General features: G+C 31.4%; 59 protein-coding genes and 2 pseudogenes (2 of these 61 only partly in view). 27 read left to right on the forward strand and 34 right to left on the reverse strand.

The genetic code is table 11. The features are described from left to right. From mreC to OT390_RS01560, 3 genes are all read left to right on the forward strand, one after another. A protein-coding gene (mreC, locus tag OT390_RS01550) for a rod shape-determining protein MreC (RefSeq protein WP_052800337.1) crosses the window boundary here: on the forward strand, positions 1-382 show its 3' portion. It extends 368 nt beyond the left edge of the window; 382 of the gene's 750 nt are visible here — the last part of the coding sequence; the start codon falls outside the window, past its left edge; its stop codon occupies positions 380-382. A gap of 260 nt (positions 383-642) precedes the next feature. After that, entirely contained in the window at positions 643-3,912 is a 3,270-nt protein-coding gene (gene carB, locus OT390_RS01555) for a carbamoyl-phosphate synthase large subunit (protein ID WP_061099737.1), read from the forward strand. After that, positions 3,909-4,331 (forward strand): hypothetical protein, encoded by a 423-nt coding sequence (locus OT390_RS01560; protein WP_002851686.1) that lies wholly within the window; start codon positions 3,909-3,911, stop codon positions 4,329-4,331. The genes carB and OT390_RS01560 overlap by 4 nt, the downstream gene beginning before the upstream one ends. Here the strand turns inward: OT390_RS01560 and OT390_RS01565 are convergent, their stop codons facing one another. The 10 genes from OT390_RS01565 to OT390_RS01610 all read right to left on the reverse strand — a co-directional run bounded on the left by OT390_RS01565 (position 4,332) and on the right by OT390_RS01610 (position 14,364). Next, positions 4,332-5,309 carry a transaldolase gene (locus tag OT390_RS01565; RefSeq protein ID WP_002851728.1) on the reverse strand — a complete coding sequence of 326 codons (978 nt, stop codon included), beginning with the start codon at positions 5,307-5,309 and terminating at the stop codon, positions 4,332-4,334. Continuing rightward, positions 5,309-5,932 carry a phosphoserine phosphatase SerB gene (gene serB, locus OT390_RS01570; protein WP_002851598.1) on the reverse strand — a complete coding sequence of 208 codons (624 nt, stop codon included), beginning with the start codon at positions 5,930-5,932 and terminating at the stop codon, positions 5,309-5,311. The genes OT390_RS01565 and serB overlap by 1 nt, the downstream gene beginning before the upstream one ends. Next, positions 5,932-6,453 carry a chemotaxis protein CheW gene (locus tag OT390_RS01575; protein ID WP_002826355.1) on the reverse strand — a complete coding sequence of 174 codons (522 nt, stop codon included), beginning with the start codon at positions 6,451-6,453 and terminating at the stop codon, positions 5,932-5,934. Before OT390_RS01575 ends, serB begins: the two co-directional genes overlap by 1 nt. Before the next feature lie 4 nt (positions 6,454-6,457). Further along, positions 6,458-8,767 (reverse strand): chemotaxis protein CheW, encoded by a 2,310-nt coding sequence (locus OT390_RS01580; protein WP_002859840.1) that lies wholly within the window; start codon positions 8,765-8,767, stop codon positions 6,458-6,460. A 3-nt stretch (positions 8,768-8,770) separates the two neighbouring features. Further along, the gene (locus tag OT390_RS01585) at positions 8,771-9,727 is read right to left on the reverse strand and encodes a chemotaxis protein (RefSeq protein ID WP_002851778.1); all 957 of its coding nucleotides are present in this window, start codon (positions 9,725-9,727) and stop codon (positions 8,771-8,773) included. Continuing rightward, a complete protein-coding gene (locus OT390_RS01590; protein ID WP_323469422.1) occupies positions 9,720-10,478 on the reverse strand; it encodes a UDP-2,3-diacylglucosamine diphosphatase in 759 nt (252 codons plus the stop codon). The genes OT390_RS01585 and OT390_RS01590 overlap by 8 nt, the downstream gene beginning before the upstream one ends. Before the next feature lie 9 nt (positions 10,479-10,487). Beyond that, positions 10,488-10,973: a transcription elongation factor GreA gene (gene greA / locus OT390_RS01595; RefSeq protein ID WP_002858660.1), complete on the reverse strand. Its 486-nt coding sequence runs from the start codon at positions 10,971-10,973 to the stop codon at positions 10,488-10,490. An 11-nt stretch (positions 10,974-10,984) separates the two neighbouring features. Next, complete coding sequence (gene lpxB, locus OT390_RS01600; protein ID WP_032587330.1) at positions 10,985-12,079, reverse strand: lipid-A-disaccharide synthase; 1,095 nt, start codon at positions 12,077-12,079, stop codon at positions 10,985-10,987. 96 nt (positions 12,080-12,175) lie between these two features. After that, positions 12,176-12,928, reverse strand: a complete 753-nt coding sequence (peb3, locus tag OT390_RS01605; RefSeq protein WP_002860324.1) for an AcfC family glycoprotein adhesin PEB3 — start codon at positions 12,926-12,928, stop codon at positions 12,176-12,178. Positions 12,929-13,191: 263 nt separating this feature from the next. Beyond that, positions 13,192-14,364 carry an MFS transporter gene (locus OT390_RS01610; protein ID WP_406611502.1) on the reverse strand — a complete coding sequence of 391 codons (1,173 nt, stop codon included), beginning with the start codon at positions 14,362-14,364 and terminating at the stop codon, positions 13,192-13,194. A 254-nt stretch (positions 14,365-14,618) separates the two neighbouring features. On the opposite strand from OT390_RS01610, the gene surE reads away from it, so the two are divergent. Together surE and OT390_RS01620 are read left to right on the forward strand one after the other, a co-directional pair. Then, complete coding sequence (gene surE / locus OT390_RS01615; protein ID WP_002854555.1) at positions 14,619-15,395, forward strand: 5'/3'-nucleotidase SurE; 777 nt, start codon at positions 14,619-14,621, stop codon at positions 15,393-15,395. After that, complete coding sequence (locus OT390_RS01620) at positions 15,385-16,038, forward strand: ThiF family adenylyltransferase (RefSeq protein ID WP_074468948.1); 654 nt, start codon at positions 15,385-15,387, stop codon at positions 16,036-16,038. The genes surE and OT390_RS01620 overlap by 11 nt, the downstream gene beginning before the upstream one ends. A 74-nt stretch (positions 16,039-16,112) precedes the next feature. On the opposite strand, the gene panD is transcribed toward OT390_RS01620, so the two are convergent. The 10 genes from panD to OT390_RS01670 all read right to left on the reverse strand — a co-directional run bounded on the left by panD (position 16,113) and on the right by OT390_RS01670 (position 23,522). After that, positions 16,113-16,493 carry an aspartate 1-decarboxylase gene (panD, locus tag OT390_RS01625; RefSeq protein WP_002854245.1) on the reverse strand — a complete coding sequence of 127 codons (381 nt, stop codon included), beginning with the start codon at positions 16,491-16,493 and terminating at the stop codon, positions 16,113-16,115. After that, the gene (gene panC, locus OT390_RS01630; protein ID WP_002867741.1) at positions 16,490-17,338 is read right to left on the reverse strand and encodes a pantoate--beta-alanine ligase; all 849 of its coding nucleotides are present in this window, start codon (positions 17,336-17,338) and stop codon (positions 16,490-16,492) included. Before panC ends, panD begins: the two co-directional genes overlap by 4 nt. Positions 17,339-17,348: 10 nt before the next feature. Next, a complete protein-coding gene (gene panB / locus OT390_RS01635) occupies positions 17,349-18,173 on the reverse strand; it encodes a 3-methyl-2-oxobutanoate hydroxymethyltransferase (RefSeq protein WP_002854572.1) in 825 nt (274 codons plus the stop codon). A 153-nt stretch (positions 18,174-18,326) separates the two neighbouring features. Then, entirely contained in the window at positions 18,327-19,217 is an 891-nt protein-coding gene (locus OT390_RS01640; protein ID WP_032587332.1) for a sulfate/molybdate ABC transporter ATP-binding protein, read from the reverse strand. Positions 19,218-19,226: 9 nt separating this feature from the next. Further along, positions 19,227-19,895, reverse strand: coding sequence for a molybdate ABC transporter permease subunit (gene modB / locus OT390_RS01645; RefSeq protein WP_002854336.1), 669 nt, complete (start codon positions 19,893-19,895; stop codon positions 19,227-19,229). After that, positions 19,888-20,289 (reverse strand): molybdopterin-binding protein, encoded by a 402-nt coding sequence (locus tag OT390_RS01650; protein ID WP_002787993.1) that lies wholly within the window; start codon positions 20,287-20,289, stop codon positions 19,888-19,890. The genes modB and OT390_RS01650 overlap by 8 nt, the downstream gene beginning before the upstream one ends. Further along, on the reverse strand, positions 20,286-21,035 hold the full coding sequence (gene modA, locus OT390_RS01655) for a molybdate ABC transporter substrate-binding protein (protein WP_052800335.1): 750 nt from the start codon (positions 21,033-21,035) through the stop codon (positions 20,286-20,288). The genes OT390_RS01650 and modA overlap by 4 nt, the downstream gene beginning before the upstream one ends. A gap of 53 nt (positions 21,036-21,088) precedes the next feature. Next, a complete protein-coding gene (gene bioC / locus OT390_RS01660) occupies positions 21,089-21,775 on the reverse strand; it encodes a malonyl-ACP O-methyltransferase BioC (protein WP_061099739.1) in 687 nt (228 codons plus the stop codon). After that, entirely contained in the window at positions 21,772-22,383 is a 612-nt protein-coding gene (locus tag OT390_RS01665; protein ID WP_406611503.1) for a pimeloyl-ACP methyl esterase BioG family protein, read from the reverse strand. The genes bioC and OT390_RS01665 overlap by 4 nt, the downstream gene beginning before the upstream one ends. After that, positions 22,380-23,522 (reverse strand): pyridoxal phosphate-dependent aminotransferase family protein, encoded by a 1,143-nt coding sequence (locus OT390_RS01670; protein WP_052800333.1) that lies wholly within the window; start codon positions 23,520-23,522, stop codon positions 22,380-22,382. The genes OT390_RS01665 and OT390_RS01670 overlap by 4 nt, the downstream gene beginning before the upstream one ends. A gap of 66 nt (positions 23,523-23,588) precedes the next feature. Between OT390_RS01670 and OT390_RS01675 the strand changes: the two genes are divergently transcribed. Next, positions 23,589-24,872 carry an adenosylmethionine--8-amino-7-oxononanoate transaminase gene (locus OT390_RS01675; RefSeq protein WP_052800332.1) on the forward strand — a complete coding sequence of 428 codons (1,284 nt, stop codon included), beginning with the start codon at positions 23,589-23,591 and terminating at the stop codon, positions 24,870-24,872. Here the strand turns inward: OT390_RS01675 and OT390_RS01680 are convergent. From OT390_RS01680 to OT390_RS01690, 3 genes and pseudogenes are all read right to left on the reverse strand, one after another. Then, positions 24,859-25,464 carry a dethiobiotin synthase gene (locus tag OT390_RS01680; RefSeq protein WP_002816248.1) on the reverse strand — a complete coding sequence of 202 codons (606 nt, stop codon included), beginning with the start codon at positions 25,462-25,464 and terminating at the stop codon, positions 24,859-24,861. The two genes, OT390_RS01675 and OT390_RS01680, sit on opposite strands and share 14 nt — an antisense overlap. Positions 25,465-25,473: 9 nt before the next feature. Next, entirely contained in the window at positions 25,474-25,788 is a 315-nt protein-coding gene (locus tag OT390_RS01685) for a multidrug efflux SMR transporter (RefSeq protein ID WP_002859852.1), read from the reverse strand. A gap of 3 nt (positions 25,789-25,791) precedes the next feature. Next, positions 25,792-26,129 (reverse strand): annotated as a pseudogene (locus OT390_RS01690) (DMT family transporter). Positions 26,130-26,260: 131 nt separating this feature from the next. Between OT390_RS01690 and OT390_RS01695 the strand changes: the two are divergent. The 17 genes and pseudogenes from OT390_RS01695 (at position 26,261) to OT390_RS01775 (ending at position 43,044) form a co-directional block, all read left to right on the forward strand. Further along, positions 26,261-26,797, forward strand: coding sequence for a 50S ribosomal protein L25/general stress protein Ctc (locus OT390_RS01695; RefSeq protein WP_002791314.1), 537 nt, complete (start codon positions 26,261-26,263; stop codon positions 26,795-26,797). Further along, entirely contained in the window at positions 26,794-27,339 is a 546-nt protein-coding gene (gene pth, locus OT390_RS01700; RefSeq protein WP_002854409.1) for an aminoacyl-tRNA hydrolase, read from the forward strand. The genes OT390_RS01695 and pth overlap by 4 nt, the downstream gene beginning before the upstream one ends. A gap of 1 nt (position 27,340) precedes the next feature. Continuing rightward, positions 27,341-28,399 (forward strand): LptF/LptG family permease, encoded by a 1,059-nt coding sequence (locus OT390_RS01705; RefSeq protein WP_002867746.1) that lies wholly within the window; start codon positions 27,341-27,343, stop codon positions 28,397-28,399. Positions 28,400-28,442: 43 nt separating this feature from the next. Next, the gene (gene lysA / locus OT390_RS01710) at positions 28,443-29,651 is read left to right on the forward strand and encodes a diaminopimelate decarboxylase (RefSeq protein WP_002860313.1); all 1,209 of its coding nucleotides are present in this window, start codon (positions 28,443-28,445) and stop codon (positions 29,649-29,651) included. 1 nt (position 29,652) lies between these two features. Next, positions 29,653-30,420 (forward strand): HAD-IIA family hydrolase, encoded by a 768-nt coding sequence (locus OT390_RS01715; RefSeq protein ID WP_032587337.1) that lies wholly within the window; start codon positions 29,653-29,655, stop codon positions 30,418-30,420. Next, the gene (gene pheA, locus OT390_RS01720) at positions 30,408-31,481 is read left to right on the forward strand and encodes a prephenate dehydratase (protein WP_002858741.1); all 1,074 of its coding nucleotides are present in this window, start codon (positions 30,408-30,410) and stop codon (positions 31,479-31,481) included. Before OT390_RS01715 ends, pheA begins: the two co-directional genes overlap by 13 nt. Then, on the forward strand, positions 31,471-32,565 hold the full coding sequence (gene hisC, locus OT390_RS01725; RefSeq protein ID WP_032587338.1) for a histidinol-phosphate transaminase: 1,095 nt from the start codon (positions 31,471-31,473) through the stop codon (positions 32,563-32,565). The genes pheA and hisC overlap by 11 nt, the downstream gene beginning before the upstream one ends. 51 nt (positions 32,566-32,616) lie before the next feature. After that, positions 32,617-34,299, forward strand: coding sequence for a flagellar basal-body MS-ring/collar protein FliF (gene fliF / locus OT390_RS01730; RefSeq protein ID WP_002859425.1), 1,683 nt, complete (start codon positions 32,617-32,619; stop codon positions 34,297-34,299). Beyond that, entirely contained in the window at positions 34,299-35,327 is a 1,029-nt protein-coding gene (gene fliG / locus OT390_RS01735; protein WP_002854670.1) for a flagellar motor switch protein FliG, read from the forward strand. The genes fliF and fliG overlap by 1 nt, the downstream gene beginning before the upstream one ends. Positions 35,328-35,334: 7 nt before the next feature. After that, on the forward strand, positions 35,335-36,165 hold the full coding sequence (fliH, locus tag OT390_RS01740) for a flagellar assembly protein FliH (RefSeq protein ID WP_032587339.1): 831 nt from the start codon (positions 35,335-35,337) through the stop codon (positions 36,163-36,165). Further along, positions 36,158-38,005, forward strand: a complete 1,848-nt coding sequence (gene dxs / locus OT390_RS01745) for a 1-deoxy-D-xylulose-5-phosphate synthase (protein WP_002901197.1) — start codon at positions 36,158-36,160, stop codon at positions 38,003-38,005. The genes fliH and dxs overlap by 8 nt, the downstream gene beginning before the upstream one ends. Before the next feature lie 85 nt (positions 38,006-38,090). Continuing rightward, the gene (perR, locus tag OT390_RS01750; RefSeq protein ID WP_032587343.1) at positions 38,091-38,501 is read left to right on the forward strand and encodes a peroxide-responsive transcriptional repressor PerR; all 411 of its coding nucleotides are present in this window, start codon (positions 38,091-38,093) and stop codon (positions 38,499-38,501) included. 45 nt (positions 38,502-38,546) lie between these two features. Next, a complete protein-coding gene (locus OT390_RS01755; RefSeq protein WP_052800331.1) occupies positions 38,547-39,743 on the forward strand; it encodes a hypothetical protein in 1,197 nt (398 codons plus the stop codon). A gap of 2 nt (positions 39,744-39,745) precedes the next feature. Then, complete coding sequence (gene ubiE / locus OT390_RS01760; RefSeq protein WP_032587346.1) at positions 39,746-40,453, forward strand: bifunctional demethylmenaquinone methyltransferase/2-methoxy-6-polyprenyl-1,4-benzoquinol methylase UbiE; 708 nt, start codon at positions 39,746-39,748, stop codon at positions 40,451-40,453. Then, a complete protein-coding gene (gene xseA, locus OT390_RS01765; RefSeq protein WP_032587348.1) occupies positions 40,450-41,613 on the forward strand; it encodes an exodeoxyribonuclease VII large subunit in 1,164 nt (387 codons plus the stop codon). The genes ubiE and xseA overlap by 4 nt, the downstream gene beginning before the upstream one ends. A gap of 9 nt (positions 41,614-41,622) precedes the next feature. Continuing rightward, a complete protein-coding gene (gene serC, locus OT390_RS01770; RefSeq protein WP_052800330.1) occupies positions 41,623-42,699 on the forward strand; it encodes a phosphoserine transaminase in 1,077 nt (358 codons plus the stop codon). Continuing rightward, positions 42,696-43,044, forward strand: a pseudogene (locus tag OT390_RS01775) (RidA family protein). Before serC ends, OT390_RS01775 begins: the two are co-directional and overlap by 4 nt. Here OT390_RS01775 and OT390_RS01780 read toward each other — a convergent pair. From OT390_RS01780 to OT390_RS01805, 6 genes are all read right to left on the reverse strand, one after another. Further along, positions 43,041-44,015, reverse strand: a complete 975-nt coding sequence (locus tag OT390_RS01780) for a beta-ketoacyl-ACP synthase III (RefSeq protein ID WP_052796129.1) — start codon at positions 44,013-44,015, stop codon at positions 43,041-43,043. The pseudogene OT390_RS01775 and the gene OT390_RS01780 sit on opposite strands and share 4 nt — an antisense overlap. Beyond that, complete coding sequence (gene plsX / locus OT390_RS01785; RefSeq protein WP_002868169.1) at positions 44,008-44,994, reverse strand: phosphate acyltransferase PlsX; 987 nt, start codon at positions 44,992-44,994, stop codon at positions 44,008-44,010. The genes OT390_RS01780 and plsX overlap by 8 nt, the downstream gene beginning before the upstream one ends. A 5-nt stretch (positions 44,995-44,999) precedes the next feature. Continuing rightward, positions 45,000-45,146: a 50S ribosomal protein L32 gene (gene rpmF, locus OT390_RS01790; protein WP_002858674.1), complete on the reverse strand. Its 147-nt coding sequence runs from the start codon at positions 45,144-45,146 to the stop codon at positions 45,000-45,002. A 23-nt stretch (positions 45,147-45,169) separates the two neighbouring features. After that, on the reverse strand, positions 45,170-45,523 hold the full coding sequence (locus OT390_RS01795; protein WP_052796128.1) for a hypothetical protein: 354 nt from the start codon (positions 45,521-45,523) through the stop codon (positions 45,170-45,172). Next, the gene (gene ndk, locus OT390_RS01800) at positions 45,524-45,937 is read right to left on the reverse strand and encodes a nucleoside-diphosphate kinase (protein WP_002854376.1); all 414 of its coding nucleotides are present in this window, start codon (positions 45,935-45,937) and stop codon (positions 45,524-45,526) included. Between the two features lie 112 nt (positions 45,938-46,049). Further along, entirely contained in the window at positions 46,050-46,334 is a 285-nt protein-coding gene (locus OT390_RS01805; protein WP_002854354.1) for a DUF362 domain-containing protein, read from the reverse strand. Between the two features lie 205 nt (positions 46,335-46,539). Between OT390_RS01805 and OT390_RS01810 the strand changes: the two genes are divergently transcribed. Both OT390_RS01810 and flhB read left to right on the forward strand, forming a co-directional pair. Beyond that, positions 46,540-47,136 carry a peroxiredoxin gene (locus OT390_RS01810; RefSeq protein ID WP_002854219.1) on the forward strand — a complete coding sequence of 199 codons (597 nt, stop codon included), beginning with the start codon at positions 46,540-46,542 and terminating at the stop codon, positions 47,134-47,136. Between the two features lie 118 nt (positions 47,137-47,254). After that, complete coding sequence (flhB, locus tag OT390_RS01815) at positions 47,255-48,343, forward strand: flagellar biosynthesis protein FlhB (RefSeq protein WP_002858726.1); 1,089 nt, start codon at positions 47,255-47,257, stop codon at positions 48,341-48,343. A gap of 5 nt (positions 48,344-48,348) precedes the next feature. Here flhB and motB read toward each other — a convergent pair whose 3' ends face one another. The 3 genes from motB to polA are packed head-to-tail and all read right to left on the reverse strand — an operon-like array spanning position 48,349 to position 52,526. Continuing rightward, the gene (gene motB, locus OT390_RS01820) at positions 48,349-49,092 is read right to left on the reverse strand and encodes a flagellar motor protein MotB (protein ID WP_032586587.1); all 744 of its coding nucleotides are present in this window, start codon (positions 49,090-49,092) and stop codon (positions 48,349-48,351) included. Positions 49,093-49,094: 2 nt separating this feature from the next. Then, a complete protein-coding gene (motA, locus tag OT390_RS01825) occupies positions 49,095-49,871 on the reverse strand; it encodes a flagellar motor stator protein MotA (protein ID WP_002858693.1) in 777 nt (258 codons plus the stop codon). A gap of 15 nt (positions 49,872-49,886) precedes the next feature. Further along, complete coding sequence (gene polA / locus OT390_RS01830; RefSeq protein WP_052796126.1) at positions 49,887-52,526, reverse strand: DNA polymerase I; 2,640 nt, start codon at positions 52,524-52,526, stop codon at positions 49,887-49,889. A gap of 163 nt (positions 52,527-52,689) precedes the next feature. On the opposite strand from polA, the gene OT390_RS01835 reads away from it, so the two are divergent. Then, positions 52,690-54,051, forward strand: a complete 1,362-nt coding sequence (locus tag OT390_RS01835) for an MFS transporter (protein WP_052800328.1) — start codon at positions 52,690-52,692, stop codon at positions 54,049-54,051. After that, positions 54,048-55,055 carry a nucleoside hydrolase gene (locus OT390_RS01840; protein ID WP_052800327.1) on the forward strand — a complete coding sequence of 336 codons (1,008 nt, stop codon included), beginning with the start codon at positions 54,048-54,050 and terminating at the stop codon, positions 55,053-55,055. The genes OT390_RS01835 and OT390_RS01840 overlap by 4 nt, the downstream gene beginning before the upstream one ends. Here the strand turns inward: OT390_RS01840 and OT390_RS01845 are convergent. Together OT390_RS01845 and uvrA are read right to left on the reverse strand one after the other, a co-directional pair. Continuing rightward, positions 55,011-55,454, reverse strand: a complete 444-nt coding sequence (locus OT390_RS01845; RefSeq protein WP_002859441.1) for a YqaA family protein — start codon at positions 55,452-55,454, stop codon at positions 55,011-55,013. The two genes, OT390_RS01840 and OT390_RS01845, sit on opposite strands and share 45 nt — an antisense overlap. Positions 55,455-55,458: 4 nt before the next feature. Continuing rightward, a protein-coding gene (uvrA, locus tag OT390_RS01850) for an excinuclease ABC subunit UvrA (protein ID WP_394535958.1) crosses the window boundary here: on the reverse strand, positions 55,459-57,671 show its 3' portion. The gene runs 613 nt beyond the window's last position; only the last 2,213 of its 2,826 coding nucleotides appear in the window; its start codon lies beyond the right edge, outside the window; the stop codon is at positions 55,459-55,461.

Here is a 57,671-nt window from a genome sequence, read left to right on the forward strand (position 1 = left end):
CAAAATTCCAGTTGGTAAAAATCGTGGTTTAATATATCAAGGATATACTGCAGGTATAGCTATTAATAAAAATGGTAGAGCAATGGCTCTCTTACAAGGTGATGATCAGTGTGTTTTTTCTGTTTATATAGGAAAATCCAAAGCTCCAGGTTTAATCCAGGGTGAAGATGGCAGGATTGTGGTTAAATTTATTCCAAAATGGGCAAAAATTAATACCGGAGATGAAATTTTAACAAGTGGACTTGATAATATTTTCTTTTCAGATATACCTGTTGGTATTGTGAATAGAGTTAATGATGAAGATATGTATCAAAGTGTAGAAGTAAAGCCTTATGTTAAGATTAGTATTCCTGCTTATTTATATGTAGTAGATAATTTATAAGTCAAGGATTAGACTTTTTAAAAATTTTCTATATTTTTGCTAATTATTATAACTTTGTTTAATGCTAAAAATTTTGTTAAATTATCAAATAAATATTTATAATTGAATGAGAATTTTATAAAAAATCTTAAATTTCTTTATGTATTATTTCCTAGATTAAAAGCAGAGTGTTTATTTTTTAAAATTATATCGATAATTTCAAAGTTTATAAAACTAATTTTTGTTATAATCAGCCCAAATTTATGCTCTTAGGAAAATTTATGCCAAAACGAACAGATATTAAAAGCATTTTACTTATAGGAAGTGGTCCTATTGTGATAGGACAAGCTTGTGAATTTGATTATTCTGGAACTCAAGCCGCAAAGACTTTAAAAGAATTAGGATATCGTGTAGTATTAATCAACTCAAATCCTGCAACCATCATGACAGATCCCGAATTTGCAGATGCGACTTATATAGAACCCATAACAAAAGAAAGTATTTTAAGTATTATTAAAAAAGAAAAAATTGATGCAATTTTGCCAACTATGGGTGGACAAGTAGCGTTAAATGTTGCTATGGAAGTTTATGAAAGCGGACTTTTAGGAGATGTGAAATTTTTAGGCGCAAATCCTGAGGCGATTAAAAAAGGCGAAGATCGTCAGGTTTTTAAAGAATGTATGAAAAAAATTGGCATGGATTTGCCAAAATCGATGTATGCGTATAATTATGATGAAGCTTTAAAAGCTGTAGATGAAATTGGCTTTCCTTTGATGATCCGTGCTTCTTATACTTTAGGGGGTGCTGGAAGTGGCGTGGTTTACAATATGGACGAATTTAAAGAACTTGCCAATACTGCTTTAGCTTTATCACCTATCCATGAAATTTTGATTGAAGAAAGTTTGTTAGGTTGGAAAGAATATGAAATGGAAGTTATACGCGATAGAGCGGATAATTGTATCATAGTTTGTAGCATAGAAAATATCGATCCTATGGGAGTTCATACAGGAGATAGTATTACAATAGCTCCAGCATTAACTTTGACGGATAAAGAATATCAAGTTATGCGTAATGCTTCTTTTGCTATTTTGCGTGAAATTGGCGTAGATACAGGCGGAAGTAATGTGCAGTTTGCTATCAACCCAAAAAATGGAAGAATGATAGTTATAGAAATGAATCCAAGAGTTTCAAGATCAAGTGCTTTAGCTTCTAAGGCAACGGGCTATCCTATAGCAAAGGTTGCGACACTTTTGGCAGTAGGTTTTAGCTTAGATGAGATTAAAAATGATATTACAGGAACTCCTGCATCTTTTGAGCCTGTGATTGATTATATTGTAACAAAAATTCCTCGCTTTACCTTTGAAAAATTTCCAGGAGCAAACACAACTTTAGGTACAGCTATGAAAAGTGTGGGTGAGGTGATGGCTATAGGACGCACTTTTAAAGAAAGTATACAAAAAGCACTTTGTTCGCTTGAGCGTTCTTTAAGTGGTTTTGATAGAGTAAAATTTGAAGATAGAAATGATCTTGTTTTTAAAATTCGCAATGCCAATGAAAAGCGTTTACTTTATGTTGCTCAAGCTTTTAGGGAAGGTTTTAGCGTAGAAGAACTTTATGAGCTTTGTAAAATAGATCCTTGGTTTTTAACACAGATTAAAGAAATTGTAGATTTTGAAGAGCAAATTGATATGGATATTTTAAACAATAAAGCTCTTTTGAGAAAAGCAAAAACTATGGGCTTTTCAGACAAAATGATAGCTTTGCTTGTAAATTTGAAAGATAATTTAGAATTAAGCCAAAATGATATTTATTATGCAAGAATGAAGCAAAAAATCATCGCAGAATTTAGTGAAGTGGATACTTGTGCGGGTGAATTTGAAGCTTTAACTCCTTATCTTTATTCAAGTATCAATGTAAGCGAACTCACTCAAAGTAAAAACGATACTAAGGATAAAAAAGAAAAAAAAGTGATGATTATAGGTGGGGGGCCAAACCGCATAGGACAAGGTATAGAATTTGACTATGCTTGCGTACATGCTTCTTTTGCGCTTAAAGATATGGGTATTAAAACTATTATGTATAATTGTAATCCTGAAACCGTTTCGACTGACTATGATACAAGTGATATTTTGTATTTCGAGCCTATTGATTTCGAACATTTAAGAGCGGTGATTGAGCGTGAAAAACCTGATGGAGTGATTGTGCATTTTGGTGGACAAACTCCTTTGAAATTTGCTAAGCGTTTAAGTGCTTTTGGAGCTAAGATTATAGGTACTAGCTCAAGAGTAATTGATATGGCAGAAGATAGAAAGAAATTTGCCGAATTTATTACAAAGCTAGGTATCAATCAGCCAAAAAATTCTACTGCAACAAGCGTAGAAGAAGCGGTTTTTAAGGCTAGTGATATAGGGTATCCTGTGCTTATAAGACCAAGTTATGTTTTAGGTGGGCGTGCGATGCGCGTGGTAAATGATGAGGCTGAACTGAGACTCTATATGCAAGAAGCTGTGGATGTAAGCGATAAAAGCCCTGTTTTGATCGATCAGTTTTTAGACAATGCTACAGAAATTGATGTTGATGCGATTTGTGATGGCAAAGATGTTTATGTTGCAGGAATTATGGAGCACATAGAAGAAGCAGGAATTCATTCAGGTGACAGTGCTTGTTCTTTGCCGCCTTGCAATATCGATGAAAAAATGCAAGAATTTATTGCACAAAAAACCGCAGATATTGCTTTAAATTTGGGAGTTGTAGGGCTTTTAAATATACAATTTGCTTTACATAATCATGAGCTTTATATGATAGAGGTAAATCCTAGAGCTAGTCGTACCGTACCTTTTGTTAGTAAAGCTACGGGTATTCCTTTAGCAAAAGTGGCAACGCGTGTGATGTGGCAAGGAAATTTAAAAGAAGCTTTAAAATTTTATGATACTTTTAAAGTGGTTAATTTTGATACTAAAATTTTACGCCCTAAAACTCCAAAATATATGAGCGTGAAAGAAGCAGTATTTCCATTTGCAAAACTTAGTGGAAGTGATTTAGAATTAGGCCCTGAAATGCGTTCAACGGGTGAAGTTATGGGTATAAGCAAGGATTTTGCAAATTCTTATGCGAAAAGTCAAATTGCATCGTTTAATCATCTTCCAGAGCAAGGCGTGGTATTTATCTCCTTAAAAGATAAGGATAAAAAATATACCAAAAAAATCGCTGCAGAATATGTAAAGCTTGGCTTTAAGCTTATGGCAACAGGGGGAACTTGCAAGGAAATTTTAGAAAGTGGTTTTGAGTGCGAACTTGTACATAAAATTTCAGAAGGACGCCCCAATGTTGAAGATAAATTGAAAAATGGGGAAATTCACTTAGTTATCAATACAAGCGATAGTCACAGTTTTAAAGGCGATACGAAAAAAATTCGTGAAAATATTATTCGTTTTAAAATACCTTATTTTACAAATTTACGATCAGCTTTAGCAGGTGCAAAATCGATTAAAGCTATACAGAGTAAATCTTGCCTAGATGTAAAGAGTTTGCAAGAGTGGCTTAAATCTTGATTTATTTAGCTCAAACAGATACTACGGTAGGATTTTTAAGTAAAAATTTAGAAGAGATTAATGCTTTAAAAGGTAGAGATAAAAATCAGCCTTGCTTAATCACTTCTGCGAAATTTTGCGAGTTAAAAAGTTTAGCAAGAATTCCAAAATCTTTTAAAAATTTAGTACGTCGTTCTAAAAAAACAACTTTTATTTATCCCAATAATCAGGCCATTCGTATTGTGAAAGAGTGTAAACATGCGAATTTTTTAAGTAAAAATGGCTATTTTTATTCATCTTCGGCAAACAAGCATGGAAAAGAATTTGATGAAGAATGGGCTAGAAGTGTTGCCGATATAATACTTGATGAGAAATTTTTCGAAAATATCCCATCAAAAATATTAAAACTTTCAAAGAATAAAATGATAAAAATACGTTAATTAAAGAGCTTTTAAAATATCTTCAAAAGCAATACAAAATTGCTCTAGGCCATCACTTAATAAATCATTGCAAGCTTTTTCTCGTTCACTTTGAGAAATGATTTGATTAAGTTCTGTATAAATTTCAAAATTCATTAAAGGTTTTTTAAAATGCATTTTTCCTTTAAATGCCTCTATTGCATCAAGAGGAGCAGTATTAACAGAATTCTCAAAAAGAAGTTCTTTGATATAATAGTCTTTTGGCAGATCATCTCCTTTAACTCCGGTGCTTGCAAACAAGGCGCGAATATTAGGTTCATTTTTTGAGTAGATATTGTTATAAGCTAAATTTGCATTTAAAATTCCAATACGATTTTGCTCCTTAGCCTTAGGATTTAAAAGTCTATCAAAACGACTTACAAAAATACTTATAACAGCTTGTGGTGTTCTAGTGTTTTGTTCTTTTAAGGCTATATTGTTTTTTCTAAATTCGACTAAACCTGCATTTAAAGCTTCAAAACATTTTTGACTTTGTTCAAGAGAAAAAATTAAGGTAGCATTGACGCTAATACCATTTTTCATAAGTTCATACATTACTTCATAAGAAGCTTTTGTAGCTGGAATTTTAATCATTATATTTTCTTTGCCAATAGCACTATAAAGTCTTTTAGCTTCACCTAAACTAAGAGTTGTGTTATCATGAAGTCTTGGATCTATTTCAATACTTATAAATCCATCATTTTTTTGATAAAAAAGAGGAGCTAATTTATCAGCTGCTTTTTGAATATCAGAAATTGCTAATTCTTCATAAATATCTTTTGTTTTTTTTTCTTTTAATTTAAGAATTTTATCTTTATAAATTGGAGAATTTAAAATAGCATTTTTAAAAATAGCAGGATTTGAAGTAGCGCCATTAATTCCATGTGATAATAAATTTAAAAATTCATTATCTAAAAAACTATTTTCTATAAAATCACACCAAAGAGAAAAATTTTTCATTATATTACCTTTATTATTTCTTTTAAGTCTTTTATATCTATGCAAATATCAGCTTGAGAACGTAAAATTTCTTTAGCACAAAATGCAATCTTTAATCCACTTTCGTTAAACATTGCCAAATCATTTGCCCCATCGCCAACACACATCACTTCATCTGTTTTCAAATTTAAAAAGCTTTTTAATCGTTGTAGCATTAAGCCTTTTGAATTTGAAAACATCATTTCCCCACCAACTAGCCCTGTTAAAATGTCATTTTTATGATGCAGATAATTTGCAAAACCGAGGTTAATTCCAAGTTTTTGCATAGCAGGATTTATGCCTTCATGAAAACCACCGCTAAAAATAACAATTTGTATATTTTTAGATTTTAAATATTGGATAAGTTCATGTGCTCCACGCATTAGTGGAAGTGTGCTACTTAATTCTAAAACTTTTTTATAAGACATACCTTTTAAAAAGCTTACTCGTTTTTGAAGACTTTCGAAAAAATCAAGTTCTCCAGTCATAGCATGGCGGGTAATTTCGCTTGTTTGATTACCCTTGCCATGCGCTGTAGCTAAAATATCGATGGTTTCACCATCCATTAAAGTAGCATCAAAGTCAAAAACACAAAGTTTAATCATTAAAATTCGCGCTTAAGCAAAGCTTCTACTTTGAGTATAGTTAAGATATTTTCATCTCTTTTTCCTATACCATAAATCATACCTTTGTCTTTAACTAAAGTTTCAGGTGGTGGATCGATTCTGTTTCTGTGAATTTTAATTGCTTCAGTTAATCTATCTATAACAAAACCAGCATTTCCTCCAACTCCAGTTCCATTTGTCTCACCTCTTAAAACAATATATCTTGTTTGAGGTGTCATTTTAGAACTTCCTAAATGAAAGCGTTGAGCTAGATCAATGAGCGGCATAACATTACCACGCATATTAAAAACCCCTAGAACATAATCAGGTACACTAGGAACTCTAGTATATTCTATAGGTTTGATGATTTCTTGTATATTAAGAATTGGAATCGCATATTCCTCATCTCCAACTACAAAGCCAACAAGTTGGATGATATCATCTTCTCTTTGATCGACATCAGGACCAGCCATCTGAGTTTGCTGTTTTTGCAAAATTTGCTCTAATTTTTCATTACTCATATTCTTATCCTAGTTTCAAATTTTTTCTAACCACATTTTCCAAGTATTCTGGAGAATAAGGTTTAGTGATATATTCAGTCATACCCACTTCAACACCTCTTAAACGGTCAGTTTTACTTGTTCTTGAAGTAACTGCTATCAATGGTAAGTTGCGATATTTAGAATACTTTCTAATTTCACCAGCTAAGGTGTATCCATCCATTCTTGGCATTTCGATATCTATAAGCATTGCATCAATATCATGTTCGCCAGATTTTATAATATTCAATGCTTCAACACCATTTGTTGCTTCGATTAAACTAACTCCTAGCGGTTCTAAAGCTTTTTGCATTAAAGTTCTGTCCATTTTAGAATCATCTACAATTAAGACTTTATAATCACTTGGTTGTTCTTTAGGTTTTTTCGCACTTGATTCTAATTGCGCTTTAATATCAACTTTAATTTCTTTGGCCATATCCATCATAGCACCTACATCAATGATTAATGTCACCCTACCATCACCACGGATTGTAGCTCCTGCTATACCTTGGATATTTTGTAAATAATCACCCATGGATTTAATAACTATTTCTTCTTGTCCTACAAGAGTATCTACTATAATACCAAGCTTGCTTTCTGCTACCCCTATAACAACGACATAAGTTTGATCACCGCTTTCAAGGACTTGTTTAACTCCAAATACATCTGAAAGTCTCACAAGAGAAAGCACTTCATCTCTTAAGCGTAATACATTTTTACCTTCGATAGTATAGATATCATCAATTGGCACTCTAACTGTTTCAAGAACGCTTGCAAGTGGAATTGCATAGAATTCCTCTTGAGTTCCTACAAGTAAAGATTGAATGATTGCCAAGGTAAGAGGAATTTTAAGTTTAAATGAACTTCCTTTACCTAACTCACTATCAATTTCAATTACCCCATTAAGTTTTTCGATGTTGGTTTTAACAACATCCATTCCTACGCCACGACCTGAAACATTTGTTACTTTAGCCGCAGTTGAAAAACCAGGCTTGAAAATCAAAGCAAAAGCTTCTTTGTCTGTCATTTGATCTGCTTCTCTTTCGGTAATCAAATTTTTCTCTATAGCTTTTGCTTTTAAGCCATTTGGATCAAGTCCTTTACCGTCATCTGTAATTTCTACAACGATGTGATTGCCCTCATTATAAGCTTTAAGTTGGACTATACCTTTTTCAGGTTTTCCATTCGCTGCACGAGTTGCTGGATCCTCAACACCATGATCACATGAATTTCTAATCATATGCATGATAGGATCGCCAATTTCCTCTACGATAGATTTATCAAGTTCAGTTTCTTCACCTGTAATTTCAAGTTCTATTTGCTTTCCTAATTCACGACTTAAATCACGAACAACTCTTGGGAATTTATTGAAAACTTTTGCTATAGGTTGCATTCTTGTTTTCATCACAGCAAGCTGAACATCAGTTGTAATAATACTTAATTGACTTACAACCTGATTAAGTTCTTCAAGGAATTTTTCTCCTTCATAACGCTCTTCAACATCATCGTAAATTTTAAGCAAACGGTTTTTGCCTAAAACAAGCTCCCCAATTAGATTCATTAAGTGATCTAATCTTTTTACCTCCACGCGTATGGTTTGATCCATACTGCTAGCATTACTACCTGAAGCAGGAACTTTTTTCTCTCCACTTTCCGTAGGTTTATTTGCTGTATTGTTAGTCGGTTTAGGTGCCGCATTTGTTGTTTGTTTCTTTTGTGCGCGACGAGCTTGATCTTCAGCTTTTCTAACTTTTAAAAGTCTTTCTATTTCAGCTTCAACTTCAGAATCACTTAATTGATTAACATCTACTTCAGGTTCTGGAGTAGCTATTTCTTGTTTTGGTGCTTCTAGTTCTGCTTGTGGAGTAGATTTTTCATTTGAATCTGTTGCCACAACAGGAGACTCTCCCTCTGAAATAGCTGTTAATCTTGCGCAAATTGGTTCTATATCCATACCAATAGCAGTATCGTTGCCATTATCACGAATGGAATTAAGTAAAGTTTTCATTCTATCAATAGACTCTAAAACCACATCCATGATATCTGGAGTTATTTTTAACTCGCCATGTCTTGCTTTGTTTAAAACATCCTCCATGTGGTGAGTTAACTTTGTTAAAACATCAAAATTTAAGAAGCTTGATGATCCTTTAACCGTATGTGCAACACGGAAAATTCTATTTAATAATTCTAAATCTTCTGGATTTGATTCAAGCTCTACTAAATCATGGTCGATTTGCTCAACAAGCTCAAAAGCTTCAACCAAAAAGTCTTCAAGTATTTCTTGCATATCTTCCATATTTTACCCCTGTTCTTGAGATTGATGTTTTTTAATAACCTTTGCAATTTCATTGAAGAAATCGCTAGCGTTAAATTTGACAAGATAGCCTTCTCCACCAGCTTCTTGAACACCTTTCTCATTCATAAATTCATTTGATAAAGATGAGTTAAAGACTATAGGAATATCTTTAAATCTTGGATCTTCTTTAATGCGTGCAGCAAAGTGGAAACCATCCATTTGTGGCATTTCGACATCGCTTACTATAATTTTTAAAGTATCGTTTAAACTTTCACCATAAATTTGGCTTAATTCTTCTAATTTGTTTATGCCCTCTACGCCGTCCTTAGCTTCAACAACTTGAAAGCCCATCTGTTGCATCATTTCTTTGACGCGTTTTCTAGCAGTCATGCTGTCATCAAGTATAAGTGCTGTTCCAGTAAATTTTTCTATTTTTCCAAAATCTATATCTGTTTTTGGAGCGTAAATTCCTAAATCTTCAACAACACTTTCAAGATCTAAAATTAGCAACACTTCATCATTTTCAATGCGTGTTACACCTGTAATTTTACCTTTATCTAAAGCACCTGATCCTGTAGAAAAAGTTGCTGGTTCTATATCTTTCCAGTTTATTCTACGAATTCTTTTTGCTTCGTGAACTATAAAACCAATAAGAATATTGCTAAATTCAGTAATAATAACTCTAGGTTTTAGCATAGTGCTTTCTGGCTCAGTGATTTGCATCCATTTGGCAAGATTGACTACAGGTATAACCACTCCACGAAGATCAAAGATACCTTCGATGTAATCAGGTACACCTGGAAGTTCTGTAAGGCTTGGGATTTTTATAATCTCCCTTACCTTAGAAACATTTACACCATAAATTCCTTCATAGACTTTATCGTGCCCTTGCTTAAAGATACGGAAATCGACAAGCTCCATTTCATTTGAACCCGTTTTCACGATATTTTCATCAAACATTTTGACCCCTCAATTTCTGTTCTCGAAATTTGATTTCTTGCTGATATTCTACTACAAAAAAACTTCTCTTATATGCAAAACTAGCTAAGTTAAGATATTTAATGTTTTCTTTGTTGATTTGATGATTTTGATGATAGTGTCCTTCACATACCCAAAATCCTAAATTTTCATATTTTTTATATCTTTTTTTCGCTAAATTTTCAAAATCTTTTATTTGATAAAAAAGGTTTTTTTTGTTTTGATTTTGAAGAATTTTATTTGAAATAAAATTACGAGTAATAATATTTAAAAAATTCAAAAATACAAGCAAATAATGATTTCTTAATGTTTTCAGAGTAAATTGTAAAAGAGGTGGTAAAAAAATATCTCCGTGAGCTAATTTTATAAAAGCATTATTTAAAACAAGATTATTACCTTTACTTGTATGCAAATTAAGCTTTATGGGCTGCTCTTGTAAGTTAAAAATTTTTACCCTTTTAAAAAAACAAGAAAGATTAAAATCATGATTGCCTTCTAAGTAGATAATTTCAATTTTTAAGGCCAATTCTTCTAAAAGTTCTATGTAAGGTTTAGCAAATTCATGTGTAGCAGAGATTTCGCCTATAAGCAAATCGAAAATATCACCCATAAGTATGAGTTGAGGGGTGGAAATTTTACCTTTTTTTAAGGCTTGTAAAAATTCCCAAAATCCCTTTCTTTGTTCATTTTCATGAGCATCTGCGATTAAAATCGCTCCATTTTGTAGTAAAATTTTTTATCCTTAAAATTTCAAAGGCTCATAATTTATAGAAAGGATTTCAAATTCACTTTCACCTTTTGGCAAACGCACTTTAAAATCATCTCCTTCTTTTTTTCCAAGCATAGCTTTTGCTATTGGAGATGCGATGGAAATATAACCCTTATCTAAATTTCCTTCGCAAATTCCTACTAGAGTATATTTGCTTTCTTTTTCTGTATCCAAATCCATGATCACAACACTTGAACCAAATTTCACACTATCGTGTTCATAGCTCGAAGGATCGATTACTTGAGCTCTTGCTAGCAAGTCACTAAGCTCTGCAATACGACTTTCTATCAAAGCTTGCTTTTCTCTTGCAGCATGGTATTCAGCATTTTCTTTCAAATCCCCATGACTTCTTGCTGTATCGATTTCTATTACAACGGCAGGGCGTTGATTGTCTTTTAAATCTTTTAATTCTGCGGCTAACTTATCATAGCCAAATTGACTCATTGGTTCTTTTTGCATGATTTATCCTTTTATATTTCGTTTAGGATTTTTGCTAAATTTTTAGCACTTCCAAATTGTAAATATTCTTTTAAAAAATCAACTTTAGCAAAAAATGCCTTATAATCATATTTATTGTAAGCTTCATATAAATTTAAAACATTAACTTTATCTTGTAAAAATTCAGGATTTAAAGCTTCTTTTCCAGCGAAATCACAAAAAATATTTGCAAGTCCTATATGTTTTAATTTTACAAAAAGTTTTGCGATAAAAATATCGATAGCCTTTGCTTTATAAGCAAGAACAAAAGGAGTTCCCACTAAAGCTGCTTCTAAAGTAGCTGTTCCACTACAAATAAAGGCAAAATCAGCTTTTTTAAGCACTTTTGGAGTGTTACTTTCTATCTTAAATTCGCCAATATCACCATAAACTTCTAATTTTTCAAGATTAAATGAGGGAACGCAAAGAATTTTTTCACCCTTAAATTTTTGAGAAAGTTCTTTAAAAATAGGCATTAAACGCCTAATTTCACTACGCCTTGAACCTGGTAAAAAGGCTATAGTTTTTTCATCATCTTTTTTTGAAAATGTATGATTAATGTCTTCTTGATTTTTAAATTCTTTTATCTCATCTAAAAGCGGATGGCCTATATAGGTGCTTTTGTTAAAAAATTGATTATCAAAGGGCAAAATAGAAGCTAAAATATCAAAATGACTTTCTATGATAGGTATGCGACCTTTTTTCCACGCCCAAACTTGAGGCAAGATATAATAAATGCGTGGAATTTTACTGCCTGCTTTTTTTAAAGCTTTAGCAAAAGGTATGTTAAAAGCGGGTGAATCTATACATAAAATCCCATTTATTTTTTGAGTAAAGCTTAAATTTGCAAGTTCTTTGATCGCTTTTTTTGCTTTGAAAATCAAAGGTAAAACTTCTATAAAACCCATAGCACTAAATTCATGTGAGCTATAAAGTGGTTTAGAATTTAAATCAAATTCCTTACATAAACTCTCATCATAAATCCCATGAAGTTCAAATTCACCAAAATCTTTTTTATAAGCTTTTAAAACTTCTTTTAAATGCAAATTTGCTGAAGGTTCTAAAGCACAAACTAAAAAGGTTTTCAAAAAATTTCCTTATCAATATTTTAAACATTTTATCTTATTTTGGCTTAATTAAAAGAAGTTATGGAAGAATACACGCTAAAAAGCGTGTATGAAGATTTATTCTCTCCAGCCGTATTTTTTAAAAATTTCTTTAGCTTCCTTAGAACTTAAATAAGCAATAAAATCTTGTGTTTCTTTGCTCGCACCTTCTTTAGCTACCACATTAAAAGTTCTATAAACAACCAAATCTTTTTCTATAGCTACGGCAGTTCCTATATCAGGATTGCTTTTTGACCAGTCAATCCAAGTGATCCAAGCATCGGCTTGATCTTGTGTGAAAAGCTTTCTTGCACTTCCACTATTTGGAACAAAGGCCACGATATTGTTTCTAAAATTTTGTATGGTTTTTATATCTTGAGTTCTACCTATCATATCTTCCCAAACTCCAGTTCCAGAAGTATTGCTCTTTCCAGCACCTTCAGGCACAACGATTCTTACTTTTTTATTAGCCAAATCTTTTAAACCTTTGATTTTTAAAGGATTGCCTTTTTGAGTAAGTATGATGGCTTCTCTAAAATATAAAGGCTTGATTTTACTCACATTAAAATCTTTTCCAAAATCACTCGCTATAGCTAAAGCCGATTGATCTGAAGCGCCAAATAAAATATCTGCATCTTTTTTAGCCTTTTCAAACCAAGTCGCTTGAGGGCCAAAATTTACATTTACTTTAACGCCTGTTTTTTCGCTATATTTGTTTGCTATATCTTTTAAGGCCGTGTGTGGGCCACCTGGTCCGTAAAGGTTTACATCTGCATTTGCCATACTAAAAGCTAAGGCACATGCACCAAATAAAGTAATAATTTTTTTCATAGTATTTCCTTTTATGATAAATTTTTATTGATTGAAGGTAAGATTTTAGAAATTATATGTTAATAAATAGTTATAATGTAACAAAAATATTATTAAAATCTAACTTTTGCTTGGTATTTTTGCAAGCAAAAGTTAAAATTGTTATTGATGCTTCTTTCTAGCGCTAAAATGACATAAAGTAGAACAAAGTATACAAAGAATACAAGCACTAAGGAGCATGATAAGACCAGCATTCCAACTACCATAGTAATCCACAGCCCAACCTATGCTTTTGTTCCAAGTGAAGCGCCGACTACATAACTCATAAAGCCATGAAGTCCTACACAAGATCCTACTGCAAAAGCAGGAACGACTTCCATAGTTTGTATACTTGCTAAAAATTGTGGTATATAGACTAAACACCCCGCCATAGCTGCAAAGAAAATAACCATATAAAGATTATTTGAAGTAAAATATCCAATAATCATAAAGAAAATAATCACCATGGCGCCTATAGCAGGAGGCATTCTATAGCCTTTAAAAATTTTATCTGAAATATATCCTGCAAGTAAAGTAGAAGGTATAGCAGCCCATTCAAAAAGCCAAAAGGCAATACCTATTTGTTCTTTATTAAAGCCTTTTGTTTCTAGCAAGTAAATAGGAAGCCAAGAAATAAGCCCAAAACGCACCATATAAACAAAAGTATCCATCCAAGCCACATACCAAGCATTTTTGTTTTTAAGTACATAATGATAAAAAATTTCAAAACTGCTTAAATTTGGAGTTTCTATAGCTTTGATTTCTTCTGTTTTAATCCCTCGCATTTCATTGATTTCAGTAATATCAACCAAACCTTCATTTTTAGGATTTCCTTTAACTGCATAAAGCGCATAAAGACTAATGATAACTGCACAAGCAGCAGGAGTATAAAAATGATTCATGTGCCAATATGTTTCGTTAAAATTTGCCATACTCACACCCAATAATGCTGCTAAAGCAAAACCTGAAAGCGAAACTATAGGAGCAACTATCCCGCCTCCTATATTATGTGAGATATTCCAAACGGCCGTGTAAATTCCCCGCTCTTTTTTAGGATACCAGTTTGCAAGAGTGATAAAAGAAGGACCTACCCCCATACCTTGAAAAACCCCAAGCGCGATAACAAAACCTACATAAGCGTAAAAAGAATTTGAAAAACCAAGTAAAACATTTACAAGAGCACATAAAATAAGACCTAAAGCCATGTATTTTTTAGGACCAGCTTTGTCGCTTATAACGCTCATTGCACCCTTGCTAATCCCGTAAGCTATAAGCATTGAGCCTGTGATTGTTCCGATGTCTGATTTACTGAGATTAAGTTGATTTTGTATAAATGGAGTTGAAAGAGTGATATTATTTCGCACAAGATAATATCCCATATATCCTATAAAAACCCCACTTAAACTCCAATTTCTCATTTTGTAATATCTAGGTAAAATTTCCTAAAGAGGAAATTTAATAGCTTTTGCCTTAGGTTTGAAAAAATCAAACATATTTAAACCATCCTTACTAACTTTATATTTTTATAGTTTAAATAATGTTAATCGATATAAAATAAAAAAATAATTAAAAATAATACGAAATTTATATAATTTAAAAATTAAAATTTTATACTATGAAGCTTTAAAAAAATATGTTAAAATCCAGATTTTTATCTTTTGCAAGGAAGACAATGAAAGAAATTCTTATCACTAATGACGATGGTTATGAAAGCGAAGGACTTAAAAAACTCATTAAGATGTTAACAAAAGAATTTAAAGCCAAGATCACCATAGTAGCTCCTGCTAGTGAAAAATCAGCTTGTTCGCACTCTATAACCCTAACCAAACCTTTGCGTTTTGTTAAAGTGGGAAAAAGATTTTACAAACTTGATGATGGCACTCCAGCAGATTGTGTTTATCTTGCTTTGCATGCTTTATACAAAAAGCGTTTGCCTGATCTTGTAATAAGTGGGATTAATAAAGGTGCTAATGTAGGCGAGGATATTACCTACTCAGGAACTTGCGCAGGAGCTATGGAGGCGGTTTTACAAGGAATTCCTGCTATCGCTCTTTCTCAATTTTATAAAAAAAGCGAAAAAGAACTAGACTATAAAAATGCTTTACAAATTACCAAAAAAATCATTCAAAATATTTTTGATAAAGGTTTTCCTTTGGAAAAAAAAGAATTTTTAAATATCAATTTTCCTGCAAAATCAAAAATCAAAGGCATTAAAATTTGTAAAGCAGGCAAAAGGGTTTATAATTTTGAAGCCCATTCAAATGTCAATCCGAGAGGAGTAGAGTACTATTGGCTTGCAGCGGCGAATTTAGACTTTGAAGATGAGAAAAATAGCGATATTGCCTTACTTAAAAAAGGCTACGCTACAATAACACCTATAATGCTGGATCTTACAGCTTATGAAAGAATGAAAAAAGTTAAAAAATGGTTAAAGGCAAATGATGAATGATAGATTTACACGTATAAAATGGCTAGTTGGAGAAGAAAAATTTCAAAAAATTTCACAAACAAAAGTTTTGGTTTGCGGACTTGGTGGAGTGGGTGGAATTTGCGTTGATGCGCTTTATCGTAGTGGTTTTAAAAACCTTACTTTAATCGATGCGGATAAATTTGAAATCACTAATCAAAATCGCCAAATTCATAGCGAAAATATAGGCGAAGAAAAGGCTAAAGTATTTGAAAGAATTTATAAGGCTAAAGGTATAGTCAGCAAAATCGATGAAGATTTTTTAAAAAATTTTGATTTAAGCGAGTTTGATCTTATCATAGATGCCATTGATGATATCCCTGCAAAAGTAGCTTTGGCTCATCTTATAGATTTTAAAAAACAAATTTTTATCTCTTCAACAGGTGGAGCTAGAAAGCTTGATCCAACACGCATTAAAACTACAAGTATTTTTAAAACTCACGGCGATGCTTTAGCAAAAAAATTTCGTTACGAGCTTAGAAAATCAGGTTTTAAAGGAAATTTTGATGTGGTTTTTTCAGATGAGGAAGCGCATTGTAAAGATCTTGGATCTTTCATGGGTGTGACTGCATCTTTTGGTTTAGCTTTAGCAAGTTTAGCATTAAGAAAAGTTCTTGCTAGATAAGATTGAAATTTAAATATTTATCTTAGATAAATGAATTTATCTAAGATAGAAAAAATTACAAAAATAGTTAGATATTAGAAAATAGCTCCGTGTTTTTCATAATTTGTTATTTTTGTAGCAGTGTTATTTTCATCTACAAAGACAACTTTTGGTTTAAATGTTTTTGCTTCTTCTTCGTTAAAATCAGCATAAGACATAATGATCACTTTATCTCCTACTTCAGCAAGACGAGCCGCAGCGCCATTTAAGCATACAACCCCTTCTTCTTGCGTAGCGATGGTGTAGGTTTCAAATCTAGCGCCATTATTGACATTGACTACTTGAACTTTTTCGTATTCTAAAATTCCACTCGCTTGCAATAATTTTTCATCTATGCTTATGCTTCCTACATAATCAAGCCTAGCTTCTGTTACGTTTGCACGGTGTATTTTTGATTTGAGTAAAGTAATGTTCATTTTAATCCTTGTACTAAAAAATTATCAATGAGTCTTGTTTTTCCAACAAAAGCAGCCACTGCTCCTAAAACATTATCGGCGATATTTTTAATATTTTCCATAGTGTTAAAATCAACTAATTCTATATAATCGATTTTGATTAATTTTTCTTTTTCTAAAATATCTTTCATAGCTTGGATAATTTTGGAAGTATCTTTTTCTCCTTCTTGGACTAATTTTTCAGCTAAAAAAATGCTTTGAGATATAGCTAGTGACGCTTTTCTTTCTTCTTCGCTAAGATATACATTTCTAGAGCTTTTAGCTAAGCCATCTTCTTCTCTAATGATAGGACAAATTTGAATTTTTAAATCAAAATTTAAATCATCAACCATATGTCTAACGACTACGCATTGCTGCGCGTCTTTTTGCCCCATATAGACTATATCAGGGTTTAGGATATTAAAAAATTTAGCCAAAACTGTGCAAACGCCTCTAAAATGCCCCAGTCTTTTAGCTCCACAAAGCTTATCCGTGATCGTGTTCATATCCACATAGGTGCTAAAATTCTTAAGATACATTTGAGCTGCATCGGGGATAAAAACCATATCAACGCCATTATCTTGACACATTTTAATGTCGCGTTCTAAATCTCTTGGATAACTAGAAAAATCTTCATTAGGGCCAAATTGCATAGGATTTACAAAGATACTTACTATGACTTTATCTTGTGTTTTGGCATTTTTGACTAAACTTAAATGCCCATCGTGTAAAAAGCCCATGGTTGGAACATAGCCTATGCTAAGGTTATGTGATTTCCAATTTTTTACAATTTGTTTTGCTTCTTTGATAGAAGTAATGACTTCCATATTTGTATCCTTAGTATAATTTATCTAATAATTCATCATCTAAATAATCAAAGCTGTGCTCTTCGGAAGGAAAAATACCGCTTTTAACTTCATCTCTATATTTTTCAACTCCTACTTGAGGGTCAATTTTATCAAAATGCTTTACAAATTTTGCTTTAAAATCTTTATTTAAACCTAAAAGATCATGATAAACTAAAACTTGTCCATCGCAGTATTTACCTGAACCTATGCCGATTGTTGGAATTTCTAAAATAGAGCTTATTTTTTGTGCTAATTTTACAGGTACGCATTCTAAAACCAACATACAAGCACCCGCATCTTGCACAGCTTTTGCATCATCTATGATTTTTTGAGCCGATTGTAAATCTTTACCTTGAACTCTATATCCACCTAGCATATTTACAGCTTGTGGGGTTAGTCCTAGGTGAGCAACGACGGGTATTCCTGATTGGGAAATTAATTTAATCTTGCTTGCGATTTCTATACCCCCTTCCACTTTTACCCCATTTGCATGGCTTTCTTTGATAAATCTTGAGGCATTTAAGATAGCGTCACGATCCGAGCTTTGATAAGACATGAAAGGCATATCCGCAAGTACGAAAGACTTTTTAGCTCCGCGAGAAACAGCTTTGGTAAAGATCAACATTTCATCCATGGTCACACTTAAAGTATCTTGCATGCCAAGCACTGTCATAGCTAATGAATCTCCAACCAATATGATATCTATATCGCAATTATCTAGAATTTTTGCACTATGGTAGTCATAGGCACTTACCATGGTTATTTTTTCATTTTTACCTTTTTTTTCCAAAAAACTAAGAATACTTTTTCTCATTTAAAATACCTCGTTTAGCTATAAAATAGTAAGCAAAAAACTAGCATATAAATTTTCATAAATAGTAAATAAACGATAAAACAAAATATATTTAATTAATGGATTGTTTTAATGGTTATAATTTTGGAAAATTTCTATAGAAAAATTAAATTTTTACTTTTGTTTATCAGGTTTTCCTACGATGATAGGGTTAAAGGCTTTTATGGATAGTAAAAGCGTATCGCCGATTTTTACATTTTTATAAGTTCTTAAAAATTCTTCTTCGCTAAGTGTGATTTTAACGATATCTTGATTTAAAAGTAGGGTAAAAATCATCAAAATATCACTTTTTTTAATCTCAAGCAAAGTTGCACTTAAACGCAGTTTCGCACTTAAATTTGATGAGGTAAAAAATTCATTTGTTCTTGCATCTTTGATGATTTTTCCATCACTAAGCTCTAAAATTCTATGACTTAATTTGTAAATTTCAGCCAAATCGTGACTTACCAATAAAGTAGTGATTTTAAAATGTTGTAAAATTTTCACAAGCTCATCTTGCAAAAAAGATCGCATTTTAAAGTCTAATGCACTCAAAGGCTCATCTAAAAGTAAAATTTGCGGTTCTCTCGCTAAAGCCCTTGCTAAAGCCACTCTTTGTGCTTGTCCACCGCTTAAATTTTTGGGATAAATTTTGGCTAAATTTTCTAAATTCATTAAGCTTAAAAGCTCTTCTACTTTTTGTTTTGAAGTCGCAGCGTAAGAAATGTTTTCTTTTACGCTCATATTTGGAAAAAGAGCATAATCTTGAAAAACAAAGCCAATTTTTCTTTTTTGTATGGCTAAATTGATATTTTTTTGGGTATCAAGCCAAAGCTCATCTCCTACTTCTATGCGCCCAAATTCAGGTTTTATAAGTCCTGCAATGATTTTAAGTAGAGTCGTTTTTCCCGCACCGCTTTCTCCAAAAATAGCAGTGATTTCATTTGCTTTTAGGCAAGTGTTTAATTCTAGTTGCTTCTTGCCTTTTGCTGTGTTAATGGGAAGTTTTATATCGATTTTTATCATAAAATTGGCCTATAGAGCGATTTTTTTGTTCACAAAATAAAGACTTAAGAGTATGGCAAAAGAAATCGCAAATAAAGTAAAAGCGTATTGATGTGCTAAGGTATAGTTTAAAACTTCAAGCTCATCATAAATAGCAATACTTGCGACCAAAGTTTCACCTTTTTTGTGTCCACCTATCATCATCACCACTCCAAATTCACCAATGGTGTGTGCAAAACTCATCGCGCAAGCACTAAAAATCCCTACTTTAGAATTGGGTAAAATCACTCTAAAAAGTGTATAAATTTTACCCTTTCCTAGAGCATAAGAAGCATCAAGTAGGTTTTGATTGATTGATGAAAAAGCACTTTGTAAAGGATTTACCATAAAGGGCAGAGAAAAAATCAAAGAAGCAAATACTAAACCTTCAAAGCTAAAAACCAAAGAAAGGTTAAAATATTCTTTTAAAAATTGTCCTAAAAAGCTGTTTTGTGAAAAGCTTATGAGTAAATAAAATCCCAAAACACTTGGAGGCAAAACCAAGGGCAAAGCTACAAAGGTTTGCACCAAGCTTTTAAAAGGAAATTTCACAAAGCTTAAAAGATAGGCTAAAAATACTCCGATGAAAAAGAGTATAAAGGTAGTGATAAATGCAAGTTTAAAGGTAAGATAAAGGGTTTGTAAAAAATCATTATCCATAAATAGCCTTTAAAATGATATCGTTTTCCTTGACAAAGCAAAGCCATTCTTGTCCTTCTTCGAGCTTAAGCTCTAAGGCTTTTTCTTTAGCGATAATGCTAGAAATTTCATCACCCTCAAAATCAAAAAAGATATGATATAGAATTTTGCCCTTTTTAATACTTTTAATCCTTGCTAGAAATGAATTTTCCACACTTAAAATAGAATGAGGCAAGGCAAAGCCAAGTTCGTGTTCTTTAAAAAGCACTTGAATTTTTGTACCTATTTTAAGATCTTGCAAAGAATGAAGATCAAGCATTAAAACTTTAAAAATATGCTCTTTAATACTGATCTTAACGATGACAATCTCACCCTCATTTAAAAGCTCTATAATCTTGCCATTTAAGATATTCAAGGTGTGTCAAATCCGTATTTTTTAAAGATTTCTTTTGCTTTTTGTGAGCTGATAAAATCGCTAAATTCAAAGGCTAATTTTTTATCTTTAGCGTATCTTGTGATGACATAGCTTTGTTTTAAAGGGGTGAAGTATTTTTGATCGATTAAAATAGCTTTGCCCTTAGGATGATTGATAGAAGATACTAAAGAATAAGCCACAATACCCAAATCCGCATTATTGCTATCGACATGTAAAACGGGCACGGAGATATTTTCACCTAAAACAATTTTATCTTCAAAGAGTTTGTCTAATTTTAAATTTTCAAGTACTTCTTTAGCAGCTACTCCATAAGGAGCAACTTTTGGATTTGCAAGGCTTAGGTGATGAATTTTATTTGCTTTATCTTTTAGCTTTTCTATCCCACCTTCAAGTAAGCTTTCATCTAAGCTATATAAGGCTAAGATACCTAAAACATAAACTTTTGGTTTATCTAAAGCGTTTTGATCCTCATAAATTGCTTGCGCGTATTTTGTATCGGCTGAAAAAAATAGATCAAATTCTCTCCCTTGTTTCAAAAGTTGATAATACTTTCCCGAAGCACCAAAAACAAGATCTATATTGTCATTAGGGTGTGATTTTAAAAATTCATTTTTGACCTCTTCCATAGCTTTTGAAGCCGAAGAAGCTACGAAAACACTTAAATTTTGTGCATTTAAATTTAAAGATAAAAACAACACTATAAAACATAACACGAGCTTTTTCATTGCACTTTCCTTTGTCGATAATCTTGATTTTTTGTATTATAACATAAGAAATTTTATTTTGTATCTTTTTTGCATAAAATAAATACAGGATGATAAGTGAGTTTGTTTTGAAATTTTTCTTCAAATTCTTTTAAAAAGCTTTTATTTAAAGGATAAAAACCTAAAGAATTTACCCCGCTTAATTTTAAATGCCTAAAAACATCTAAAGCATTATCAAAACTTAATTTTATGAGTTCTTGGGTAATTTTTACCTCATTAAAATAGATTTTAAAAATTTGCTCTAATTCATTTAAGCTAAAATAATTTAAACCAAAACCTGTACTTTGCTTGATTTCTTTTAAATTTTGTTCTGCAAAAGTAGAAAGAAGTAAAATCCCATTTTTATTTAGCATATTTGCTAGCGTGGGCAAAACCTGCTTTAAATCAAGCCATTGCAAACTTGCATTAGAAGTGATAAGATCAAATTTTTGCTTGCTTAAATTCTGTGTAGCTAGGGTATTCATATCAAAAATTTCTACATTAAGATTATCAGGATAATCCAAAATATCATTTTTTAAATATTCATCAAAAGTGATAATTTTTGAAAGTTTGTCGCTAAATTCGCCCCTGCCACAACCAAATTCAAACACTTTTTTAAAATGCGAAATTTCTAAATTTTTTAAAATTTCACAAAGTTTTAAGCCCATTAAATCTTGCACTTTTGCGTGTTTTTGATAATCTTTTGCTTTTAAAAAATTCAAATTTCATCCCAAGTTTTAAAATGAAAAAAAGAAAAATGCGGCTCATCTAAAAAAATAAGCTTTGAAAAAGTATTTTTTAAAGCATTTTGAGGAAAAATTTCATCATGATTGCTTGAGTAAATTTTATCCCAAATAAAGCTTTCATTACGCTCTTTTAAGGCAAATTCGAAAAGTTTTTCAAGCTCGGTTTTTAAATCTTTTTCATCTTTAAAGATAAAATCTTTTGCTTCATTTTCGCGCTCTTTAAATAAAGATTTTTTAAAAGCTGTAAGATCAAATTTTTTAATTTGCTTAGCAAAAATTGCAGGATGAATTCCTTTTAATTTATCTATACCAAAAGGAGTACCATTGATAGCTATTTTTTGCGAAAACTCTATATTTTTTAAAACTCTACTTGCCACGCAAACTCCCATAGAAAAAGCTATGAGAGTGATTTTAGAAAAAGAGTTTAAATCAAATTTAAAGTCTAAATTTTCATAATCATAAACCAAAACTACATTTTTATCGCTTTTTAAATGTGCAAAATGACTAGGATGTGAAGCAAAACCACCAAATACCAAGATAAGTTCTTGTGAGTTTTCATTTTGAATTAAATTGCTTATTTTCATAAAAGTTCTACCACTTTCTTTAAGTCTTCTTTGCTAAGTCCTGCATGCAAAGAAAAACGAATTCTAGCTGTATTTTTAGGCACAGTAGGTTCTTTTATAGCGGGTGCAAAAATGCCATTTACTTCAAGTTTTTTTGCTAATTCTATAGCCTTTTGATTTTCTCCTAAAACCAAGGAGATGATGTAAGCATCGCCTAAAATTTGATGACTTTTTTCTATGAGTTGATTTTTAAAAAAATTGCCTATGATTTGTAGTTTTTCTCTTTTTTCTTTTAGTTCGCTCATTTTTTCAAAAATAAATTTTGTCCAAGCTATATTGATAGGAGGCAATGCTGTAGAATAAATAAAAGCTCTAGCCTTGTTGATAAAAAAGCTTTTATAAAGATTATTACAAATCATACAAGCACCCATAGAAGCAAGAGCCTTGCCAAAGGTAAAAACTATAAAATCAACCTTTTCTTCCAAATTTAAAGCTTTAACAAGTCCCAAGCCCTCCTCATCAAAGCAACCCACGCTGTGTGCTTCATCGATATAAAGTTTGATTTTAGGGTATTTTTCTTTAAAGGCAATGAGTGTATTAAAATCAGAAAAATCACCATCCATGCTAAATAACGCTTCGCTTAAAATGATGATATTTTCATAATGATCATAATGTTTTTGAATTAAATTTTCTAAATGATTCATATCGTTATGATAAAAGCGAAAAAATTTTGCTCCGCCAAGTTTTAGTCCATCAATCATACTTGCATGGATGAATTTATCTGCTAAAAAAAGTGTGTTTGAAATGCTTGCAAGTGCAGCTATACAAGAGATATTAAGATGATAACCGCTGTTAAAATGTAAAATTTCTTTTTCTTTAAATTTGGATTTTAAAAAGCTTTCTAATTCTTCATAAATTGTAAAATTTCCACTCAAGCTTCTTGAACTTGAACTTGAAAAAAATAAGTCTTGTTCTTTGATATTATCTAAAAATTCATCTTTTAAAGATTTGCAAAAGCTTAAATTTAAATAATCATTCCCCGCTAAATTTAAAAGCTTTTTACCCTCTTTAAAAACAAAATTTCCTTCATGTTTAAGGCTTGTAAGTTTTCTAAGATTATGGTTTTTTTCAAGGGTTTCTAAGATATTTTTAAGGCTCATTTTTTTCCTAAAATTCAGAAATTTAAAGTATTATTTTGCCAAAATATTTTTAAAAAAGAAGTTATAATGCAAAATCAAATCTTAAAAAATCTCGATTTAAAACACATTTGGCACCCTTGCACACAAATGAAAGATCACGAAACCCTACCTTTAATTCCTATAAAAAAAGCAAAAGGCGTATGGCTTTATGATTTTGATGATAAAGCTTATATGGATTGTGTGAGTTCTTGGTGGGTCAATCTTTTTGGTCATTGTAATGAAAAAATCGCAAATGCCATTAAAAAACAAGTTGATGAGCTAGAGCATGTGATCTTAGCAGGCTTTACACATGAGCCCATCATCAAGCTTTCTGCAAGACTTTGCGAAAAAGTAGGCAGGAATTTTAACAAATGTTTTTATGCAGATAATGGCTCAAGTGCTATTGAAGTAGCACTTAAGATGAGTTTTCATTATCATTTAAATAAGGGGGTGAAAAAAAGTAAATTTTTATCTTTAAGCAATTCTTATCATGGTGAAACCTTAGGGGCTTTAAGTGTGGGCGATGTTGCGCTTTATAAAGATACTTACAAAGCCTTGCTTTTAGAGTGTTTAAGCACGCCTGTGCCACAAGGCAAAGACTACACTAAAGAGCTTGAAATTTTAAAAGATATTTTAGAAAAAAATGCAAGTGAAATTTGTGCTTTTATACTTGAACCCTTGGTGCAATGTGCAGGAAATATGCATATGTATCAAGCAGGGTTTATTGATGAGGCCATAAAGTTTTGCCATAAATTTGGAGTGCAAGTGATTTTTGATGAAATTGCAGTGGGCTTTGGACGCACAGGAACTTTGTTTGCCTTACATCAATGCAAACAAAGCCCCGATTTTATCTGCCTTTCAAAAGGGATAACGGGTGGATTTATGCCACTTTCTGTAGTGCTTACAAGAGATGAAATTTATAATGCTTTTTATGATACTTATGAAAGCCAAAAGGCTTTTTTACATTCTCATAGCTATACGGGAAATACCTTAGCTTGCGCGGCAGCAAATGCGGTTTTAGATATCTTTGAGGATGAAAATATTTTAGTAAAAAATCAAATTTTAAGCGAGTTTATCAAAAAAGAATTTTCAAGACTTGAAAAATTTGACTTTTTGGGTAATTTTAGAACTTGCGGGATGATCAGTGCTTTTGATATTTTAAGCACCAAGTATAAACGCGTAGGACTTTTTGTATTTCAAAAAGCCTTAGAAAAAGGTTTGCTTTTAAGACCTTTAGCAAATACGATTTATTTTATGCCTCCTTACATCATCACAAAAGAACAAATCGTTTATGTACTAGAGAGTTTAGAGCAGATTTTTAAGGAATTTTAAGTTGTAAAATTTCTTGCATTTGCTCTTTAAAATCTTTATTTAAAATGCTATTTTCATCAAAAAAATCAAGATTGATTATAGGAATTTTTGCATAATTTTTTATAAAATCATCTTGTAAGATATCTTTTTTACCCATCATTACAAGGGCCAAAAGATTGATATTTCTTTGCTTTAAAGCTTCAATGCTAAGCAAGATATGATTAATACTTCCAAGATAGTATTTTGCTACCAAAATCGTAGGGTGTTTGAAAATATTCACAAAATCAATCATAGTGTAATTTTCATCCATAGGAGAAAAAAGCCCACCCGCAAGCTCAATAAGTAGGTTTTTGCTTTTTGGTAAAATGATATCTAAGGCTTTATAATCAAGCTTTTCTTTGATTTTTCCAAGATGAGGAGAAGCTGGAGTTTGCAAAAAAATACCTTCTTTAAAAATCTTTGTTTTTGGGCTAAATTTTGCAATAAACTCACTATCTGTTGGAGTTCCTGCTTGAATGAGTTTAAAATAATCATAGTTAAAATTCGCACAAAAAGCTGCGCTAAAATGTGTTTTTCCTACATCAGTATGTATTCCACTTACATAAATTTGCACAAAAAATCCTCAAGAAAGAAATTTTAAACCCGCTGTACAAGTAATAATCACAGCGATTAAAAAAAGTTTCAAAAAACTTTTACTTTCTTTATAAAAAAGCACTCCTATCATTACCCCACCAGCGGTTCCAGCTCCTGTCCATATAGCATAAGCAACGCTCATAGCGATATTTTGCATACTTAAGCTTAAAAAAGTAAAAGAAAATCCAAAACACACTATCAAAGCTAAAAGGTAAAGCTTGTTTTTAGTGCTTATAAGTTCTTTCATGATCACCACGCCAAAAATTTCACAGGCAGTAGCTAAAAACAAATAAAACCATTCCATAGTTTAAGCTTCCTTGCTTACCCATTTAAGGGCTATAATGCTTAAAAGTAAAATCGCTATAAGCACAAGTTTAATTATAGAAACAGCCTCATTAAAAATAAACATTTCATTTAAAACCACTCCTATAGTGCCAATGCCTACAAAAACACTATAAGTAATGCTTACTTCAAGTCTTTCACAAGCTTTTAAAAACAAGTAAAAGAAATACAAACCCCAATGGCTGTTAAAATATAGTGCCAAATTTCTGTAGAATACTTAAGTCCACTTACCCAAAAACATTCTATAATCCCGCCTAAGATTATTAAAAACCAAGCTATATTGATATTGAATTTTTCATTCACATGAAGCCTTAAATTAACATAATTTATAAAACAAATTATATCTTAAAGAAATTAAAAGAAGCTATAAATTTACTTTTCCATAAGCCAAAATTAGATATAATCAAAGCTCATTTTTTAAGAAAGGACAAAAGATGTTAGAAGGTATCGTTAGAGAGAGTATCGGTAGAAAAGCTGCTAAAGCTTTAAAAAGAGATGGTTATCTAATCGCAAACATCTATGGAAAAGGATTAGAAAACATCAATGCCGCTTTTAAAGTAAATGAGTTTATTAAGGAAGTTCGTAAAAAAACTACTTTAATTTTTGATGTAAAAGTAGGTTCTCAAACTTTAAGCGTTGTAGTTGTGGATTATCAAAAAGATCCTGTAACTGCAGAACTTAAACATGTGGATTTAAAAGTTGCACAAAAAGGTGTGATTTCTAAATACATGGTTCCAGTTAAAATCACAGGAACAGCTATAGGTCTTAAAAATAAAGGTGTTTTAATCCAATCAAAAAGAAGATTAAAAGTAAAATGTGCAGCTGAAAATTTACCAAATTTTTTCGAACTTGATGTAAGTAAACTTGATGTGGGTGATGCTTTACTTGTTCGTGATATTGTAGTTCCTGCGGGAGTAACTATGATTGATGCTGATAGAGTAGCGGTTGTAGGTGTAGAAAAAGCTAGATGATTTTAGTCGTAGGGCTTGGCAATATAGGCGTAGAGTATGAAAATACCCGTCATAATGTCGGTTTTATGCTAATTGACTTGCTTTTAAAAGAAAGCAATTTTACAAATCTTACAAACTCTAAATTTAAAGGAGAACTTTTTAAAATAGGTTCTTCTTTACTTCTTCTTAAACCTAGTACTTATATGAATAATTCAGGACTTAGTGTAAAAGCAGTGAATGATTTTTATAAATGCGAAAGAATGATAGTTATCCATGATGATATAGATATAAATTTAGGAGCCTTGCGTTTTAAAAAAGGCGGTTCAAGTGGTGGACATAATGGGCTTAAAAGCATAGATACTTTATGTGGAAATGATTATGAAAGAGTGCGTATAGGAGTGGGAAAGGGTGAAAATGTGATTTCCCATGTTTTAGGTAAATTTAAACCCGAAGAAGAAATAACCTTAAGCAAAGTTTTAGAGCATACAAAAAAAGCTTTGCTTGAGCTTATTGAAAATGATGATTTGTCTGCTATATCATCTAAATACAGCCTAAAGGCTTAAGATGTGGATATTTTTTCGTTTTATTTCAGGGATTTATTTAAAAAATTTTTTTATTATATTTTTTTCTTTGCTTGGTTTTTATTGCGGTATTGATTTACTCTTAAATTTTAAAGATCTACCAAAAGCCGCAAATCTTGATTTGCTTTATGTTATGTTTTTATCTTTCTCGGCAGTGCCTTATGTATTACCCATTTCTTTGATTTTTGCTTTGGTAGTTTCTTTGATTTCTATGATCAGAGCAAATGAATTTGTAAGTCTTTATGCATTAGGACTGAGCAGAAATTATGTTATTTTATTTCCTTTTTTATGGGCTTTATTTTTTTGTTGTATTTATATAGGATTGAATTTTACTTCTTTTGCTTATGCAAATGATTATAAGAGAAATATTTTAAAAAATGGTACTATTATGAATCAAAGTGGAGAAGTGTTTTTGAAATTTAACAATAATTTTGTTTATATTTCAAAGATAAACAATGGACAAAATAGTGCTCAAAATATAAAAATTTTTAATATCAATGATTTAAATTTAAGCTCTTTTGTAAGTGCTAAAAACGCCTATTTTGAAGGTGAAAGTTGGATTTTGCGAGATGGTAATATTACATTATTACCTAAAAATTATGAACTTGCTAATGATGGTTTAAAGATACAAGATTTCTCCGAGCTTAAATCACTTGAGGGTTTTAAACCAAAGATTATAGAAGGGGTTGCTAGTAATAGTGATTATTCAATATCTGACGCACTTGAAAGTTTTGAGCTTTTTAAGGCGCAAAATGTCAATACAGATGCTCTTAAAATCAATCTTTATAAATTTGTTTTTACTCCTTTTTTTGCACCATTTTTAATGCTTATTATGTATTATTTTTTTCCTGTAATAGCAAGATTTTTTAATCTTGCTTTTGTAACTTTTATAGCTTTTGTAGTGACTTTGATGATTTGGGGAGTCTTGTTTTTGCTTACTAGATTAAGCGAAAATAGTGTGATTGCAAGTGAAATTGGCATTGTAGTGCCTATTATAATTTTGGGTTGTTTAAGTGCTTATATGTATTATAAGCATCGATAAATTAAGCTTTGTGTAGTAAAATTATAAAAATTAAAGGTTAAATATGGATTATAAACAATTAAAGCAAGAATTTAATACTCCTTTTTATATTTACAATTTTGATTTCATAAAAGAGCGTTTTTTAAATCTCAAAGAGGCTTTTAAGGCAAGAAAATCTCAAATTTTTTACGCTGTAAAAGCCAATTCAAATTTAAGTTTGTTGCAAATGCTTGCAAATTTAGATAGTGGATTTGATTGTGTGAGTATAGGCGAGGTAAAGCGTGCCTTAAAAGCAGGAGCAAAAGCTTATAAGATTATTTTTAGTGGAGTAGGAAAAACCAAAGAAGAGTTAAGACAAGCTTTAGAATATGATATTTTATATATTAACCTTGAAAGCGAAGCTGAAATGATGCTTTTAGAAAGTGTGGCTAAAGAACTTAATCTAAAGGCAAGAATCAGTATTCGTGTTAATCCAAATGTTGATGCAAAAACTCATCCTTATATTTCTACAGGATTAAATGAAAATAAATTTGGTGTCGAAATTGATATAGCAAGAAAAATGTATCTTTATGCAAAAAATTCATCTTTTTTAGAGCCCGTTGGAGTGCATTTTCATATAGGTTCGCAACTTTTAGATATTTCTCCCATTCATGAAGCAGCAGGCATCGTTGCAAAGCTTGTAAGAGAGTTAAAAGCCTTGCAAATCGATCTTAAATTTTTTGATATAGGCGGTGGTTTGGGTGTGGCTTATGAAAAAGATGAGTGTGAATCTGATCTTTATGATTATGCACAAGGTATATTAGCACAACTTCATGGGCTTGATTTAACTATAGGAATGGAGCCTGGAAGGTATCTAGTTGCTAAAAGTGGAGAATTTGTTTGTTCAGTGCTTTATGAAAAACAAAATAAAACCAAGCGTTTTGTTGTAGTAGATGGAGCGATGAATGATCTTATACGCCCAAGTTTATACGAGGCTTATCATGAAATAATCTTACCTTATAATCAAGGCGAAGAGAGTTTATGTGATGTTGTAGGTGGAATTTGTGAGAGTGGGGACTTTTTTGCTAAAGCAAGGTCTTTGCCTAGCACTCAAAGTGATGATATAATGGTTATTAAAAATACTGGAGCTTATGGTTTTAGCATGAGTAGTAATTACAATACTCGTAATAAAGTTTGCGAATTAGCCCTTGAAGAAGGACAGGTAAGATTGATCCGTCAAAGAGAAAATTTTGAAGATCAAATCGCTTTAGAAGAGAAATTTTTAAAGGCTTAAAATGTTTTTTTTAGATGTTCAAGGGACTTTAATTTCTGATCATGATAAGAGTTTAATCCATGGCGCTAAAGAATTGATCGATTTTTTAAATGCAAAAAATCTTCCTTATGTTATCATTACTAACAATACAAAAAAACTTGATTTTTTAGAAAAATTACAGCAAAAAGGATTGGCTATAAAAGAAAATGCTTATATTGATCCTTTTAGCGTTTTAAAACACCTTTTAAAACCTTGTAAAGTTGCGGCTTTTGGTGCAGATGAGTTTGTAAAAAGTCTTGAAAATCTTGGTTTTGAACTTGATTTTGTAAATCCTAGTGCTGTGCTTGTAGCTAGTTATGATGATTTTAAATTTGTAGATTTTGCTAGTATGATAGAATTGGCTAGAAGAGAAGTTAGGTTTATAGCTATGCACGAAACTAGCATTTATAAAAAAGATGGTAGGCCTTATCCTGGTGTAGGTAGCATTATGGCTATGCTTAAAAATGCTATTGATTTTGAATACGAGGTTGTGGGTAAGCCTAGCATTGCTTTTTATAAAGAAGCTTTAAATTTGATAAGAAAACAAAATTCAAAAATCGATTTTGAAGATATTAAAATCATTAGTGATGATTTTAGGGGTGACTTGCTTAAGGCAAAAGAACTTGGCATGAAAACCTTGCTAGTTTTAAGCGGCAAGATAAGCGACACAAAAGGGCTTGATACGGATTTGCTTGATGGAGTTTATCCTAGTGTTTTTGAGTTTTTAAAGGATCTAAAATGCCAAATTTAGAAGAATTTAGAAATAAAATCGATGCGGTTGATGATAAAATTTTAGATCTTTTAAATGAAAGAATGACTTATGTTAAAAGTATAGGTGAGCTTAAGCAAAGTAGTGGGGGAAGTATTTATCGTCCTGAGCGTGAAAGAGCCATTATCAATCGTTTAAAAAATGCAAATTTAGGACTTTTAGATCAAAATGCCATAGAGGCAATTTATCAAGAAATTTTTGCAGTTTCAAGAAATTTAGAAATGCCTCAAACTATAGCTTATTTAGGGCCTGAAGGAACTTATACACATCAAGCAGCAAGAAGTCGTTTTGGTGCGATGAGTCGTTATATAGCCTTGGCCAATATCGAAGATGTTTTTAAAGAGTTAAGCAACAAAGAAGCAAAATACGGTGTTGTACCTATAGAAAATAATACCGAAGGTGCAGTGGGCATTACTTTAGATTGTCTAGGTAAGTATAATGAGCTTAAAATTTTTGGCGAAATTTATATGGATATTCATCATTCTTTTGTAGGAATTAATGAAAATTTAAAAGAAATCAAACGCATTTATTCGCATCCGCAAGGTTATAATCAATGTCGTAAATTTTTAGAAAGTCATGAACTTAGTGCTATAGAATTTGTTCCTTCAAAATCTACAGCTAATGCAGCTTACCTAGCTTCGCAAGATAAATATGCGGCAGCAATTTGTTCTAGAATAGCGGCTAAGCTTTATAATGTGCCTGTACTTTTTGATAAAATAGAAGATAATGCAGCCAATAAAACAAGATTTTTAATTTTAAGCGATATTAAAAATCCTAAAATGCCAAATTGTAAAACTTCTATTTTAGCACACACAGCACATAAACCTGGGGGACTTAGCTTTTTATTAGAGCAGTTTAAAAAAGAAAATATCAATCTTACTAAGCTTGAATCTCGCCCTGTAAAATCAAAAGAATTTTTACACAGTTTTTATATAGATTTTGAAGGGCATATTGATGATGAAAATGTAAAAAAAGCCTTAAAAGATATACAAGAGATTGTTTGGCTTGGATCTTATTTATCAGGAGAAAAAGATGAAATTTAATGAATTTTTAAATCATTTAAGCAATTATGAACCCGGCAAAGATATAGAAGTTATTGCTAAAGAATATGGTGTTAAAGAAGTGATAAAATTAGCAAGCAATGAAAATCCTTTTGGCACGCCACCAAAAGCTATAGAATGTTTAAGACAAAATGCAAACAAAGCCCATCTTTACCCTGATGATAGTATGATAGAACTTAAAAGCACATTGGCTCAAAAATACAAAGTTCAAAATGAAAATATCATTATCGGTGCAGGCAGTGATCAAGTGATTGAATTTGCTATACATTCTAAGTTAAATTCTAAAAATGCTTTTTTGCAAGCTGGAGTTACCTTTGCTATGTATGAAATTTATGCCAAACAATGTGGTGCAAAGTGTTATAAAACTCAAAGCATTACTCATAATTTAGATGAGTTTAAAAAACTTTATGAAACGCACAAAGATGAAATTAAACTTATTTTTTTATGCTTACCAAACAATCCTTTAGGCGAGTGTTTGGATGCAAGTGAGGCGACCGAGTTTATTAAAGGTGTAAATGAGGATTGTTTAGTTGTGATTGATGCAGCTTATAATGAATTTGCAAGTTTTAAAGATAGCAAAAAACATTTAGAACCTTGTGAATTGATTAAAGAATTTGACAATGTACTTTATTTAGGAACTTTTTCTAAACTTTATGGATTAGGAGGCTTACGCATTGGTTATGGCATAGCTAATGCTAATATTATTAGTGCATTTTACAAGCTTCGTGCTCCTTTTAATGTGAGCAATCTTGCTTTAAAAGCAGCAGTTGCAGCAATAAATGATGATGAATTTACTGAAAAAACTTTAGAGAATAATTTTTCTCAAATGGAGCTTTATAAAGAATTTGCTAAAAAACATAATATCAAAATCATTGATAGTTATACAAATTTCATCACTTATTTTTTTGATGAAAAAAATAGTACAGATTTGTCTGAAAAATTGCTTAAAAAGGGTATAATAATAAGAAATTTAAAAAGCTATGGTTTAAATGCTATACGCATTACTATAGGAACATCTTATGAAAATGAAAAATTTTTTACAGAATTTGATAAGATTTTAAGATAGATAAATCAAATAAAAATATGTAAAATTCGCTAAACTAAGGGATGAGAATTAATGGATTTTAAAAATATGCTTCATCAAATTGGGCAACTTTATCAAAATTTAACTCGCAAGCAGCGTATAGTGATTGCTGCATCTATTATAGTTGTGGTTGGGTTTTTGGTTTTTTTAGCTTTATTTCGTGGAAGTGGTAGTAATGCAAATAATGGATATGCAGTTTTAGTTGAAAATGTAAGCCCAAGTTCTTCTGCTGCAATTGTAGCTAAACTTGAACAAAATAATATTCCCTATAAATTAGAAAGTGAAAATAAAATTTTAGTTCCACAAGATCAGGTTTATCGTCAAAGAATGTTTATTGCAAGCGAAGGTCTTATAAAAGATAGTCGCGTGGGTTTTGAAGCTTTTGATACTCAAGCTTTTGGAGCTACAAATGAAGAGCAAAAGGTAAAATACCAAAGAGCCATAGAAGGTGAACTTGCAAGAACTATTGAGACTTTAGAACCTATTCGTAGTGCTGTTGTACATATAGCATTTCCTAAAGATAGTGTTTTTACCGAAAGGCAAATTCCGCCTACAGCTTCAGTTGTTGTTAATGTTCGCGAAGGCTTAAAGCTTACTAGAAAACAAATTGATGGTATAAAAAATATTGTTTCAGCGGCAGTTCCAAAACTTACTAAAGAAAATGTTAAGATTAGTGATCAAAGTGGTGTGCCTTTAGATGAGCAAGAAGCATATGAAGATGACTTGGTTCGTGCGCAAATTAAATTTAAAAGTGATCAAGAAAAAGCTTTAGAAGATAAGATTATAGAAAATTTAGCTCCTTTTGCAGGTGGCATGGATAAAGTAAAAGTGAGTGTAAATATAGATTTTGATTTTTCCAAGCAAGAATCTCAAAGTGAAATTTATGATCCAAATCCTATAGTGCGTAGTGAGCAAACTTTAAACGAGGAAAGAACAGGTAGAAAAGATCCAGAAATTCAGGGTGTTCCAGGTGCTGTTTCTAATATAGGTCCTGTTGAAGGACTTGACAATAAAGGTCAAATTGACACTTATAAAAAAAATCAAGTTACTACAAACAATGAACTTTCTAAAACTATCACAAATACAAAAAAACAATTTGCAACAGTTTTACGCACTTCAGCAGCTGTCACTATAGATGGAAAATATCAAGATGTGGTTGATGAAAATGGGGATGTGAAAAGCGAATATGTTCCATTGACTAAAGAAGAGCTTGCAAGTGTTGAGAGTATAGTTAAAAATACTATTAATTTTAGCGCTACTAGAGGTGATAGTGTTGTAGTGCAAAATTTACCATTTCATCGTGAGTCGATTAGAGTTGAGAGTAAAGTTAAAACTTTTTACAATCGTTTTGTTGAGCCATTTATTCCACCAGTTAAGTATTTTATTGCAGCGATTTTACTTTTTATTTTTTACAAAAAAGTCATTGCTCCATTTACTCAAAAAATGCTTGAAGATGTCGCAGCGCAAGAAGAAATGCAGCAAGGTCCAAATGCTGTTTTAGATGATGCTGAAGATGCTTTGGAGAAATTTAATGCAGCAAGGAAAAAAGTTGAAGAACAACTTGGTTTTGGGGATAATTTTAATGAAGATTCTATTCAATATGAGGTTTTACTTGAAAAATTGCGTGGTTTAGTAAGTGATAAAGGCGAGGAAATTGCAGCACTTTTACAAAACTTAATTCAAAATGATAGTGAATTTGGCGAAAAGGATATGTGATGATAAAGCTAAGTGAAGAACAAAAAATGGTCTATGATGATTTATCGATGCCTGAGAAGGTAGCGATATTTCTTATACAACTTGGCGAAGATGCAACAACTTCTGTGTTTTCACATATGGAAATTGATGTAATTACAGAAATTTCACGTTATATTGCTATGGCTAAAAATGTTGATAGATCCGTAGCTACTGCGGTTTTAGAAGAATTTTACACTCTGCTTCAATCAAATCAATATATTAAAAGTGGTGGTTTGGAATATGCTAAAGAAATACTTTTTCGTACTTTTGGGCCAGAGATTGCAAATAAAATTCTTGAAAAACTCACTAAAAGTATGGAGAATAATCAAAATTTTGCTTATTTGGCGCAAATTAAACCACAGCAACTTGCAGACTTTATTACCAAAGAGCACCCACAAACCATCGCTCTTATTTTGGCACACATGGATTCTATTCATGCGGCAGAAACTTTAGAGTATTTTAGTGATGAATTAAGGGCTGAGGTGGTTATAAGAATGGCAAATCTTGGCGATATTTCTCCAAGTATTATTAAAAGAGTTTCTGCAGTGTTAGAAAGCAAGCTTGAAAGTCTTACCTCTTATAAGGTTGAAGTGGGCGGCCCAAGAGCGGTAGCAGAAGTGCTTAATCGTTTGGGTCAAAAAGCAAGCAAATCAACCATTACTTATATTGAACAAAGTGATGAACGCTTAGCAGAGACTATTAAAGAGCTTATGTTTACTTTCGATGATATACAAAAACTTAGCACTCAAGCTATAAGAGAAATTTTAAAAGTAGCCGATAAGCGTGATTTAATGATAGGTTTAAAAGGTGCAAGTGAAGAGTTAAAGCAAAAATTCTTAGCCAATATGTCTACGCGTGCAAGCGAAGCTTTTCTTGAAGAAATGGGTTTTTTGGGTGCTGTGCGTGTTAAAGATGTTGAAGATGCACAAAGAAAGGTTGTTGAAGTGGTGCAAAAACTTGCAGAACAAGGTCTTGTTCAAACAGGCGATGCGGATGAAATGATAGAGTAGGTGAGAGATGGTTAATCGTAGCAATGTAATTTCTGGTGGGGCTTCTGATCAGCATGTTGTTGAAGGATATCGTTTTAAAGTTATTTCAGAATTTGATAATCATACAGGTGAAAAAAAACATACTCAAACTCCAGATGAAGAAAATGCTAATATATCTTTAAATGACGAAAAACTAGTCGAAGAAAATCAAGTCATTGCCTCTACGCAAGCTGTTATGGAAACTCAAATTCCAACATTTCAACCAAGCTTTGTTGAAGATTTGCTTAAAAAAACAGATGAAATGTCAAGCAATATTATTAAACTTCAAATGCAAATAGAAAGCCAAGAGAATGAATTTAATAACCGCTTAAATTCAGAACTTGAAAATGCTAAAGAAAAATTTGCCAAAGAAGGTTATGAGAAAGCAAAAGAAGAATTTCAAAAAGAATTGAGTGATTTTAAAGATAAGTATTTAAAAAGTATAGCCAAACTCGATAATGCTTGCGAAAATCTTGAAAATTTCATAGAAAAAAATGAGAAAGAATTAGCAGATACTGCTATAGATATCGCTAAAGAAGTAATCTTAAAAGAACTTGAACTAAATTCAAGTAAGATAGCTTATGCTTTGGCTAAAGATTTAATCGGCGAGCTTAAGGGTGCTAGTGTAATTGAGCTTAAGGTTAATGCAGAGGATTATGAGTATTTAAAAGAGCAATTTGATCAGAATGCTCACATTAAAATAAGTCTTGATGATGCAATTAGCAAAGGAAGTGTTGTTATTATAAGTGACGCAGGTAATATAGAATCCAATCTTAACTCTCGTCTAGCTAAAATTAAAAAAATGGTGAATAATGAGTAAAAAATTTGTCCATACTCAAGAAGAGTTAGAAAAGCTAAGTTTAAAAGAATTAGAAAATTTAGCAGCATCTATGCGTGAAAAAATCATACAAGTTGTGAGTAAAAATGGTGGGCATTTAAGTTCAAATTTGGGTGCTGTAGAACTTAGTATAGCAATGCATTTGGTTTTTGATGCAAAAAAAGATCCTTTTATTTTTGATGTGTCGCATCAGTCTTATACACACAAGCTTTTAAGCGGAAAAGAAGAAATATTTGATACTTTAAGACAAATCAATGGTTTAAGTGGTTATACAAAACCTAGCGAGGGAGATTATTTTGTAGCAGGGCATTCTAGCACCTCTATTTCTTTGGCAGTAGGTGCTTGTAAGGCCATTGCTTTAAAAGGTGAAAAGCGTATTCCTGTTGCTTTGATTGGAGATGGTGCTTTAAGTGCGGGTATGGCCTATGAGGCTTTAAATGAATTGGGTGATTCTAAATTTCCTTGCGTAATACTTTTAAATGATAATGAAATGAGTATTTCAAAACCAATTGGAGCAATTTCAAAGTATCTTTCTCAGGCTATGGCAACGCAGTTTTATCAAAGTTTTAAAAAGCGTATTGCTAAAATGTTGGATATATTGCCTGATAGTGCTACTTATATGGCCAAGCGTTTTGAAGAGAGTTTTAAACTTATTACTCCTGGACTTTTGTTTGAAGAATTAGGGCTTGAATATATAGGGCCTATTGATGGACATAATTTAGGTGAAATTATTTCTGCATTAAAACAAGCAAAAGCTATGCAAAAGCCTTGTGTGATACATGCTCAAACCATAAAGGGTAAAGGCTATGCTTTAGCCGAAGGAAAACATGCTAAATGGCACGGGGTGGGAGCTTTTGATATAGATAGTGGAGAGAGTGTTAAAAAAAGTGATACTAAAAAATCTGCTACTGAAATTTTTTCTAAGAATTTGCTTGATTTAGCCTCAAAATATGAAAATATTGTTGGGGTTACGGCAGCTATGCCAAGTGGAACAGGTCTTGATAAGCTTATAGAAAAATATCCAAATCGTTTTTGGGATGTGGCTATTGCAGAACAGCATGCAGTAACTTCTATGGCCGCTATGGCAAAAGAAGGATTTAAACCTTTTATTGCAATATATAGCACTTTTTTGCAGCGTGCTTATGATCAAGTGATCCATGATTGTGCGATTATGAATTTAAATGTGGTTTTTGCTATGGATAGGGCAGGGATAGTAGGCGAAGATGGGGAGACGCATCAAGGTGTTTTTGATCTTAGTTTTTTAGCTCCTTTGCCAAATTTCACTCTTTTAGCCCCAAGAGATGAACAAATGATGCAAAATATAATGGAGTATGCTTATTTACATCAAGGACCTATTGCTTTTCGTTATCCTAGAGGGAGTTTTATTTTGGATAAAGAATTTAATCCTTGTGAGATAAAACTTGGTAAGGCGCAATGGCTTGTAAAAAATAGTAGTGAAATTGCTTTTTTAGGTTATGGACAAGGTGTGGCAAAAGCGTGGCAAGTCTTAAGAGCCTTGCAAGAAATGAATAATAATGCTAATTTGATTGATTTAATTTTTGCTAAACCTTTAGATGAAGAGCTTTTGTGTGAGCTTGCTAAAAAAAGTAAAATTTGGTTTATTTTTAGTGAAAATGTTAAAATTGGCGGTATAGAAAGTTTAATTAATAATTTTTTACAAAAATATGATTTGCATGTAAAAGTTGTTAGCTTTGAATATGAAGACAAATTTATTGAACATGGAAAAACAAGTGAGGTGGAAAAAAATCTAGAAAAAGATGTCAATAGTTTGTTGACGAAAGTTTTAAAATTTTATCATTAAATAATAAAAAATATTATTTAATATAAACTTCTTTTAATAAAAATTTTATTATTATTTTTACTTAAAAAAGTAAGGAATAAATAAAATGGAATTACTACAAATGCTTAAAAAACATGAGTTAAAAGCTACTCCGCAAAGACTATGTGTTTTAAAAATTTTAAAAAGACATGAGCATCCTAATATTGATGAATTATATACAGAAATTAAAAAAGAATACCCTTCAATCTCTTTAGCGACGGTTTATAAAAATCTTAATACTTTACAAGAACAAGGTTTAGTTGTTGAAATCAATGTTTTAAATCAAAAAACTTGTTACGATATCTATGAAGAAGAACATATTCATGTTGTTTGCGCCAAATGTGGTGGTATAGAGGATTTAAGTTTTAAAGATGCTAAGCTTTATGAATATCAAGAGCATTTAGAAAAAAAGATAGGCAATCTCGTCAATCATCTGTCTGTTTGTGCTTATATTGATAGTTGCAAAAAGTGTCATTAAGCAAAATAAGGTTAAAATAACCCATATATTTTAAGGGTTATTTTAATGGTTTATGAAATTCAAAAAAACTTTTTACTATCTGATTGCACTCTTTTAGAGAATTTAAAAAAAGATAATATACCTTTTCGAAATTCTAAATTTGAAACTTTTTATACTCAAATAACTTCAAATCATAATGTTAAATTTCAAAGTTTTTGCAATGAATTTTATAAAATTACAAAATTTAATAATTCAATTTTAGAACAGAATCAAGAAGAGAAAATTTCTAAAAAAAAATTTGAAAAAGCTCGAAAAAAGATTATAGGAAAGAGTATTAAAAAAGAACGCTTCGAATTTAAATTTTGCTCTTTAAAAAGTTATATTGATATGTATGAAGAGCCTAAAATTTGTATTTTAAAAATATTTTTTCCAACTTTGGATAGTTCCAATGAATTTAAAATTCCTAAAGATTTTAAAATTCAAAAAGAATTACATCATGATTTAAATTCTAAACATATCGTTTTATATGGTTTTGAATATCAAAATTTTGATATAGAGAAATATTTTAAAATTATAGAAAAAAATCAGAATTTTAGCTTGGATTTTCCAAATTATATTAATGCTTATGATGGATTTAGAATTTTTTTATTTTATTTATTTAAAAAATTAAAATTTTATTGGACTTTATCTTTAGAGAGAAAAGATAAGCAAAGTTTATGCGAATTTTTATTTTATTCAAGAAGCTTGTATATAGTTTTATCAAGTATGAATACTATTTTAGATAAAAATTTGAGTAATATTTTGGCTTTAAAGTTTAAAGATATAACGAAAAAAACTCAAGATATTTTAGCAAGTGAAAATTCAAATCAAGATTTATTGCTATTTTTAAGCGATGAAAAAATCCAAGATTTGTTTAATGATTTTGATTTTTTCATAAAGGAAAATTCTTTTTATGAAGGCGATTGCAAAGATAGGTTTTTTAAACAACTTGTTGCGTTAGAACTTAGAAAAAAAATTATTTTATTTAGAAAAAATATACTAAAAAATTTTGATTTAGAGCTTTTTGAAAATAGTTTTTTTGAATTGGCAATATTTTTAGAATATTTTTATCGTTTTTTAGAGATAAAAAATTTAAACAAACTTTATGAAAAATATTGCAAAGATAGGGATAAAAATATTTTTTCGAAAATAATCAATAATAAAAATAAATTTTGCAAATTGCTTAAAAAATCAAGTAAAAATTTGAAAATTTACAAAGGATAAAAATGCAAAAACAAGAAAAAATTATAGAAATGTTTAATCAAATTGCACCTACTTATGATAAGGCGAATAGAATTTTAAGCTTTGGAGCTGATGTAGCGTGGCGCAAAAAAGCTTGTCAAAGAGTGATGAGTTTGTATTTAAAAAAAGATTTAAAAATCGCTGATATTGCCTGTGGCACAGGGGATATGATAGAGATTTGGCAAGAGAGTGCTTTAAAAATGGAAAAAAATATTCTAAATATTAAAGGTATTGATCCAAGTAGTGGCATGCTAAATGTTGCAAAAGAAAAATTTCCAAATGTCGAATTTATAGAAGCAGGGGCGCAAAATTTATCTTTAGAAAGTCAAAGTTTAGATATTTTAAGCATTAGTTATGGCATTCGCAATGTTGTAGAAAGACAAAAAGCCTTAAGTGAATTTGCTAGAGTACTTCAAAAAGATGGTATTTTGGTAGTTTTGGAATTTACAAAAAGAGAAAAGGGTGGATTTATAGCAGCTTGTAGAGATTTTTATCTTAAAAATATTTTACCAAGTATAGGTGGGATAATCAGTAAAAATAAAAGTGCTTATGAGTATTTGCCAAACTCTATTGAAGGATTTTTAAGTAAGGAAGAGTTCATCTTAGAACTTAAAAATGCTGGTTTTGAAATACTTGATTATAAAAGTTTTAGCTTTGGCGTGAGTTCAATGTTTATAGCAAAAAAACTATGACACCAACAGAATTAAATCTTAAAGCAAAGGCTTTATTAGAAACACATTTTGATGATATAGTTTTAAGTGGAGAAATTTCAAAAATTACTTTGCATGGTTCAGGACATTGGTATTTTGATTTAAAAGATGAAAGATCAAGCATTGCTTGTGCTATGTTTAAAGGAGCTAATTTAAAAGTCGGATTTAAACCAGCTGTGGGGAATTTTTTAGAGCTTTGTGGAAGTGTAAGTTTATATCCTGAAAGTGGTCGTTATCAATTTATCGCTACTAGTATGAAAAAAGCAGGTTTTGGGGATTTGGAAGCACAGTTTTTGGCTTTAAAAGAGCGTTTGCAAAAAGAAGGACTTTTTGATCCACGCTTTAAAAAATCTTTGCCAAAATTTCCTAAAAAAGTAGGCATTATCACTTCAAAAACTTCTGCTGCTTTGCAAGATATGTTAAAACTTATTCACCAAAAAGAATATTTTTTGGCAAAAATTTATATTTTTGATGCTTTAACTCAAGGAAATAATGCTCCTTTTTCTCTTATACAAGCTTTAAAAAAAGCCGATGATATGGATTTAGATGTTCTTATTATAGCACGTGGTGGAGGAAGCAGAGAAGATCTTTTTTGTTTTAATGATGAAAATTTAGCAAGAGAGATTTTTAAAGCAAAAACTCCTATTATTTCAGCCATAGGACATGAGATTGATTATGTTATTAGTGATTTTGTTGCAGATTTTAGAGCTCCAACGCCTTCAGCTGCTATAGATACTTTGTTTTATTCTAAGTTGGATGTAGAGCAAAGTTTGGATTTAATGGAAGAAAAATTAATGCAACTTTGGAATTATAAAATACAAAATTATGAAAATTTGCTTTTAAATTTAAGCAAATTTTTCAAATTTAATTCTTTGCCAAAAATAATAGATGAAAAAATAAAACAAAGCCATAATATAGAAAAGCAATTAAATCATCTATTGGCAAATCAAATGCGTTATAATGAATTAAAATTAGATAAATTGCAAAATGCTTATTTGCAACATGAGAATTTTTTTAATAAAAGCAAAAAGTTTATTTGTATCAGAAAAAATGGTAAAATAGCAAATTTAGAAGATCTTAAGAGTGATGATATCGTTATTTTAAGTTCTCAAACTTCTCAAAAAGAAGCAAAAATTTTATAAGGATAGATTATGAGAAAAATCAATTTCAGTGCAGGGCCATCGACTTTACCTTTAGAAATTTTAGAGCAAGCTCAAAAAGAACTCTGTGATTATCAGGGTAGGGGTTATTCTATAATGGAAATTTCTCACCGCACAAAAGTATTTGAAGAAGTGCATTTTGGAGCACAAGAGAAAGCTAAAAAACTTTACGGGTTAAATGATGATTATGAAGTATTATTTTTACAAGGTGGAGCAAGTTTACAATTTGCTATGATTCCTATGAATTTGGCTTTAAATGGGATTTGTGAATATGCAAATACAGGAGTTTGGACAAAAAAAGCAATTAAAGAAGCACAAATTTTAGGTGTCAATGTTAAAACCGTAGCAAGTAGCGAGGAAAGTAATTTTAATCATATTCCTAGAGTGGAATTTAGAGATAATGCTGATTATGCTTATATTTGTTCTAACAATACTATTTACGGCACTCAATATCAAAATTATCCTAAAACTAAAACTCCTTTGATTGTGGATGCATCGAGTGATTTTTTTTCTAGAAAAGTAGATTTTTCAAATATTGCTCTTTTTTATGGCGGAGTGCAAAAAAATGCTGGAATTTCGGGTTTAAGTTGTATTTTTATCCGTAAAGATATGTTAGAAAGATCTAAAAATAAACAAATTCCTAGTATGTTAAATTATTTGACTCATGCTGAGAATCAGTCCTTGTTTAATACGCCTCCAACCTTTGCCATTTATATGTTTAATCTTGAAATGGATTGGCTTTTAAATCAAGGCGGACTTGATAAAGTATATGAGAAAAATTCTCAAAAAGCTGCTATGCTTTATGAGTGTATTGATTTAAGTAATGGATTTTATAAAGGACATGCAGATAAAAAGGACAGATCTTTAATGAATGTGAGTTTTAATATTGCTAAAAATAAAGATTTAGAGCCTCTTTTTGTAAAGGAAGCCGAAGAAGCTGGAATGATAGGACTTAAAGGACATAGAATTTTAGGAGGAATTCGTGCAAGTATTTATAATGCGCTTAATTTGGATCAGGTAAAAACCTTGTGTGAATTTATGAAAGAATTTCAAGGAAAATATGCATGATAAAGCGTTTTGATGAGTGCGATAGAATGTCGCAAATTATTGTTTTTGATAAATATTTTAAGACTGCAGGACAAGTGTTTTGAACCTAGCGGAGATATTAAAAAACAAACCAAAGAAGCACTTGCAGAACTTGATGCTTTGTTTGAAAAAATAGGCGCAAGCAAAGGAGATTTGATTCAAATTCAAATCTGGTTAGCTAATATGCAAGATTTTGATGCAATGAATGAAATTTATGATGCTTGGATTAAAAATTATCCTAAACCTGTTAGAGCTTGTGTAGGAAGTGCTTTAGCAGAGGGTTATTTGGTAGAAATTCAAGCTTTTGGAAAGCTAAGAGAGAATTAAAAATTCTCTCCTCCAAATTTTAAAAGCGCAGATCCCCAAGTAAAACCACCGCCAAAAGCATCTAGTAAGATCAGATTTCCTTTTTTAAGTCGACCTTCTTCATAGGCATCATTCATTGCCATAGGTATAGAAGCAGCTGAAGTATTGCCATATTTTTGTACAGTGATCACACATTTTTCATCGCTTAGATTGAGTTTTTCTTGGACGGCTTTAATGATGCGTAGATTAGCTTGATGAGGAATAAAAAGATCAATTTCTTGTGCTAAAATGTTATTTTTAGCTAAAATTTCTACAACATCATTACTAAGCGTGTTTACTGCTATTTTAAAAACTTCATTGCCTTTCATTTGCATAGAAAGTGTTTGACATAGGCTTGATTTTTGCGATCTTTGAGTCATTAAAAGATCTCCATAATTACCATTGCTTGCAGTATGTACATCAAGGATATGATTTTCATTATCCAAACTTACAACTCCAGCACCTGCACCGTCTCCAAAGAGTATGCAAATACTTCTGTCATTGTAATCTATAATTGAACTTGTTTTTTCAGCTCCTATGATTAAAACATTTTTTTTCAAACCACTTTCTACTAAGGCTTTAGCTTGTTCAAGCAAATAGATAAAACCAGAACAAGCTGCTGAAATATCAAAAGCACTAATATTTACAAGTCCTAAATTTGAAGCAATTTTACAAGCCGTTGAAGGCATAGTAAAATAATCAGGACTTAAAGTGGCTACAAGAATCGCATCAATATCTTCAGGTTTTAAATTTGCTCTTTCTATGGCTTTTAATGCAGCTTTTGTGCCCAAATCGCTAGAATTTTCATTTTCACTAGCAATGCGTCTTTCTTTAATACCTGTGCGTCTAGTGATCCATTCATCGGTGGTATCTACTATTTTTTCAAGATCAGCATTGCTTAAAATTTTCTCTGGAATATAAGAAGCTATACTTTTAAGACTGGCTTTAAGCATTGTATTTCCCAAGTTCATTTTCTATAAGTTTATTGATATGAGATTGGCTAAAATTTATAGCTTGAAAAATTGCATTTTTAATAGCTCTAGAATCGCTTTTTCCATGACTTATGATCACGCAGCCATTAACTCCAAGAAGGGGTGCTCCGCCATATTCTTGCCAATCTGTGTGTTTTTTTAATTTTTTAAAAGATGGCTTCATAAGTAAAGCACCTATTTTAGAAATAAAAGATTGCTTTACTTCGTTTTTTAGAAGTTGAAAAATAGCTGTTGCCACACCTTCACAAGCCTTTAAGATAACATTTCCATCAAAACCATCGCAGACTAAAACATCTATTTCACCATTGAAAATATCTCTACCTTCAGCATTACCTATAAAATTTGGAATTTTTTTCATAAGCTGATGACTTTCTTTGGTAAGTTCATTACCTTTGCATTCTTCTTCACCATTAGAAAGTAAAGCAAGGCGTGGTTTTTGAATTTGCATGATTTCTCTAGCATAAACTTCACCCATTATGGCAAATTGAAATAAATTTTCAGCTTTACAATCTGTATTAGCTCCAACATCCAAAAGTAAAGTTTTGTTAACGATATTTGGCATTAAAGTGGCAATAGCAGGTCTTGAAATACCTTTAAGTCTTCCAAGCCTTAAGGTAGCCAAAGACATACTTGCTCCACTATGACCCGCTGAAACTACAGCATCTACTTTTTTTTCTTTTAATAAATTAATAGCTTTGTATATGGTTGTTTCTTTGTTTTTTAAAGCATCTGTGGCATTTTCATTCATCGAAAAAATTTCACTAGCTTCTTCGTATTGTATATATTGTTCTAATTTTTTTGGTATTAAAGGTTTTAGAATTTTAGAATTTCCCACTAAGATAGCGTTAAAAGGTTTTGCTTCTAGTGCCTTTAAAACGCCTTCTATAATGGGTTTTTCTCCAAAATCACCACCCATTGCATCAATGGCAATGTTAATCATTGATTTTAATATTCCTTAGTTGTTGGATTCGCACGGTGAGGCATTTTGTAGCTTCCATCTTTGTCTTTTATAGGCATAGGAAGACTAACTTTATAGTGAGTTCTGCGTTTAGCTGCACGAGTTTTGCTCACTCTTCTCTTTGGTACTGCCATTTTTTCTCCTTTATAAAATTTAATTAATTATTGCAATTTATGCAATAAAAATAATCACTCAAATAAGCTTCAAGCTCGCTAATAGCAACTTCTATTAAATCAATATGTCCATCGAAAAATTCTATAGTATTGCTCAATTCGTTTGCTTCATCTTTAAAAATACCATCACTTGCAAAAAGTTCTAAATTTTCTTTAATTTCAAGTTCTAACTCAGTTCCACAACTATCACAAGGTCTATAGATAAAACCTTGCATAATAGTATTTATTTTAACAAGCTTAGGATTTATTTTTACTAAATTTCCCTCAAAAATCATATTTTCAAGATTAAGTTTAAAAGGATATTCCTTTGTATTAATCTTAGAAAAAGGGATTTTCATTTAGCAAATTTCATTTGGTTTAAAGAAAAAATCAATTTCTATTTTTGCATTTTCCAAGCTGTCACTTCCATGAACAGCATTAGCATCAATACTCTCAGCAAAATCGGCTCTAATTGTTCCTGCTTTAGCTTCTTTAGGATTTGTCGCTCCCATTAAATCTCTATTTTTTAATACAGCACCTTCTCCTTCTAGTACAGAAACAACAACAGGACCGCTAATCATAAATTCAACCAAGTCTTTAAAAAAAGGTCTTTCTTTATGAACAGCATAAAAATTTTCAGCTTGTTCTTTACTAAGTTGAACTTTTTTCATTGCAGCGATTCTTAATCCATTGCTTTCAAAACGATCTAAAATTTTTCCTATAACACCTTTTTTAACAGCATCAGGTTTAATTATAGATAAAGTTTTTTCCATCTTTGTAATAACTCCTTATTTTAATAAAGCTTAAAATTATACTTGAATTTGTTTAAAGAAAGTTAAATTAAAAGAAAAAGCTAGGAATCTCTAGCTTTTTAATTTTTTAAAATTATGCAAAAACTGGAGTGTCCCCACTTCTCATATCAGCGCCAATATTATCACGACTTGGTTGTCCTGATTCTACAGCACTCCAAACTATACATCCATCTGTTGGGCAAGCACTGGCACAAGCTGGTTGATCATTATGTCCTACGCATTCAACGCATTTGTTTGCATAAACATAATATCTATCTTCACCTTCTGGATTGTTAGCATCATCAACGATAGCACTCACTGGACACTCATCAATACAAGAACCACAAGCAATACATATATCTGTAATTTTTACAGCCATTTTTTCTCCTTTTTAATATTAAGATTTAAAAGATTTTAGCATAAAATTCTTAAATAATGTAAATTTTGATAATCAAAAATTTACATTATTTGATAATAATTATAACTTTCTTAAATTTTTAATATTATTTTAGATATTTAAAAAAAAATAAAGATTTAAACGATATAATTTCGTTATCAATAAAATTTATTATTTAGGAGAAAATATGATAGTTACTAAAAAAGCTTTAGATTTTACTGCTCCAGCAGTATTGGGAAACAATGAAATTGTTCAAGATTTTAATCTTTATAAAAACATAGGTCCAAAAGGAGCGGTAGTATTCTTTTATCCAAAAGATTTTACTTTTGTTTGTCCTTCAGAAATTATAGCTTTTGACAAAAGATATCAAGAATTTAAAAATCGTGGCATTGAAGTAATTGGAATTTCAGGAGATAATGAATTTTCACATTTTGCTTGGAAAAATACTCCAGTAAATCAAGGTGGTATTGGTCAGGTTAAATTTCCGCTTGTTGCTGACTTAACTAAGCAGATTGCTAGAAATTTTGATGTACTTTATGCAGAAGCAGTTGCCCTTCGTGGTTCGTTCTTGCTTGATGCTGATGGAACAGTTCGCCATGCTGTGGTTAATGATTTACCACTAGGTAGAAATATAGATGAAATGTTAAGAATGGTTGATACTATGCTTTTTACAAATGAGCATGGTGAAGTTTGTCCTGCAGGATGGAATAAGGGCGATGAAGGTATGAAAGCTAACCCTAAAGGCGTGGCTGAATATCTTGGCAAAAACGAAGCTAAACTTTAATTTCTTAGTATAAAGCCTCTTTACGAGGCTTTTTCTTCATTTTTATTCTTTAATTGAAATTCATAAATTTTCTACTATAATTTTACACACATATTAAAATTTTTATTTAGGCTAAAATATGGCAGGCGAAGATCAAGAAAAAACAGAAGAACCCACGTCCAAAAAGATAGAAGATGCGCGTAAAGAAGGTAATGTTCCAAAGTCTCAAGATGCGGCAGCTATTGTAACTTTGATAATTGGAGTAACTATAACTTTATTTATGATGAGTTTTATGGGCGAGAGAATTGTAAATTTATATAGATACTATCAAAGTTTTATTGGTGTTGAATTTGATTTGCGTATTATTCAAGCCATTATGATTAAAAGCATTTTTGAGGTTTTAATTATTCTTGCACCTATTGTTTTAAGTATTATGATTGCTGGGGTTTTGGGAAATATTATGCAATTTGGTTTTATTTTTACAACTAAACCTATTATGCCAAATTTAGGAAAAATCAATCCTCTAAAAGGTTTAAAAAACCTTTTTTCATTGAAAAAAATTGTTGAAAGTATAAAAATTATTTTAAAAGTGGGTATTGTTTTTACTATAGCTTTTATAGTTTTACTTAAATTTATGCAAGAGCTTCCAAGAGTTGAGCTTTATACTATGGTTGCACAGCTTACTTGGCTAAGAGACAGAGCTATTGTTTTAGCAGCTATTGTTATAGTTGCTTTTTTAATTATTGCTGTTTTAGATGTTTTTTTGGTGCGTTTTCAGTATTTTAAAGGTTTGCGTATGAGCAAACAAGAAATAAAAGATGAGTATAAACAAATGGAAGGAGATCCTCAGGTTAAAGGTAGAATTCGTAGACTTCAAATGGAAGCTGCGCGTCGTCGTATGGTTCAAGATGTTGCAGGTGCGGATGTGGTGATCACAAACCCAACGCATTATGCCGTAGCTATTCGTTATGATACAGGTAAAGAACAAGCCCCTAGGGTTGTTGCCAAAGGAGTGGATTTTCTCGCTCTTCGCATAAAACAAGTAGCCTATGAAAATAATGTTGTAGTTTATGAAAATCCTCCTTTAGCAAGAGAGCTTTATAAAGCTTGTGATGTTAATGATCTTATTCCTAGGGAAATGTTTAAAGCTGTAGCTGAGGTGCTAGGATTTGTTTATAATACAAATAATAAGAGTCGTTTAGCTGGTCAAGTAAAAAAAGGAAACTAAAACTTTTAAGGTGCTTTAGTTCCTATTTTGTTAATAAGCTCAAGAACCGATTTTTGAGTACTTGTATCTGCTGTATCGACTTTAAAATATATTTCTACTCTATTATTTTCTAGAGCTTGTGGATTTCCATTGATAGGATTATTAAGCCCGTAGCTTTTAATGCTAATATTTTTCAAATTTGCTCCACCTTCTATAAAATATTTTAATACATTTTCCGCTCTTTGGTAGGCGAGTTCATAACTTCTTATAATAGAGTCGCTATTGTCTGTATAGCCTCTAATTTCTATTTTTGCTCGAGGTGGCAAATATGTTGTTAGCTCAGCCATACGTTTTAAATAATCTTGTATATCAGCTGAAACGATTTGAGCACTACCTCTTTCAAATTCAACTTTAGATGGAAGGTTAAGAGCAACCTGATTATCGCTTTGATCTAGAGCTGCTTGAAGACGTTTGATAGTTTCTTGCTGTGTCATAGTCATTTGTTTTAACGATTTGAGTTCATCGCTTTCTTCTTTTGCTGCGCCTTTATATTTTTCTTGGGTTTTACTCTCTTCTTTGACTGTTTGAGTAGAGGTGTAATCAAAGATTTTAACAAATTCAGTTTTTAAAGCCTCTACTTTAGCAGGATTTGTTTTAGAAATTGCCCAAAGAGCAATAAAAAGTGCCAAAAGCAAACTTAGAAAGTCTGCATAAGGCACAGCCCATTTTTCACCTGCTGGACATTCTGGGCATTTATGTTTTTTAGCCATTTTTAACCTTTGTCAAATTGTGAAATTCTTGGATCATCGTGACTTAAGAAGTTAAAAAGTTTAGCTTCTAAATCTCTAGGATTAGCACCTTCTGCAATTCCTTTTATAGCTTCAGTAATAACAATTTGCTCTTTTACAAGATCCATTCCATTAGCTTTTAATTTTTTCCCCCAAGGAGCAAAAAGTGCATAAGCGCCAAAAATTCCCGTAACTGTAGCTGTGAAAGCACCTGAAATACCTGCTGCCATTGCTTGAGGATTGTCTAGTAATTTAAGGGCTAAAATAAGTCCAAAAACCGCTCCAACAAGCCCCATGGTAGGACAAGTCTCTCCAAATACTATCCAATATTCTGCACATTCTTTATAATGCTCTTCAAGTTGTTCAGTTTGTATTTCCATGCTTTCATGAATTTCTTCAAAGCTTTTACCATCTACAAGCATCATCATAGCATTTTTTAAAAATTCATTTTCAATCTCACTGGTTCTTGATTCTAACGCTAAAAGACCATCTCGTCTTGCAATAATAGCAAATTCTATTAACTGGGCTATCCTTTCGGGTAAATTTACTCCAGAACCTTTAAAAACAACTTTGAGTTCTTTGTAGGCTGCTTTTACAATTTTTTTATGCGTAGAAGTCATTGCGCAAAATGCAGCTGTTGGCATAACTATGAGAAAGGAAGAAAGATGCACAACATGCAAAGGATTGCCTCCCTCTAGTATATCTCCTACCGAAATACTAGTAACTGCAAGCACCATTCCTAATATGGTTGAAAGATCCATTAATTATCTCCTTGATTATTTTAAATCGCCCCAATTTTTGGCGATACTTGAACTTGTTTTTAATTTTACTTTTAATTTTACTATATTTTCCATAATATCTCTAGTTTTTTTTACAAAATTTTCACACAAATCGTCTTTTACTTCAAAAATTAATTCATCGTGAATTTGCAAAATAAGCTTTTTGTCTTCATTTAATTCTTTATTGATTTCTAGCATTGCAAGTTTGATTACATCAGCCGCTGAGCCTTGTAAGATTGAATTAATGCTTTCTCTTTCATACATGGCAATTTGCATAGGTTTTGCGTTTTCAAAATCAAAATAACGCTTGCGACCGCTTAAAGTAGTGATAAAGCCATTTTGTTTAGCTTCATTTTTAACTGTTTCAAAATATTTTTTAATACTAGTAAAATTTTCAAAATATTTTTCTATGTAAGATTTGGCTAAATGAGCTTCTATTTTTAAATTTTGACTTAAAGTTTTATAGCCCATGCCATAAATAAGTCCAAAATTTATACTTTTTGCAACACTTCTGGTTTCATAATTGCTTTCTCCAAAAATCATTATAGCTGTTCTTGCATGTATATCTTCATCGTTGGCAAAAGCATTTAAAAGTTTTTCATCTTCGCTAAAATGTGCAAGCATTCTCAGTTCGATTTGAGAATAATCAAGAGAGATAAAACTAAATCCATCTTTAGCTACAAAGCAAGATTTATAATCTTTTGCGTATTGTCCGTGTGCAGGAATATTTTGCAAATTTGGATCCTTAGATGAAAGGCGTCCTGTAGCGGTTCCAGTTTGTAAAAAACTTGAATAAATGCGTGAATTTTTATCTTTTAATGCTAGTTTTAACAAAGGTTCGCAATAAGTGGAATAAAGCTTGGCAAGTTCCCTATAATCTAAAATTTTGGTAATCGCAGGATGTTTATCTAAAAGTGCATTTAAAACTTTTTCATCGGTAGAATATCCTGTTTTACCTTTTTTTCCACTTGGGAGTTTGAGTTTTTCAAAAAGTATATCACCTACTTGTTTAGGTGAATTTAGGTTGAATCTATCCTCACAAAGAGTATAAATTTCTTCACTTAAATTTTTGATTTCATTTTCAAATTTTTTCATAAGGATTTCAAGTGCATTTGTATCAAGCTTTATGCCATTTTCTTCCATCATCATAATGATTTTAATGAAATCAAATTCACAGTTTTTAGCAAGTTCTAATAAAGGAGTTTCAAGATTTTTTAAAAAATAAAGATAAAATCTTAAAGTGATATAAGCATCTTCTGCAGCGTATTTACAAGCTTTTTCAAGTTCTACACTTGCAAAATTTTCTCCTTTTTTAACAAGGCTTTCAAAATGCAAGGTTTCGTAATTAAAAAGTCTTAAGGCTAAATCATCCATATTTACTCTTAAAGAAGGATTTTTAAGCCATGCCAAAATCATTGTATCTGCGTATTTTTGAGGTAAATTTAAGTCAAAATTGTTTTGAATGATTTTAAAATCATATTTGAGATTGTGCCCTATAACAAAATGATTAAAGATTACTTCTATAGCTTTTTTGGCACTTTGCAATGAGATTTGCTCACCTACTCCAAGATAATTATGAGTTAAAGGCACGTAAAAGGCTTCATTTTCATTCATGCAAAAACTAAAACCAACAATTTTTGCTTCTTTAGTATCAAGTCCTGTGGTTTCGGTATCAAAAGCAATAATACTTTCTTTATCAAGGGTATTTAAAATTTCAAAAAGTTTGTTTTCATCTTGTACTAAAGTGGCTTTAAAACCTAAATTTTTATCTTTATTATCAGGATTTTGACGCAGTTTTTTAAGCAAAGTATTAAGTTCGTAATGTTCTAAAATTTCAAGTATTTTTAAAAGAGGTTCTTCATCAGGATAAGTGGCTTTTTCTATGAGATTTTGTACTTCTAAATTGTCATACAAAGAAGCTAATTTTTTGCTTAAAAATGCATTTTCCTTACCCTCTAAAAGCAAGTTACGACTTCTTTCGTTACGTACTAGGGTTAAATTTTCATAAATTCCCTCTATGCTACCAAACTCATCAAGCAAGGTTTTAGCTCCTTTTGCACCTATACCTTTAACGCCTGGAATATTATCAGAACTATCCCCACAAAGAGCTAAAAAATCTCTGATTTGATTAGGTTTTACTCCGTATTTTTCTAAACACGCTGCTTCATCATAGTCGTTTTTAGAAATAGGACTGTAAATGCTTGTTTTACCATCTTTTATGAGTTGATAAAGATCTTTATCTTGAGTGATAATACGTACAAAAATATCTCTATTTTCACAAGTTTTTACAAAAGAAGCAATGATATCATCAGCTTCATAACCTTCTTGAGAAACGCTTATGAAACCCATTTTTTCTATCATCTTTATGCAAATTGGAATTTGTTCTAGAAGTTCAGGTGGCGGTGGAGTGCGATTTTGTTTATAGTTTGGATCAATTTCGCTACGAAAAGTTTTTCCTTTGGAATCTAATGCAAAAACAATATAATCACTTTTATATTCATTTTTTAAGCTATAAATAAAATTTGCAAAACCGCTAATCATTCCACTAGCTTGTCCTTGTGAATTTTTAAAACCTTTTAATGCGTAGTAAAGTCTGAAAAAAAATCCAAAAGTATCAATAATAGTTAAAGTTTTCATAATAATTTCTTCTTTTGATAAAATATATTTTTTGGTTATATTATTTCAAAATTTTGCTTAAAATGTCTCGAAATTTAAAGATATTTAAGCGAAAATACTTCAATTTTTAGTCATAATATCGAGTAGAGTAAAAATTTTATATGAATAATGTAAGGAAAATGTAATGACAAATCAGCAAATTGATGGAATTGCAGATAAGAATTTTAACACACCTGAAGGTAGAAAAGTTTTTAAAAAGGCAGTTTTTTCTTGCTGGTTGGGAACTGCTATGGAATATGCAGATTTTGCACTTTATGGTTTAGCAGCTGCAACAATTTTTTCAGAAGTATTTTTTCCTGAGCAAACTCCAGTAATTGCACTTTTGCTTAGTTTTGTAACTTATGGCATAGGTTTTATTGCAAGACCTATTGGGGCTTTGTTTTTTGGTCATTTAGGTGATAAACACGGAAGAAAAAATGTTATGATGGCTACAATAGCTTTAATGGGAATTTCAACTACTCTGATAGGTTTTATCCCAAGTTATACAGTGATTGGTGTTTGGGCGCCTATTTGTTTAGTTGCATTACGTTTTATGCAGGGTTTTGGCGCAGGAGCTGAACTTTCAGGTGGAACAGTTATGCTAGGAGAATATGCTCCTAGCAAGAGAAGAGGGCTTGTTTCTTCTGTGATTGCTTTAGGATCAAATAGTGGAACTTTGCTTGCGTCTTTTGTATGGCTTTTGATGGTACAAATGGATGAAGCAAGTTTTAAAGAATGGGGCTGGAGAGTTCCTTTTATGGGAAGTATTTTAATCGCTCTTTTTGCTGTATATATTCGTTTTCATGTCAAAGAAACCCCTGTTTTTGAAAAGCAAAAAAATGAAATGATGAAATTGCGTCTTAATAACGAAAAGCATATGAAAAAAGATGAAAGAAGTTTTTGGCAAAGAAGTCGTGCTTTTTGGACTATGGTGGGCTTAAGAATAGGCGAAAATGGACCTTCTTATCTTGCGCAAGGTTTTATTGTAGGTTATGTGACTAAAATTTTACTTTTAGACAAATCAGTAGCTACTACAGCAGTGATGATAGCTTCATTGGTAGGGTTTTTAGTTATTCCTTTGGCAGGTTATTTAAGTGATAAATTTGGAAGATGTATTACTTATAGAATGTTTTGTTTGCTTTTAATGATTTATGCTTTTCCTGCTTTTATGCTTTTAGATAGTAAAAATGAAATTATTGTGATTTTAACTATTATTGTAGGTATGTCTTTAGCATCTTTAGGGATTTTTGGTGTGCAAGCGGCTTGGGGTGTGGAGCTTTTTGGGGTAAAAAACCGTTATACAAAAATGGCTTTTGCTAAGGAGCTAGGTTCTATTCTTTCAGGAGGAACAGCGCCTATGGTGGCTTCTGCTTTGCTTGCATATTATGGCACTTGGTGGCCTATCGCGACATATTTTGTATTAACTGCAGGTATAGGTTTTGTGACTACATTTTTTGCGCCAGAAACTAGAGGTAGAGATTTAAATAAAATAGAAGATGCGATATGAGACTTATCTTAGACACGGACATAGGCAATGCTATTGCAGGAGCAAATACTGATGATGGTTTAGCACTTGCTTTGATTTTGTCATCTAAAGAAATCAAACTTGAAATGCTAAGCACAGTTTGCGGTAATGTTCCAAGCCTTGTTGCCTATAGTGTGGCTAAGGATTTATTTAAACGTTTAAATTTAAATATCCCAGTTTATTTGGGAGTGAATGAAGCCCTAAAAGAACCAAGTAAAGCTTGGCGTCAAAGACTTGATGAAAGTGTTAAAAATTTTAAACTTGAATATCTTTGGGAAAATATAAAAAGTCCTGAAATTTTAGAAAATATAAATCCTGATGCGATTTTTAAAATGGGTGAGTTGGTGAGTAAAAATCCTAAAGAAATTTCTATTTGTGCGATAGGACCTTTGACAAATATCGCTATGACTATGAAAATTTTTAAAGATTTTGATATAAATCTTAAAGAGCTTTTTATTATGGGCGGCAGTTTTGATATGCCTTATTACACTAAAGATACAAATTTTGGTTTTGATCCTGAGGCGGCTAGTATAGTGCTAAATTCAAGAGCTAAAATTACACTCATACCTTATAATGCAACCATGCAGACTTTATTAACACACGAGGATTTAAAAGAGTTGCAAGGTAAGAATATTTTATGTGATTTTATCGTTGAAACTTTAGGTGTTTGGATTGATTATGCCTCTAAAACACGTGGTACAAAGGGAACTTGGATACATGATGCTTTAACGATAGCTTACGCATTAGATTCTAGTATTGCAGATTTTGATGAGTGTTATGCTGATGTTATTTGCGATAGTTCTTTGGCAAGAGGTATGAGTTGGCGTTGTTTTAAAGAACCAAAAATGAGTATGGGGGTGGATTTAAGCACTAAAAATTGTGTTAAAATTCTAAAAAATGTAGACAATGCAAAGCTTTTAAAACTTATAAAAGAGAGGTTTTTAAAAGGAGTTTGCTATGAAAATTATGAAAGCATAACGACTTAATTTTCCAAGTAAGATAAAAAATATAGTTTTTAAAAAAGAATATTTCGCAAAACCAAGTCCCAAGGCAAAAAGATCTCCTACTAAAGGTAAAAAAGTAAAAAAAGCAAATATACTTCCAAATTTAGCAAAATTAGCATTGAAATTTTCTAATTTTTTTAAGGATTTGCTAAAGTATTTTTCTAAAATTTTTTCTTTTCCAAAATACGCTAAAGCATAAGTACTTAAACTTCCTAAGGTATTACCCAAAGTGGCTACGATAAGTACCAAATTCGGATTAAAATCAAGTTTTATAAAGCCTAAAACAAAGGCTTCACTTGCTAAGGGTAATAGTGTGCTTGAAAGAAAACACACCATGAAAAGCCCCAAATAGCTAATATCATTATATAAAAAATCAAACATAAAATTATGATTTTTGTGTATTTTTAAGCTCTAAGTCTAGATAATATCCTGTGTAAGAACGGGTTTTTTTGTGTTCTTTAGCGACTTTTTCCACGCTTCCTGTGCTTATAACTTTTCCACCTTTAATTCCGCCTTCAGGCCCCATATCGATGATATAATCAGCATTTTTAATCACATCTAAATTATGTTCTATCACAAAAACAGAATTTTTAAGATCAACTAAATGTTGTAAAACTAAGATGAGTTTATTGACATCTTCAAAATGCAGTCCTGTTGTAGGTTCATCAAGTATATAAAGCGTTTTTCCTGTATCGCTACGGCTTAGTTCTTTAGCAAGTTTGATTCTTTGTGCTTCACCTCCACTTAAGGTGGTGGCATTTTGTCCTAGAGTTAGATAATCTAAACCCACTTTTACTAGAGTATCTAATTTTTGTTTGATTTTAGGAACGGCTGTAAAAAATTCACTCGCTTCTAAAACACTCATATTTAAAATTTCACTGATATTTTTGCCTTTATATTTGATTTCTAGCGTGGCATCATTGTAGCGTTTGCCCTCGCAAGTATCACAAACTACCATAACATCAGGTAAAAAATGCATTTCTATTTTGATTTCTCCATCTCCGCTACATTTCTCACATCTTCCACCCTTGACATTAAAAGAAAAGCGTCCAGCTTTATAACCACGCATTTTGGCTTCTTTAGTGGCGGCAAAAAGATTTCTGATTTCATCCATAGCACCTGTATAGGTGGCAGGATTTGAACGTGGTGTGCGCCCAATTGGGCTTTGATCAAGATAAATGACTTTATCAAGTTTTTCAAGTCCTTCTATTTGTACTCCGCCAAGTTTTTTAACTTTTTTCGCACGGTTTAATTCCTCTTGTGCAAAAGGAAGTAGGGTTTGAAGTATCAAAGAGCTTTTTCCAGAACCTGAAACTCCTGTTATAGCGACTAAATTTTGCAAAGGAAATTTTACGCTTAAATCTTGGATATTGTTAATATTTACATTTTTAAGCTCAAGCCATTCTTTCTGTGTTCTGTTTTGAAGTTGTGAAATTTGTTTTTTACCATTCATATAAAGTGCAGTTTCGCTTTTGCTTTTTAAAAGTTCTTTATAAGTTCCACTAAATACAACCTCACCCCCAAATTTTCCTGCTTTTGGACCAATATCTACAATAAAATCTGCTTCTTCTATGGTCATTTTATCATGCTCTACGACAATTAGGGTATTGCCCTTTTGTTGTAAATTTCTTAAAGTTTTAATCAGTTTTGCAGTATCTCTTTCATGAAGTCCTATGCTAGGCTCATCTAAGACATACATCACTCCGCTTAAACCACTGCCAATTTGTGAAGCTATGCGGATTCTTTGTGCTTCACCCCCACTAATCGTTCTTGCATCGCGCCCTAAAGAAAGATAACCTAGCCCCACATCATACAAGAAAAACAATCTTTCGTTGATTTCTTTTAGGATAGGTTTAGAAATAAGTTTTTGTTGCTCGCTTAAATAAGAAAAATTTTTCTCATCTGCAAAAAAGGCCGTACTATCTTCTATGCTCATATCTAAAATTTCACCCAAGCTTTTTTTGGCTACTTTCACGGCTAAACTTTCGGGTTTTAAACGATGCCCACCGCAGTCTTTACAAATTTTTTCACTCATATATTCAGCTAAATCTTTTTCATCTTTTAGCATTTCATAAGCCATTTTAACCACGCCTTCAAAAGTGCGTTTTAGGCGATTTCTTTTCCAAAGAAATTCTATAGTTTTGGCATTACCATACAATACAAGACGTTTTTGTACTTCGTTTAATTGCATAAAAGGTATTTTGATAGGAATTTCATTTTGTTCGCAAAAGGCGATTAGGAATTTATAATAATAACTTTTATTAAAACCATACATGATTTTAACAGCACCGTTTTCGAGACTTAAATTTTCATCGATGATTTTTTTCATATCTAAAGTATAACGAATTCCAAGTCCATCGCAAGCTTCACATGCTCCTTTTGGAGAATTAAAAGAAAAGCTTAAAGGTTCAAGTGGAACAAAGGAAATTTTACAATCAAAACAAGCTGAATGCTCGCTAAAATGATAGTGTTTATTAAGGTTTATTTCCTCATGATTTAAAACTTCTATTTCTATTTCTCCAAAGCTTTCCTGTAAACCTTTTTCTATATCGCTTGCAAGACGAGAAAGTAAATCTTCTTGAATTTCAAGTCTATCTA

Origin of the sequence: Campylobacter sp. CFSAN122748 (assembly GCF_045277125.1) — a bacterium.
In the GTDB taxonomy this organism is placed as follows: domain Bacteria; phylum Campylobacterota; class Campylobacteria; order Campylobacterales; family Campylobacteraceae; genus Campylobacter_D; species Campylobacter_D jejuni.

Coding starts and splice junctions, on each gene's coding strand:
- carB (WP_061099737.1), top strand. CDS start 643: ATGCCAAAACGAACAGATATTAAAAGCATTTTACTTATAGGAAGTGGT.
- OT390_RS01565 (WP_002851728.1), bottom strand. CDS start 5,309: ATGAAAAATTTTTCTCTTTGGTGTGATTTTATAGAAAATAGTTTTTTA.
- serB (WP_002851598.1), bottom strand. CDS start 5,932: ATGATTAAACTTTGTGTTTTTGACTTTGATGCTACTTTAATGGATGGT.
- OT390_RS01575 (WP_002826355.1), bottom strand. CDS start 6,453: ATGAGTAATGAAAAATTAGAGCAAATTTTGCAAAAACAGCAAACTCAG.
- OT390_RS01580 (WP_002859840.1), bottom strand. CDS start 8,767: ATGGAAGATATGCAAGAAATACTTGAAGACTTTTTGGTTGAAGCTTTT.
- OT390_RS01585 (WP_002851778.1), bottom strand. CDS start 9,727: ATGTTTGATGAAAATATCGTGAAAACGGGTTCAAATGAAATGGAGCTT.
- greA (WP_002858660.1), bottom strand. CDS start 10,973: ATGCAAAAAGAACCAATGAGTCAATTTGGCTATGATAAGTTAGCCGCA.
- peb3 (WP_002860324.1), bottom strand. CDS start 12,928: ATGAAAAAAATTATTACTTTATTTGGTGCATGTGCCTTAGCTTTTAGT.
- OT390_RS01610 (WP_406611502.1), bottom strand. CDS start 14,364: ATGAGAAATTGGAGTTTAAGTGGGGTTTTTATAGGATATATGGGATAT.
- surE (WP_002854555.1), top strand. CDS start 14,619: ATGAAAGAAATTCTTATCACTAATGACGATGGTTATGAAAGCGAAGGA.
- OT390_RS01620 (WP_074468948.1), top strand. CDS start 15,385: ATGATGAATGATAGATTTACACGTATAAAATGGCTAGTTGGAGAAGAA.
- panD (WP_002854245.1), bottom strand. CDS start 16,493: ATGAACATTACTTTACTCAAATCAAAAATACACCGTGCAAACGTAACA.
- panC (WP_002867741.1), bottom strand. CDS start 17,338: ATGGAAGTCATTACTTCTATCAAAGAAGCAAAACAAATTGTAAAAAAT.
- panB (WP_002854572.1), bottom strand. CDS start 18,173: ATGAGAAAAAGTATTCTTAGTTTTTTGGAAAAAAAAGGTAAAAATGAA.
- OT390_RS01640 (WP_032587332.1), bottom strand. CDS start 19,217: ATGATAAAAATCGATATAAAACTTCCCATTAACACAGCAAAAGGCAAG.
- modB (WP_002854336.1), bottom strand. CDS start 19,895: ATGGATAATGATTTTTTACAAACCCTTTATCTTACCTTTAAACTTGCA.
- modA (WP_052800335.1), bottom strand. CDS start 21,035: ATGAAAAAGCTCGTGTTATGTTTTATAGTGTTGTTTTTATCTTTAAAT.
- OT390_RS01665 (WP_406611503.1), bottom strand. CDS start 22,383: ATGAAAATAAGCAATTTAATTCAAAATGAAAACTCACAAGAACTTATC.
- OT390_RS01670 (WP_052800333.1), bottom strand. CDS start 23,522: ATGAGCCTTAAAAATATCTTAGAAACCCTTGAAAAAAACCATAATCTT.
- OT390_RS01675 (WP_052800332.1), top strand. CDS start 23,589: ATGCAAAATCAAATCTTAAAAAATCTCGATTTAAAACACATTTGGCAC.
- OT390_RS01685 (WP_002859852.1), bottom strand. CDS start 25,788: ATGGAATGGTTTTATTTGTTTTTAGCTACTGCCTGTGAAATTTTTGGC.
- OT390_RS01695 (WP_002791314.1), top strand. CDS start 26,261: ATGTTAGAAGGTATCGTTAGAGAGAGTATCGGTAGAAAAGCTGCTAAA.
- pth (WP_002854409.1), top strand. CDS start 26,794: ATGATTTTAGTCGTAGGGCTTGGCAATATAGGCGTAGAGTATGAAAAT.
- OT390_RS01705 (WP_002867746.1), top strand. CDS start 27,341: ATGTGGATATTTTTTCGTTTTATTTCAGGGATTTATTTAAAAAATTTT.
- lysA (WP_002860313.1), top strand. CDS start 28,443: ATGGATTATAAACAATTAAAGCAAGAATTTAATACTCCTTTTTATATT.
- OT390_RS01715 (WP_032587337.1), top strand. CDS start 29,653: ATGTTTTTTTTAGATGTTCAAGGGACTTTAATTTCTGATCATGATAAG.
- pheA (WP_002858741.1), top strand. CDS start 30,408: ATGCCAAATTTAGAAGAATTTAGAAATAAAATCGATGCGGTTGATGAT.
- hisC (WP_032587338.1), top strand. CDS start 31,471: ATGAAATTTAATGAATTTTTAAATCATTTAAGCAATTATGAACCCGGC.
- fliF (WP_002859425.1), top strand. CDS start 32,617: ATGGATTTTAAAAATATGCTTCATCAAATTGGGCAACTTTATCAAAAT.
- fliG (WP_002854670.1), top strand. CDS start 34,299: ATGATAAAGCTAAGTGAAGAACAAAAAATGGTCTATGATGATTTATCG.
- fliH (WP_032587339.1), top strand. CDS start 35,335: ATGGTTAATCGTAGCAATGTAATTTCTGGTGGGGCTTCTGATCAGCAT.
- dxs (WP_002901197.1), top strand. CDS start 36,158: ATGAGTAAAAAATTTGTCCATACTCAAGAAGAGTTAGAAAAGCTAAGT.
- perR (WP_032587343.1), top strand. CDS start 38,091: ATGGAATTACTACAAATGCTTAAAAAACATGAGTTAAAAGCTACTCCG.
- OT390_RS01755 (WP_052800331.1), top strand. CDS start 38,547: ATGGTTTATGAAATTCAAAAAAACTTTTTACTATCTGATTGCACTCTT.
- ubiE (WP_032587346.1), top strand. CDS start 39,746: ATGCAAAAACAAGAAAAAATTATAGAAATGTTTAATCAAATTGCACCT.
- xseA (WP_032587348.1), top strand. CDS start 40,450: ATGACACCAACAGAATTAAATCTTAAAGCAAAGGCTTTATTAGAAACA.
- serC (WP_052800330.1), top strand. CDS start 41,623: ATGAGAAAAATCAATTTCAGTGCAGGGCCATCGACTTTACCTTTAGAA.
- OT390_RS01780 (WP_052796129.1), bottom strand. CDS start 44,015: ATGCTTAAAGCCAGTCTTAAAAGTATAGCTTCTTATATTCCAGAGAAA.
- plsX (WP_002868169.1), bottom strand. CDS start 44,994: ATGATTAACATTGCCATTGATGCAATGGGTGGTGATTTTGGAGAAAAA.
- rpmF (WP_002858674.1), bottom strand. CDS start 45,146: ATGGCAGTACCAAAGAGAAGAGTGAGCAAAACTCGTGCAGCTAAACGC.
- OT390_RS01795 (WP_052796128.1), bottom strand. CDS start 45,523: ATGAAAATCCCTTTTTCTAAGATTAATACAAAGGAATATCCTTTTAAA.
- ndk (WP_002854376.1), bottom strand. CDS start 45,937: ATGGAAAAAACTTTATCTATAATTAAACCTGATGCTGTTAAAAAAGGT.
- OT390_RS01805 (WP_002854354.1), bottom strand. CDS start 46,334: ATGGCTGTAAAAATTACAGATATATGTATTGCTTGTGGTTCTTGTATT.
- OT390_RS01810 (WP_002854219.1), top strand. CDS start 46,540: ATGATAGTTACTAAAAAAGCTTTAGATTTTACTGCTCCAGCAGTATTG.
- flhB (WP_002858726.1), top strand. CDS start 47,255: ATGGCAGGCGAAGATCAAGAAAAAACAGAAGAACCCACGTCCAAAAAG.
- motB (WP_032586587.1), bottom strand. CDS start 49,092: ATGGCTAAAAAACATAAATGCCCAGAATGTCCAGCAGGTGAAAAATGG.
- motA (WP_002858693.1), bottom strand. CDS start 49,871: ATGGATCTTTCAACCATATTAGGAATGGTGCTTGCAGTTACTAGTATT.
- polA (WP_052796126.1), bottom strand. CDS start 52,526: ATGAAAACTTTAACTATTATTGATACTTTTGGATTTTTTTTCAGACTT.
- OT390_RS01835 (WP_052800328.1), top strand. CDS start 52,690: ATGACAAATCAGCAAATTGATGGAATTGCAGATAAGAATTTTAACACA.
- OT390_RS01840 (WP_052800327.1), top strand. CDS start 54,048: ATGAGACTTATCTTAGACACGGACATAGGCAATGCTATTGCAGGAGCA.
- OT390_RS01845 (WP_002859441.1), bottom strand. CDS start 55,454: ATGTTTGATTTTTTATATAATGATATTAGCTATTTGGGGCTTTTCATG.